General features: G+C 71.9%; 49 protein-coding genes and 1 tRNA gene (1 of these 50 cut by a window edge). 24 read left to right on the forward strand and 26 right to left on the reverse strand.

Annotated elements, in window-relative coordinates:
• Positions 1-60: 60 nt before the first annotated feature.
• Complete coding sequence (locus ACFV0T_RS13320; RefSeq protein ID WP_385778085.1) at positions 61-3,018, reverse strand: SUKH-4 family immunity protein; 2,958 nt, start codon at positions 3,016-3,018, stop codon at positions 61-63.
• Positions 3,019-3,026: 8 nt separating this feature from the next.
• A complete protein-coding gene (locus ACFV0T_RS13325; protein WP_385777798.1) occupies positions 3,027-4,040 on the reverse strand; it encodes an SMI1/KNR4 family protein in 1,014 nt (337 codons plus the stop codon).
• A gap of 302 nt (positions 4,041-4,342) precedes the next feature.
• On the opposite strand from ACFV0T_RS13325, the gene ACFV0T_RS13330 reads away from it, so the two are divergent.
• Both ACFV0T_RS13330 and ACFV0T_RS13335 read left to right on the forward strand, forming a co-directional pair.
• Complete coding sequence (locus tag ACFV0T_RS13330; RefSeq protein WP_385777801.1) at positions 4,343-4,879, forward strand: YwqJ-related putative deaminase; 537 nt, start codon at positions 4,343-4,345, stop codon at positions 4,877-4,879.
• 62 nt (positions 4,880-4,941) lie between these two features.
• Positions 4,942-5,436: an SUKH-3 domain-containing protein gene (locus tag ACFV0T_RS13335; RefSeq protein WP_385778087.1), complete on the forward strand. Its 495-nt coding sequence runs from the start codon at positions 4,942-4,944 to the stop codon at positions 5,434-5,436.
• On the opposite strand, the gene ACFV0T_RS13340 is transcribed toward ACFV0T_RS13335, so the two are convergent.
• Positions 5,423-6,769: a sensor histidine kinase gene (locus ACFV0T_RS13340; protein ID WP_385777804.1), complete on the reverse strand. Its 1,347-nt coding sequence runs from the start codon at positions 6,767-6,769 to the stop codon at positions 5,423-5,425. The genes ACFV0T_RS13335 and ACFV0T_RS13340 overlap by 14 nt on opposite strands.
• 161 nt (positions 6,770-6,930) lie before the next feature.
• Here ACFV0T_RS13340 and ACFV0T_RS13345 point away from each other — a divergent pair, with 161 nt between their 5' ends.
• From ACFV0T_RS13345 to ACFV0T_RS13375, 7 genes are all read left to right on the forward strand, one after another.
• Positions 6,931-7,188: a hypothetical protein gene (locus tag ACFV0T_RS13345; RefSeq protein WP_385777807.1), complete on the forward strand. Its 258-nt coding sequence runs from the start codon at positions 6,931-6,933 to the stop codon at positions 7,186-7,188.
• A gap of 27 nt (positions 7,189-7,215) precedes the next feature.
• Positions 7,216-7,287 (forward strand) — tRNA-Gln (locus ACFV0T_RS13350).
• Positions 7,288-7,406: 119 nt separating this feature from the next.
• A complete protein-coding gene (gene glmU / locus ACFV0T_RS13355; protein ID WP_385777810.1) occupies positions 7,407-8,855 on the forward strand; it encodes a bifunctional UDP-N-acetylglucosamine diphosphorylase/glucosamine-1-phosphate N-acetyltransferase GlmU in 1,449 nt (482 codons plus the stop codon).
• A 134-nt stretch (positions 8,856-8,989) separates the two neighbouring features.
• Positions 8,990-9,964: a ribose-phosphate diphosphokinase gene (locus ACFV0T_RS13360; RefSeq protein WP_385777813.1), complete on the forward strand. Its 975-nt coding sequence runs from the start codon at positions 8,990-8,992 to the stop codon at positions 9,962-9,964.
• A gap of 192 nt (positions 9,965-10,156) precedes the next feature.
• Complete coding sequence (locus ACFV0T_RS13365; RefSeq protein WP_385777816.1) at positions 10,157-10,753, forward strand: 50S ribosomal protein L25/general stress protein Ctc; 597 nt, start codon at positions 10,157-10,159, stop codon at positions 10,751-10,753.
• An 86-nt stretch (positions 10,754-10,839) separates the two neighbouring features.
• Complete coding sequence (gene pth / locus ACFV0T_RS13370) at positions 10,840-11,442, forward strand: aminoacyl-tRNA hydrolase (protein ID WP_385777818.1); 603 nt, start codon at positions 10,840-10,842, stop codon at positions 11,440-11,442.
• 157 nt (positions 11,443-11,599) lie between these two features.
• The gene (locus ACFV0T_RS13375; protein ID WP_385777821.1) at positions 11,600-12,091 is read left to right on the forward strand and encodes a hypothetical protein; all 492 of its coding nucleotides are present in this window, start codon (positions 11,600-11,602) and stop codon (positions 12,089-12,091) included.
• Positions 12,092-12,231: 140 nt separating this feature from the next.
• Here the strand turns inward: ACFV0T_RS13375 and ppc are convergent, their stop codons facing one another.
• Positions 12,232-14,976, reverse strand: a complete 2,745-nt coding sequence (gene ppc, locus ACFV0T_RS13380; RefSeq protein WP_385777824.1) for a phosphoenolpyruvate carboxylase — start codon at positions 14,974-14,976, stop codon at positions 12,232-12,234.
• A gap of 289 nt (positions 14,977-15,265) precedes the next feature.
• On the opposite strand from ppc, the gene ACFV0T_RS13385 reads away from it, so the two are divergent.
• Together ACFV0T_RS13385 and ACFV0T_RS13390 are read left to right on the forward strand one after the other, a co-directional pair.
• Entirely contained in the window at positions 15,266-16,264 is a 999-nt protein-coding gene (locus tag ACFV0T_RS13385; RefSeq protein WP_385777827.1) for an acyl-CoA desaturase, read from the forward strand.
• The gene (locus tag ACFV0T_RS13390; RefSeq protein WP_351144349.1) at positions 16,261-16,938 is read left to right on the forward strand and encodes a TetR/AcrR family transcriptional regulator; all 678 of its coding nucleotides are present in this window, start codon (positions 16,261-16,263) and stop codon (positions 16,936-16,938) included. The genes ACFV0T_RS13385 and ACFV0T_RS13390 overlap by 4 nt, the downstream gene beginning before the upstream one ends.
• A gap of 13 nt (positions 16,939-16,951) precedes the next feature.
• Here the strand turns inward: ACFV0T_RS13390 and ACFV0T_RS13395 are convergent, their stop codons facing one another.
• Positions 16,952-17,314 carry a VOC family protein gene (locus ACFV0T_RS13395; RefSeq protein WP_385777830.1) on the reverse strand — a complete coding sequence of 121 codons (363 nt, stop codon included), beginning with the start codon at positions 17,312-17,314 and terminating at the stop codon, positions 16,952-16,954.
• A gap of 3 nt (positions 17,315-17,317) precedes the next feature.
• Positions 17,318-18,136 carry a trans-aconitate 2-methyltransferase gene (locus tag ACFV0T_RS13400; RefSeq protein WP_385777832.1) on the reverse strand — a complete coding sequence of 273 codons (819 nt, stop codon included), beginning with the start codon at positions 18,134-18,136 and terminating at the stop codon, positions 17,318-17,320.
• 174 nt (positions 18,137-18,310) lie between these two features.
• On the opposite strand from ACFV0T_RS13400, the gene tamR reads away from it, so the two are divergent.
• Complete coding sequence (gene tamR, locus ACFV0T_RS13405) at positions 18,311-18,808, forward strand: MarR family transcriptional regulator TamR (RefSeq protein WP_385777834.1); 498 nt, start codon at positions 18,311-18,313, stop codon at positions 18,806-18,808.
• Between the two features lie 79 nt (positions 18,809-18,887).
• On the opposite strand, the gene ACFV0T_RS13410 is transcribed toward tamR, so the two are convergent.
• On the reverse strand, positions 18,888-19,661 hold the full coding sequence (locus tag ACFV0T_RS13410) for a LuxR C-terminal-related transcriptional regulator (protein ID WP_385777836.1): 774 nt from the start codon (positions 19,659-19,661) through the stop codon (positions 18,888-18,890).
• Positions 19,662-19,919: 258 nt separating this feature from the next.
• Here ACFV0T_RS13410 and ACFV0T_RS13415 point away from each other — a divergent pair, with 258 nt between their 5' ends.
• Complete coding sequence (locus ACFV0T_RS13415; RefSeq protein WP_385778089.1) at positions 19,920-20,375, forward strand: GNAT family N-acetyltransferase; 456 nt, start codon at positions 19,920-19,922, stop codon at positions 20,373-20,375.
• 180 nt (positions 20,376-20,555) lie between these two features.
• Here ACFV0T_RS13415 and galK read toward each other — a convergent pair whose 3' ends face one another.
• Genes galK through galT form a run of 3 tightly spaced genes read right to left on the reverse strand, consistent with a single transcriptional unit; the run spans position 20,556 to position 23,760 of the window.
• Entirely contained in the window at positions 20,556-21,716 is a 1,161-nt protein-coding gene (gene galK / locus ACFV0T_RS13420; protein WP_385777837.1) for a galactokinase, read from the reverse strand.
• A 5-nt stretch (positions 21,717-21,721) separates the two neighbouring features.
• Positions 21,722-22,699, reverse strand: a complete 978-nt coding sequence (gene galE / locus ACFV0T_RS13425; protein ID WP_385777839.1) for a UDP-glucose 4-epimerase GalE — start codon at positions 22,697-22,699, stop codon at positions 21,722-21,724.
• The gene (gene galT, locus ACFV0T_RS13430) at positions 22,696-23,760 is read right to left on the reverse strand and encodes a galactose-1-phosphate uridylyltransferase (protein ID WP_385777841.1); all 1,065 of its coding nucleotides are present in this window, start codon (positions 23,758-23,760) and stop codon (positions 22,696-22,698) included. Before galT ends, galE begins: the two co-directional genes overlap by 4 nt.
• Positions 23,761-23,881: 121 nt before the next feature.
• On the opposite strand from galT, the gene ACFV0T_RS13435 reads away from it, so the two are divergent.
• The 3 genes from ACFV0T_RS13435 to argG all read left to right on the forward strand — a co-directional run bounded on the left by ACFV0T_RS13435 (position 23,882) and on the right by argG (position 27,419).
• Complete coding sequence (locus ACFV0T_RS13435) at positions 23,882-25,567, forward strand: sodium:solute symporter family protein (protein ID WP_385777843.1); 1,686 nt, start codon at positions 23,882-23,884, stop codon at positions 25,565-25,567.
• Positions 25,568-25,589: 22 nt separating this feature from the next.
• Positions 25,590-25,904, forward strand: coding sequence for a hypothetical protein (locus ACFV0T_RS13440; protein ID WP_385777845.1), 315 nt, complete (start codon positions 25,590-25,592; stop codon positions 25,902-25,904).
• A 66-nt stretch (positions 25,905-25,970) separates the two neighbouring features.
• Positions 25,971-27,419, forward strand: a complete 1,449-nt coding sequence (argG, locus tag ACFV0T_RS13445; protein WP_385777848.1) for an argininosuccinate synthase — start codon at positions 25,971-25,973, stop codon at positions 27,417-27,419.
• A 101-nt stretch (positions 27,420-27,520) separates the two neighbouring features.
• Here the strand turns inward: argG and ACFV0T_RS13450 are convergent, their stop codons facing one another.
• The 10 genes from ACFV0T_RS13450 to rsmI form a co-directional block, all read right to left on the reverse strand.
• The gene (locus tag ACFV0T_RS13450; protein ID WP_385777851.1) at positions 27,521-28,216 is read right to left on the reverse strand and encodes a LuxR C-terminal-related transcriptional regulator; all 696 of its coding nucleotides are present in this window, start codon (positions 28,214-28,216) and stop codon (positions 27,521-27,523) included.
• A gap of 253 nt (positions 28,217-28,469) precedes the next feature.
• On the reverse strand, positions 28,470-30,278 hold the full coding sequence (locus ACFV0T_RS13455; RefSeq protein ID WP_385777852.1) for a PQQ-binding-like beta-propeller repeat protein: 1,809 nt from the start codon (positions 30,276-30,278) through the stop codon (positions 28,470-28,472).
• 88 nt (positions 30,279-30,366) lie between these two features.
• Positions 30,367-32,196 (reverse strand): PQQ-binding-like beta-propeller repeat protein, encoded by a 1,830-nt coding sequence (locus ACFV0T_RS13460; protein WP_385777853.1) that lies wholly within the window; start codon positions 32,194-32,196, stop codon positions 30,367-30,369.
• A gap of 234 nt (positions 32,197-32,430) precedes the next feature.
• Complete coding sequence (locus tag ACFV0T_RS13465) at positions 32,431-34,236, reverse strand: ABC-F family ATP-binding cassette domain-containing protein (RefSeq protein ID WP_385777855.1); 1,806 nt, start codon at positions 34,234-34,236, stop codon at positions 32,431-32,433.
• A gap of 130 nt (positions 34,237-34,366) precedes the next feature.
• Positions 34,367-35,260: a 4-(cytidine 5'-diphospho)-2-C-methyl-D-erythritol kinase gene (locus ACFV0T_RS13470; protein WP_385777856.1), complete on the reverse strand. Its 894-nt coding sequence runs from the start codon at positions 35,258-35,260 to the stop codon at positions 34,367-34,369.
• Positions 35,257-36,222 carry a 16S rRNA (adenine(1518)-N(6)/adenine(1519)-N(6))-dimethyltransferase RsmA gene (gene rsmA / locus ACFV0T_RS13475; RefSeq protein ID WP_385777858.1) on the reverse strand — a complete coding sequence of 322 codons (966 nt, stop codon included), beginning with the start codon at positions 36,220-36,222 and terminating at the stop codon, positions 35,257-35,259. The genes ACFV0T_RS13470 and rsmA overlap by 4 nt, the downstream gene beginning before the upstream one ends.
• A gap of 57 nt (positions 36,223-36,279) precedes the next feature.
• Positions 36,280-37,839 (reverse strand): ubiquitin-like domain-containing protein, encoded by a 1,560-nt coding sequence (locus ACFV0T_RS13480; RefSeq protein ID WP_385777860.1) that lies wholly within the window; start codon positions 37,837-37,839, stop codon positions 36,280-36,282.
• Between the two features lie 101 nt (positions 37,840-37,940).
• Positions 37,941-38,819: a TatD family hydrolase gene (locus tag ACFV0T_RS13485; RefSeq protein ID WP_385777862.1), complete on the reverse strand. Its 879-nt coding sequence runs from the start codon at positions 38,817-38,819 to the stop codon at positions 37,941-37,943.
• Between the two features lie 47 nt (positions 38,820-38,866).
• Positions 38,867-39,334, reverse strand: a complete 468-nt coding sequence (locus tag ACFV0T_RS13490) for a hypothetical protein (RefSeq protein WP_385777864.1) — start codon at positions 39,332-39,334, stop codon at positions 38,867-38,869.
• A gap of 237 nt (positions 39,335-39,571) precedes the next feature.
• Complete coding sequence (gene rsmI / locus ACFV0T_RS13495; RefSeq protein ID WP_385777866.1) at positions 39,572-40,420, reverse strand: 16S rRNA (cytidine(1402)-2'-O)-methyltransferase; 849 nt, start codon at positions 40,418-40,420, stop codon at positions 39,572-39,574.
• Positions 40,421-40,516: 96 nt separating this feature from the next.
• Here rsmI and ACFV0T_RS13500 point away from each other — a divergent pair, with 96 nt between their 5' ends.
• Positions 40,517-42,268, forward strand: coding sequence for a dolichyl-phosphate-mannose--protein mannosyltransferase (locus ACFV0T_RS13500; RefSeq protein ID WP_385777868.1), 1,752 nt, complete (start codon positions 40,517-40,519; stop codon positions 42,266-42,268).
• 134 nt (positions 42,269-42,402) lie between these two features.
• Here the strand turns inward: ACFV0T_RS13500 and ACFV0T_RS13505 are convergent, their stop codons facing one another.
• Positions 42,403-43,260: a polysaccharide lyase family 7 protein gene (locus ACFV0T_RS13505; RefSeq protein WP_385777870.1), complete on the reverse strand. Its 858-nt coding sequence runs from the start codon at positions 43,258-43,260 to the stop codon at positions 42,403-42,405.
• Positions 43,261-43,864: 604 nt separating this feature from the next.
• Here ACFV0T_RS13505 and ACFV0T_RS13510 point away from each other — a divergent pair.
• The 3 genes from ACFV0T_RS13510 (at position 43,865) to ACFV0T_RS13520 (ending at position 48,400) form a co-directional block, all read left to right on the forward strand.
• Positions 43,865-44,659 carry a hypothetical protein gene (locus ACFV0T_RS13510; protein WP_385777872.1) on the forward strand — a complete coding sequence of 265 codons (795 nt, stop codon included), beginning with the start codon at positions 43,865-43,867 and terminating at the stop codon, positions 44,657-44,659.
• 282 nt (positions 44,660-44,941) lie between these two features.
• A complete protein-coding gene (locus tag ACFV0T_RS13515) occupies positions 44,942-46,579 on the forward strand; it encodes a penicillin-binding transpeptidase domain-containing protein (RefSeq protein ID WP_385777874.1) in 1,638 nt (545 codons plus the stop codon).
• Positions 46,580-46,735: 156 nt separating this feature from the next.
• A complete protein-coding gene (locus ACFV0T_RS13520; protein ID WP_385777876.1) occupies positions 46,736-48,400 on the forward strand; it encodes a penicillin-binding transpeptidase domain-containing protein in 1,665 nt (554 codons plus the stop codon).
• 82 nt (positions 48,401-48,482) lie between these two features.
• On the opposite strand, the gene ACFV0T_RS13525 is transcribed toward ACFV0T_RS13520, so the two are convergent.
• The gene (locus ACFV0T_RS13525) at positions 48,483-48,827 is read right to left on the reverse strand and encodes an SsgA family sporulation/cell division regulator (RefSeq protein ID WP_385777878.1); all 345 of its coding nucleotides are present in this window, start codon (positions 48,825-48,827) and stop codon (positions 48,483-48,485) included.
• A gap of 165 nt (positions 48,828-48,992) precedes the next feature.
• On the opposite strand from ACFV0T_RS13525, the gene ACFV0T_RS13530 reads away from it, so the two are divergent.
• The 4 genes from ACFV0T_RS13530 to ACFV0T_RS13545 all read left to right on the forward strand — a co-directional run bounded on the left by ACFV0T_RS13530 (position 48,993) and on the right by ACFV0T_RS13545 (position 52,977).
• Positions 48,993-50,042, forward strand: a complete 1,050-nt coding sequence (locus ACFV0T_RS13530) for an energy-coupling factor ABC transporter permease (RefSeq protein ID WP_385777880.1) — start codon at positions 48,993-48,995, stop codon at positions 50,040-50,042.
• A 1-nt stretch (position 50,043) separates the two neighbouring features.
• Positions 50,044-50,805: a cobalt ECF transporter T component CbiQ gene (gene cbiQ / locus ACFV0T_RS13535; RefSeq protein WP_385777882.1), complete on the forward strand. Its 762-nt coding sequence runs from the start codon at positions 50,044-50,046 to the stop codon at positions 50,803-50,805.
• Positions 50,793-51,551, forward strand: coding sequence for an energy-coupling factor ABC transporter ATP-binding protein (locus tag ACFV0T_RS13540; RefSeq protein WP_385777885.1), 759 nt, complete (start codon positions 50,793-50,795; stop codon positions 51,549-51,551). Before cbiQ ends, ACFV0T_RS13540 begins: the two co-directional genes overlap by 13 nt.
• 262 nt (positions 51,552-51,813) lie before the next feature.
• Entirely contained in the window at positions 51,814-52,977 is a 1,164-nt protein-coding gene (locus ACFV0T_RS13545; RefSeq protein WP_385777888.1) for a serine hydrolase domain-containing protein, read from the forward strand.
• On the opposite strand, the gene ACFV0T_RS13550 is transcribed toward ACFV0T_RS13545, so the two are convergent.
• The 4 genes from ACFV0T_RS13550 to ACFV0T_RS13565 all read right to left on the reverse strand — a co-directional run.
• Positions 52,904-54,058, reverse strand: a complete 1,155-nt coding sequence (locus ACFV0T_RS13550; protein WP_385777891.1) for an NAD-dependent epimerase/dehydratase family protein — start codon at positions 54,056-54,058, stop codon at positions 52,904-52,906. The two genes, ACFV0T_RS13545 and ACFV0T_RS13550, sit on opposite strands and share 74 nt — an antisense overlap.
• A 96-nt stretch (positions 54,059-54,154) precedes the next feature.
• Positions 54,155-54,430 carry a DUF1876 domain-containing protein gene (locus tag ACFV0T_RS13555; protein ID WP_385777893.1) on the reverse strand — a complete coding sequence of 92 codons (276 nt, stop codon included), beginning with the start codon at positions 54,428-54,430 and terminating at the stop codon, positions 54,155-54,157.
• 105 nt (positions 54,431-54,535) lie between these two features.
• Positions 54,536-55,420, reverse strand: coding sequence for an arylamine N-acetyltransferase (locus tag ACFV0T_RS13560; protein WP_385777895.1), 885 nt, complete (start codon positions 55,418-55,420; stop codon positions 54,536-54,538).
• 133 nt (positions 55,421-55,553) lie between these two features.
• Positions 55,554-56,254, reverse strand: partial view of an EamA family transporter gene (locus tag ACFV0T_RS13565; protein WP_385777897.1) — the 3' portion only. The gene runs 145 nt beyond the window's last position; the window shows 701 of its 846 coding nt (coding positions 146-846); the start codon falls outside the window, past its right edge; its stop codon occupies positions 55,554-55,556.

Consider the following 56,254-nt stretch of genomic DNA (forward strand, 5'->3'; position numbering starts at 1 on the left):
GCCCCGGTCACTCGACCGGGGCCGCCGCTCTTCGTCCGCTGGATCCGCCGCTCCTGCTGGTCAGAGCAGCCCGTCCCACATCTGTTCCAGCAGTACCGACCACCAGCTCTCCGGCGAGCCGAGCGCCGCCGGGTCCAGCGAGACCAGCTGAGCCTGGAAGTCGACGGTCCAGCGGGCCGCCTGCTCCTGGTTCAGGCCGAAGCGCAGCCGCCACATCCGGCCGAGCAGCGCCAGACAGCGGGCGAACTCCGGCAGACCCGTGTTCACGAACTGCGGCGGCACCGACACACCGCCGGGCCCCGCCTCCACGGGCACGGCGACGATGTTCGCCGTGCCGTACTGCACACAGATCGCCTTGCCGAAGTCGCTGCCCATCACCAGGTACGAGCCCGCGTCCGGCGCCGGCTGCACACCGCGCTCCTGCGCCAGCTCCGCGAGGGTCGGCACCGGCCGTCCCGGCTGGGCCTGCGCCCAGAAGAACGGGCCCATGTCCGCCGGCAGACCCGCCACCACCAGCGTGTGCGCCACGACCGGCGGCACACCCTGCCGGGACACCGCGGCCTGCTCGAACCGGAAGACCCCCGGCCCGAACGCCGCCGCCAGCTCCTGCGCGACACCCTCGGGCGGGATCGGCGGCGCCGCCTGCACCGGCGGCAACGGCGCACGCACCGGTGCCGGGCGCGCGGGACCGTCCGCCACCTGGTGCAACTCGCCCTGATGCGCCAGTAGTTGCTGCATGCCCTGCTGCCGGCTCGCGTGATCCGTGCCGTACGGCGCGATGCTCGCGATCCGCGCCTGCGGCCACTGCTCACGGATCATCCGCGCGCAGTACGCACCCGGCAGCGCGCACGACTCCAGCTCCGTGTGGAGCTCCAGCACCTGGTCCGGCGGGACGTTCATGCCACGCAGCTCGTGGAAGATCTGCCACTCCGGGTGCGGCGTGCCCGGCGCGGAACGCCGGATCAGCTGCTGCTCGGATCCGTCCTGCGCGCGGTAGCGCAACACGGCCTGGTAACCCGGACCGACCGTGGGCTGCGCGGTGGGCGGCGGCACGGGCTGACCGGGCGGCGGCATGGCACCGGGCGGCACGGCGCCGGACGCCATCGGCTGAGGCACTCCCGGAGCCATGCCGGGGGCGCCGGGCATACCGGGAGCACCAGGCATACCGGGGGTGCCGGGCGCGGGCGGCGGGAACGCGCCGGGGGCCCCCACCGGGGGGCCGGCCAGCATGGTCTCCGCGTGGTGCACGGCACCCTGCCCGCCCCCTACGGAACCGGGAACACCCGGGGCGCCTGGAACACCCGGGGCGCCTGGAACTCCCGGGGCGGCGGGCGCACCCGGGAAACCGGGGACGCCGGGCGGGTTGGGCGCACCCGGAGCGCCGGGCGGATTCGGCGCGCCCGGAGCGGGAGGCACACCGGGGGTGCCCGGAGGCTGCGGCGCGGGCGGCATGCCCGGGCTGCCCGGAGGCTGCGGAGCGCCCGGAGCGCCCGGAGCGCCCGCGCCGATCCGGCCGGGGTCGGCCAGCATCGTGGCGGCGTGGTGGACACCTCCCGGCGGCGTACCGCCGGGCGCGCCCGGCGCGGGCGGCATCCCGGGAGCACCCGGCCCCTGGGGCCCGTCGGGCCCGAGCGCCGACACCAACTGCGTGGGCACGTAACCGCCCGCCGGAGTCCCCGGCGCGCCGGGACCGGACGGCGCGGCAGGCGGCGGGCCGTCCGGCCGCGCACCCGGAACGCCCGGAACGCCCGGCGGAGGCGGCGGCGCACCGGCGCCACCGCGCGCCCGACGCGGCGGCGCCGCCTTGCTGGTCGCGGCGTCGGCGATGTCCCCGGCGTTCGGCGGCAGCGGCCGGGGCGGACCCTGCGGGCTCCCGTACGAGGACGCACCCGGCGCGGGCGCACCCTGCGGACCACCCGCCGGCGGACCGGCCTGAGCACCCGGACCGCCGGGCGCACCCGGTCCCTGCGGATACCCGTACAGCGGGGCACCGGGCGGCGGAGGCGTGCCCGGAGCCGACTGCTGTCCCTGCGGATAGCCGTACGACTCGGCACCCGGCGGCGGCGGAGGCGTACCGCCCGGCACGGCCCCTGGCGCGGGGGCGCCCGGAGCCGACTGCTGTCCTTGCGGATACCCGTACGGCGCACCGGGCGCCCCCGGCGGGAACGAACTGTCGCGCACGGGCGTCACCGCCGTCGGCGGGAGCCGGCTGCCGCCCGACATCAGCGCCGTCTCGGCGTCCGGCCGCACCGTGGGCGGCGGGACGTCGTCGGCGCCGCTCAGCGGCGGCGCGAACACGGTCGCGGGCAGCGGCACGGAACGGTCGTCACCGGAGTCCCCGTTGGTGTCCGTACCCGCCCAGGGCGTCGCCCCCGCGGGCACACCGGGCGCTCCCGCGCCGTCGTCGCTCCCCGCCCCCGCGGCGGGCCACGACACCCCGCTGCCGGACGCGCCGCCCTGCGGGCCCTGCACGCCGGGCGCACTCGCCCCACCGCGCGCCGCCGCATGACCGGACGCACCACCGGACGCGGCCGCCGCCCCCGGCACCCCCACCTGAGTCTCCGGAAGCGGACTCCCGCCCCCGAAAGCCCCGTCGGAGCCACCGGCGGCCGCCCGGGCACCCTCGCCCCGGCGGTCCGGAATGCCCAGCTTGTCCGCCGCTTCCTGCAACCACTCCGGCGGACTCAACAAGAACGACGTCTGGTTCAGATCCACCCGCGCCGCGGGCGCCGGCACCGCATCGGCCACCGCGTCCTCGGCCCGGCCGTACTCCTCCTCGTACCGGCGGACCACCTCGCCCACCGGCAGCGCGGGCCACAACGTGGCCTCCCCGCTGTCCCGCGCGATCACCAGCCGCTGCGCGCCCCCGTCCGAACGCGGCCCGTCCGCGCGGTCCTCGGCCCACACCACGAACCCGAGCTCGAACTCCCGCACCCGCACCTCACGATGCTGGTACGCCGGAACGTCCCCGTTGACCCACTCTTCCGCGCGCTCCTGCGCCTGCGCGTACGTCACCATCGCCGAAGTCACTCCCCCACCGAAGCCGCTGACACGGCGGAATCCGCCGCGGACACCGGCACCGCCCGCGCGAACCCGCCGTCCACCATCAGGTTCGCCACCGTCTCCAACTCCGGCGGGCTGCCCGCGAGTCGCGACAGGAAGGCGTCGAAGTCCTCACCGCAGGGCAGCAGCAACCGCTCCACCCGCTCCGCCGGCGCCCACCCCGGATCCACGTCCCGCACGTCGTCGTACGCGCAGAACCACACCGAACCGATCCGGTCGCCCTTCGCCTTCACGGCCAGCAACCCGCCCTGCACGAAACCGACCCCCAGGAAATCCTTGGTCAGGTGGTCCCGCAGACACTTGTTCACATACACCAGGTCGTTGACCGCCGCCTCGTCCCGCACCGTGAAGAACGGCTGGTCGATCAGCAGCCCCAACTCCGCGTCCAGCGCGGTGCCCACCGGCGCACAGCCGCCGGCCGCCTTCAGGAACGACCGGTACGCACCCGGCAGCCGGTACCCCAGGTCCTCCTCGACCCCCTGCACCTGCTGCTCCGACACCGCGACACCCGACTTCGGCAGCCCGAAGTGCGCGGGCCGCGTCTCCTGCAACGGCCGCGTCCCCCGCTTCCCCTGGTCGACCACCGTCGTCGCGATCCCGGCGTGGTGCCGCAGCAACGCCTTCACCTCGACCGGAACCAGCTCCAGCCGCCGCGAACCCACCACGTGGTGCCACGTCCAGCCATGGGGCGTGGCCACGTCGGCCACCGTGTCCCACAGCTCGTGCCCCGACGCCGACAACGCCGCGTTCGCCGACACGTAGTCCGTCAGCCGCAACTCGTCGACCCCGAAACCCTCCGGCGGCTCCGCGATCTCCGCGGCGGCGCGCGCGTACGGCGAGAAGTCGGGATAACCGTGCTCGTCGACCTGCACCCCCCTCGGGTGGCGGGCGGCCCGGACCGGATCCGGAAAGTGCACGACCTGCCCGGCATAGGCCGCGTTCGGCGGCGCGGCTTGCCCGAGCCGACCTGTCGTCATGGCGGTTGCCCCCTGCGGCACTCTGTACGACCCCCAGCACTCCGGTTCCGCTCCCGGCTCCGGCGCACCACGGCCCGTATCGGACTGTCTCCTACGGTCTCCCACGCGCGTTGACCGCGCGCAGCACGGTGCCGACAGCCTATGCGGTACGGCGACACCGGTCACCGGGCCTCCACTTCCGTGACCAGCCGTCACCCCGCCGTGACAGCTCGCCCAGACCCGGGCGTGTCGCACCGCCCCAGCTTCCGCACCCGCCACGCGATTTGGCACCCTGGGTCCGCCGGGGGGATGCTCGGGAGGGGATGACGATCATGAACGCGACGCAAACGGGGCCGCAGGCCGGGCCACGCCCAGCCACGTCCGGGGACCCACGGGTGGGCTGGAGCGCCACCGAAACGGCCCAGGCGCCCACGCTCCACCACCGCCGCGACGGCATACTCCCCACCATCGCCGCCGCCCTCTCCGTACGCGGTGCCACCCTCACCGGCACCGCCGCCCGCGGCGACCAGCCCCCCGCCCTGCACCCCCTGGTCCAGGACTTCCTCGACACCCTCACCAGCGCCCAGCGCGACCGGTTCACCGGCCGCTGCGCCGAGGCACTGCTCATCTCCCGCCATCTCGGAGCCGCCGACGCCGCCCGCACCAAACGCGCCGCCCGCAAACCGATGACCAACGGCGAGGCCCGCAAGATCCTCAAGCAGGCCAAACTCACCGCCCGCCGCATCCGCGAGGACGGCGACCCCCTCCACGGCAGTTTCGCCGCGCCCTGCCGCGCCTGCACCGCCCTCAGCGCCCATTTCGGCGTCCGCATCGTCGACCCCACGGAAACCGTCGGCTGATCCCACTCCCCCTCCCCCACGCTCCCCCGCACCACCCCATGACCCCGACGAACGCAGGGCAGATGCATCCGGACCGCACCTCGACCACCCGTTTTCCCGTACCCGTCGACGCCGCCCTGCGCGCCGCCGGCTGGCAGCCCGGACGATGGGACATCAAACAGGCCGAGATCTGGGCCGACACCCTGCGTGAACACACCTCGCCCGCCGGACACCGCCACACCGTGTTCCCCGCCGCCGTGGAGGCCTGGGCCGAGTTCGGCGGCCTGCACATCACCCCCGCGGGCCCCGGCCGCCAGGTGACCCCCGCCTCACTCCACCTCGACCCCCTGCACGGCCTGCACATGGCCCGCACCCTCGGCGACCTCGGCCGCGCTCTCGACACCGAGGTCTGCCCCCTCGGCGCCGAGACCGACACCCAGGCCGTCCTCACCATCGACACCGAAGGCCGCGTCTACACCCTCGACCACACCGGCGACTGGTACCTCGGCCCCGACCTCGACCAGGCCCTCGCCGTCCTCGTCTGCGGCATCGAACCCGTCCGGCTCACCGCGGGGTGAACCGCTGCGCCGCCGCGACCGGCGGCACCGACGGGATCACCGCCGACACCCGGAAGCCGCCCGCGTTCGTCGGCCCCGACACGAACGCACCCCCGAGCGCCGCCACCCGCTCCTTCATCCCGACCAGCCCGTTGCCACCCGACGGCAACCGGGCCGACGACGCCGAGGACGCCTCCGACGGCGGCTCGTTCTCCACCTGCATCGCGATCTCCGACCGCCGATGCGCCAGCCGCACATACGTCTTCGCGCCCGCCGCGTGCTTGTGGACGTTCGTCAGCGCCTCCTGCACCACCCGGTACGCCGTCTGCTCCACCTCCGGCGGATACGACCGCGACTCGCCCTCCACCGACAGATCCACGACCATCCCCGCGGCCGCCGACTGCCCCACCAGCTCCTCCAGTTCCTCCAGGCACGGCCCCTCCGCCTCGTCGGCCGCCCGCGAGGCCGCCGCGGCCGCCGCCGCCCCCACCGCGGCCAACGGCACCGACGGACGCTCCCCCCGCCCCGCCGCACCGTCACCGCTGCGCAGCACCCCGAGCATCTCCCGCAGCTCGGTCAGCGCCTGCCGCCCCATGTCCCCGACCAGGGCGGCGTTGCGCACCGCCTTCTCCGGATCCTTCCGGGCCACCGCCTGGAGCGCGGCAGCGTGCACCACCATCAGGCTCACCCGGTGCGCGACGACGTCATGCATCTCCCGCGCGATCCGCGTCCGCTCCTCGTTACGCGCCCACTCCGCCCGCTCCTCCGCCCGCTCGGCCAGCAGCTGAAGCTCCCGCTCAAGGCTGTCGGCCCGCTCCCGCAGGCTCTCCATCAGCCGCCGCCGCGCCCCGACATACAGGCCCAGCAGCACGGGCGGCGCCGTCAGCCCCAGCGACGTCGTGATCGAAGCGAACGGGATGAACCAGTCACCCAGCGCGAAATCCCCCCGGGCCATGTCCTGGCGCACCCGCACCAGCATCACGATCAGCGTCCCCACCAGGGACATCCCCGCCAGCGAGGCGATGATCCGGCGGGGCAGCTCCGACGCGGCCAGCGTGTACAGCCCCACGATGCCCATCAGATAGCCCATCTGGGCCGGGGTGATCGCGATCGACACCAGCACGACGGCGATCGGCCACTTCCGCCGGATCAGCAGGACGGAACCGGCCAGCAGCCCGAACCCCACCCCCGCGGCCAACGGGATCCCCGCGTCCCGCCCGAATCGCACACCCTCGAACGCGCATTCCATCGCGGACACCGCCGCCAGCGCCCCGTCCAACGCGGCACTACGCCACCTCGCCCACCACCACGGCCCCGTGCGGGCCGCGGCGCGGTCTTCCCCCGTCGTGGTCATGTCCCCAGCCTACGGGCGGCGGGCCGGGCTTTTCCGGCGAGTTTCCACGACTGGCCTACACCACACCCCGCCATCGCACAGCAGCGAAACCCCCCGGTATTCCTCGAACTACTGAACCACCGAGCGTTCGACCCCGGAACCTCACATTCCGCTTGGACGGCATGCCTATGGCACATTCGGACGACGAGTACACGGACTTCGACGGGCCGCGGAAGCGGGCGGCCGCCCTGCGGCGGGCGGGACCCGGCCGACACCAGATCCGGAACCGGCCACACATCGACAGCATCGACAGCGAAGCCAGCGACGACATCCTCAACCGAGGCCGCCTGATCATCTACGTCATCAGCGGCGCCGCGTCGTACCGTCGCACGGAAGGCGCCTGGTACGGCATAGTGTTGGGTGCCAACTCGGCGACCTGACCAATTGTCTGGTTTAGCCGACATTGATCCCCCGTGGTGTAATTGGCAGCACTGTGGCTTTTGGTGCCATCTGTCCGGGTTCGAGTCCTGGCGGGGGAGCCTCAGCGAGGCGCGAGTTCGGGCCCTGACAGGACTGTCAGGGCCCGCTCTCATGTCTCTCACGAAACGCCCCGGTATCCTGCGGATGTCCCCACCCTCCACAGCCGAAGGGCAACCCCGTGAGCGCCATCCGCCCGGCCGCCGTCGTCGTACTCGCAGCGGGTGAGGGCACCCGTATGAAGTCGGCCACACCCAAGGTCCTGCACGACATCTGCGGCCGCAGCCTCGTGGGCCATGTGCTGGCCGCCGCCCGTGAGTTGAACCCCGAGAACCTCGTCGTCGTGGTCGGTCACGCCCGCGAGAAGGTCGCCGCGCATCTCACCGAGATCGACCCCAAGGCCCGTACGGCCGTCCAGGAGCAGCAGAACGGCACCGGCCACGCCGTCCGCATGGCGTTGGAGGAGCTGGGCGAGACGGTGGACGGGACCGTCGTGGTCGTGTGCGGCGACACCCCCCTGCTCTCCGGGGAGACCCTGCACCGGCTCGCCGCGACGCACGCCGAGGACGGCAACGCGGTGACCGTGCTGACGGCCGAGGTGCCGGACGCGACCGGGTACGGCCGCATCGTGCGCGAGGGCGCGTCGGGCGCCGTGACGGCGATCGTGGAGCACAAGGACGCCAGCGACTCGCAGCGGGCGATCCGGGAGATCAACTCGGGCGTCTTCGCGTTCGACGGCCGGCTGCTGGCCGACGCGCTGGGCAAGGTGCGTACGGACAACAGCCAGGGCGAGGAGTACCTGACGGACGTGCTCGGGATTCTGCGTGAGGCGGGTCACCGCGTGGGTGCCTCGGTCGCGCGGGACCACCGCGAGATCGTGGGCATCAACAACCGGGTGCAGCTCGCCGAGGCGCGCCGCATGCTCAACGACCGGTTGCTGACCGCGGCGATGCTCGGCGGGGTCACGGTGGTGGACCCGGCGACGACCTGGGTCGACGTCACGGTGACGTTCGGGCAGGACGTGATCGTGCACCCCGGCACGCAGCTCCAGGGCTCGACGCAGCTCGCCGAGGGTGCGGAGGTCGGCCCGAACAGCCGGCTGAAGGACACGAAGGTGGGCGCGGGGGCCCGGGTGGACAACACGGTGTCCGACGGGGCGACCGTGGGTCCGGGGGCCAGCGTGGGGCCGTACGCGTATCTGCGTCCGGGTACCCGGCTGGGCCCGAAGTCGAAGGTCGGCACGTACGTGGAGACGAAGAACGCGTCGATCGGCGAGGGGACGAAGGTGCCGCACCTGTCCTATGTCGGTGACGCGACGATCGGCGAGTTCACGAACATCGGTGCCGCGAGTGTCTTCGTGAACTACGACGGGCAGGACAAGCACCACACGACGGTCGGCGCGCACTGCCGTACCGGTTCGGACAACATGTTTGTGGCTCCCGTCACGGTCGGGGACGGTGCCTACACGGCCGCCGGCTCCGTGATCACGAAGGACGTGCCGCCCGGCTCGCTGGCCGTGGCCCGTGGCCAGCAACGGAATATCGAGGGTTGGGTGGCCCGCAAGCGTCCGGGGAGCGCGGCGGCGAAGGCGGCCGAGACGGCTTCCCGGGAGCCGGCCGGCGAAAGCTGACCGGAAACGGGTGCGTCTGGGACGGCGTACCGTGATAAGTGCACACCCGCACCCCACCAGCTGAGACGGCCGTTCATAGTCAGCTGAGCAGGCCTCTCGACACCCAGCTGAGACACCTCTGAGGAGACAGTGCTGTGACCGGGATCAAGACGACCGGCGAGAAGAAGATGATGTTCTTCTCCGGCCGCGCCCACCCCGAGCTTGCCGAGGAGGTCGCCCAGCAGTTGGGTGTCGGGGTTGTCCCGACGAAGGCCTTCGACTTCGCGAACGGGGAGATCTACGTCCGCTACCAGGAGTCGGCACGTGGCGCGGACTGCTTCCTGATCCAGAGCCACACGGCTCCGATCAACAAGTGGATCATGGAGCAGCTGATCATGATCGACGCGCTGAAGCGCGCGTCGGCCCGCTCCATCACGGTCATCGTGCCGTTCTACGGTTACGCGCGGCAGGACAAGAAGCACCGTGGCCGTGAACCGATTTCGGCGCGTCTGATCGCGGACCTGATGAAGACGGCGGGTGCCGACCGCATCCTCACCGTCGATCTGCACACCGACCAGATCCAGGGCTTCTTCGACGGGCCCGTCGACCATCTGTTCGCGCTGCCGCTGCTCGCGGACTACGTGGGCCGGAAGGTGGACCGCTCCAAGCTCACCGTCGTCTCGCCGGACGCCGGCCGGGTGCGGGTGGCGGACCGTTGGTGCGACCGGCTCGGTGCGCCGCTGGCCATCGTGCACAAGCGGCGCGACAAGGACGTGGCGAACCAGGTGACCGTCCACGAGGTCGTGGGTGAGGTCGAGGGCCGCGTCTGTGTCCTGGTCGACGACATGATCGACACGGGCGGGACGATCTGCGCCGCCGCGGACGCGCTGTTCGCGCACGGCGCGGAGGACGTCATCGTGACGGCGACGCACGGTGTGCTGTCGGGACCGGCGGCGGACCGGCTGAAGAACTCTCAGGTCAGCGAGTTCGTGTTCACCAACACCCTCCCGACGCCGGGTGAGCTGGAGGTGGACAAGATCACGGTGCTGTCCATCGCGCCGACGATCGCGAACGCGGTGCGCGAGGTGTTCGAGGACGGTTCGGTGACGAGCCTGTTCGACGAGCAGTAGGCAGCGGCGTCGTAAAGATCCTTTTGGGTACGGCCTCCCTGTCCGAGTAGACTGTCGAAGTTGCTCGGCGAGGGAGGCCGTTCTCCGTTCTCATGCGGGGAGTTCGGCTGTCCGTTATCGACGCGCTCTTCGTAGCAGGCCGTTCGTGGCCGGGTGACCACGTCCGCCTTTCTGACACTACGAGGAGTGATCATGTCCGAGGTCAAGATCTCCGCCGAGACCCGTACCGAGTTCGGCAAGGGTGCCGCCCGCCGTATCCGCCGTGACCACAAGGTTCCCGGTGTGCTGTACGGCCACGGTTCGGACCCGATCCACCTGACGCTGCCGGGCCACGACCTGCTGCTGGCGCTGCGTACGTCGAACGTCCTGATCTCCCTGGACATCGACGGCAAGTCCAACGAGCTGGCGATCCCGAAGGCCGTCCAGCGCAACGCCGTGCGGGGCGACCTGGAGCACGTCGACCTTCAGCTCGTGAAGCGTGGCGAGAAGGTCAACGTCGAGATCCCGGTGCACGCCGAGGGCGAGCTGGCCGCCGGCGGCAACCTGCTGGAGCACGTGCTCAACGCGCTGCCGGTCGAGGCCGAGGCCACCCACATCCCCGAGTCGCTCACGGTGTCCGTCGAGGGCCTGGAGGCCGGTGCCTCCGTCCTCGCCAAGGACATCACCCTGCCGTCCGGCGTGAAGCTGGCCGTCGAGGACGACACCGTCGTCCTCCAGGTGCTGGCCGCGCAGGCGGAGGAGGCGCCCGAGGGTGCCGAGGGTGAGGGCGACGAGGCCGCCGAGGCCTGATCCTCGCCGTCGTCGTTTTCTCGTCAGCCGCTGTTCCCTTCAGGGTTCTGAAATGGGGGCAGCGGCTGGCGCGTATCCAAGGAGACATGCACGTGACGACCGACACCAACGCCCCCTGGCTGATCGTGGGGCTGGGCAATCCCGGGCCGGAGTACGCGATGAACCGGCACAACGTGGGGTTCATGGTGGCCGATCTGCTGGCCGAGCGGATCGGGGGGAGGTTCAAGCGGGCGAGCAAGGCGCAGGCCCAGGTCGTCGAGGGCCGGATCGGTCCGCCGGGTCCGGCGAACCGGCGGGTGATCCTGGCGAAGCCGATGTCGTTCATGAACCTGTCGGGCGGCCCGGTGAACGCGTTGCGGGACTTCTACAAGGTTCCGCTCGCGAACGTGGTCGCGGTCCATGACGAACTGGACATCGACTACGGGGTGCTGCGGCTGAAGTCGGGCGGCGGTGACAACGGGCACAACGGGCTGAAGTCGATGACGAAGGCGATGGGCGCGGACTATCACCGGGCGCGGTTCGGGATCGGCCGGCCGCCGGGGCGGATGCAGGTGGCGGACTTCGTGCTGAAGGACTTCTCATCGGCGGAGCGCAAGGAACTGGACTACTTCGTGGACCGGGCGGCGGACGCGGTGGAGTGTCTGGTCATCGAGGGGCTGGAGCGGGCTCAGTCGACGTACAACTCGTAGCGGGCGTACGGCTCGTAGCGTGCGTACGACTCGTAGCGGACACATCGCCCGTAGCGGATGCGCGTCGCATGGCGGACACACCGCCTGTAGCGGACGTATGACTCCACGCCACGAACCGCATTGACTTTCCGCAAGGCGATGGCCAAGGATCGCGGCCATGCCCTCTGCCGTCCCGTCCACTCAAGGTGCCCAAGCCGTCATGCGGTTCGGGCGGTTCGCGGCGATGGGCACGGTCGCCGTGCTGATCCTCATCGCGGGGGTGTGGGCGTCCTGGGCGACAGCCCAGCACGTGATGCTGACGAAGGGCCGGGAGAGCGGCACGGTCCGGATCACCGGCTGCGGCGCGGACACGTGCACCGGCCCGTACACCCCGCTGTCGCCCGGGTCGACGGCCCGCGGAGCGGTCGTCATCAGGAAGTCGGTCGCGGTCCGCAAGGGACAGACGTACGACGTCGTGGTGAAACCGGACGGGGACGAGGTGGTCCGCTCGGGGCCGGCCGGAGTGCTCTACGCGTGGGTCCCGCTGGGCGGCGCGCTGCTGCTCGCCTCGGTGGTGGTCGCGGGCGGGCTGCGGCGGACGCGGGTGGCGTGGGTGATGGCGGGGGCGGGGGCCCTGCTGCTGACGACCGCGTTCGTGGCGGTGCAGTAGGCGCGGACGGCCGCGCGGGTACGGATGCGCCGCGGCCCCGGCCCCGGCGGAACCGCGGACTCCCGGGACCGGATGTCCGGACGTACCGGTGCCCCCGGCCCGTGCGGGCTCGGGGGCACCGGTGTGCGCGGAGGCGGAGGTCAGCCGGTGTTGCGCAGGCCGGCCGCCACGCCGTTGACCGTCAGCAGCAGGGCCCGGGCCAGCAACGGGTCGGGCTGCTCGCCGGCCTCGGCGGCGTCGCGCTGCCGCTTGAGCAGGGTGACCTGGAGGTAGGAGATCGGGTCGAGGTAGGCGTCACGGATGGTGAACGTCTGCTTCAGCACCGGCGTCGCGTCGAGCAGTTCCCGCTCGCCCGTGATGCGCAGCACCTCGCGGACGGTGAGTTCGTGCTCGGCCCTGATGGTGTCGAAGACGTGCTTGAGCTCGTCCGGGACCAGGGTGTCGACGTAGTGCCGGGCGATCCGCAGGTCGGTCTTCGCGAGGGTCATCTCGACGTTGGAGATGAAGTTGCGGAAGAAGTGCCACTGCTCGTGCATCTCGTCGAGCACGGTGTCTCCTTCCTGCCGCAGGCCTGCCTCGCGCAGCGCCTTCAGACCGGAGCCGACGCCGTACCAGCCGGGGACGATCTGCCGGGACTGGGTCCAGCCGAACACCCACGGGATGGCACGCAGACCGCCGAGCCCGGCGCCGGAGTCGGGCCGGCGGGAGGGACGCGAGCCCAGGTGGAGGTCGGCGAGCTGGTCCACCGGGGTCGAGGCGAAGAAGTACGCCGGCAGGTCCGGGTCGTCGACCAGGCCGCGGTAGGCGGCCTCGGCCGCGTTGGACACCACGTCCATCGCGGCGTCCCAGCGGGCCAGCGCCTCCCCCGACTGGCGGGGGGCGGTGTGCAGCGCGGAGGCCTGGAGGGTGGCCGCGACGGTCAGCTCCAGGTTCTCCCGGGCGAGGGAGGGGATCAGGTACTTGTCGGAGATGACCTCGCCCTGCTCGGTCACCTTGATCTCGCCCTCCAGGGTGCCCCAGGGCTGGGCGAGGATCGCGTCGTGCGAGGGGCCACCGCCGCGGCCGACGGTGCCGCCGCGGCCGTGGAAGAGGCGCAGCCGGACGCCGTAGCGGTGGGCGACGTCCCGCAGCCGGCGCTGTGCGCGGTGGATCTCCCACTGCGAGGTGGTGATGCCGCCGAACTTGGAGGAGTCGGAGTAGCCGAGCATGACCTCCTGGACGTCCCCGCGCAGCGCGACCAGGCGCCGGTAGGAGGGGTCGGAGAGCATGTCCTCCAGGATCGTGTCGGCGGCCTTCAGCTCGTCGGTGGTCTCCAGCAGCGGCACGATGCCGATCCTGGCCCAGCCGCCGTGCAGGTCGATCAGACCGGCCTCGCGGGCCAGGACGGCGGCGGCGAAGACGTCGTCGGCGCCCTGGCACATGGAGATGATGTACGACTCGACGACCTCGGGGCCGAACACCTCCAGGGCCCGCTTGACCGTCTGGAAGACGCCGAGGGTCTTCGCGCCGGCCGCGTCCACCGGCGCCGGGGTCGAGGCCAGCGGGCGGCGCGAGCGCAGCTCCTTGGCCAGCAGCTTCGTCCGGTAGACGCGCGGCATGTCCGCGTACCGCCAGGACTCCTCACCGAGGCGGTCGAACAGCTGGCCGAGGGCGTGGTGGTGGGCGTCGGCGTGCTCTCGGACGTCCATGGTGGCGAGCTGGAGGCCGAAGGCGGCCAGCGTCCTGATGGTGCGGTCCATGCGGCCGTCGGCGAACAGGGCGCCGCGGTGTTCGCGCAGCGAGGTCTGGATCAGCGTCAGGTCGTGCAGCAGCTCGGCGGTGCCCAGGTAGTCGTGGCCGGGGTCGTGGGGCGTCCCCTTGGCCAGACGCTGCTTGGTGTTCTCCAGCTTCTGCCGGATGCAGGTGGCCTTGAGCCGGTAGGGCTCCTCGGCGTTGAGCCGCTTGTAGCGGGGGCTGATCTCGGGCAGCCGTTCGAGGTCGGTCCGGAGGGACTCCAGGAGCTCCTCGGTGGCGCCGGTGTAGCGGATGGAGTTCGACAGGAAGCCGCGCAGCTCGTCGATCATCTCCAGGGCGTCGTTGATGCCGTGCTCGTGCTGGAGGATCAGCACCTCCCAGGTGACCTCGGGGGTCACGTTGGGGTTGCCGTCGCGGTCGCCGCCGATCCAGGTGCCGAAGGTGAGCGGGCGGGAGTCGTCGGGGAGGCTGACGCCGACGCGCTCCAGCTCCGCCGTGAGGTCCTCCAGGACGTCACCGACGGCGCCCGCGTGCAGCTCGTCCAGGTAGTAGATGGCGTTACGGGCCTCGTCGGCGGGCTCGGGGCGCACGACGCGCAGCTCGTCCGTCTGCCACACCAGGTCGATGTTCTCGGCCAGCCGCGTGTCGTGGCGGCGCCGGTCGGACTCGATGACCGGGCTCTCCAGGAGCGCGGCGATGCGCCGGAGCTTGTTCAGCACCGACCGGCGCGCGGCCTCGGTCGGGTGCGCCGTGAAGACGGGACGCACGTTGAGGTGCTTGACCGTCTCGCGCAGGTGGTCCGGGTCGGCGTCCTTCAGCCGGTCGGCCGTACGGGCGAGGAGGCCGCCCTCGGCGGCGCGGCGGGCGCGCAGCTCGCGACCACGGTGCACCTGTTCGGTGACGTTGGCCAGGTGGAAGTACGTGGAGAAGGCGCGGACCAGCTTGGCGGCGGTGTCCAGCTCGATGCCGCGCAGCAGCTCGGCGGCGGCCTCGCCGTCCTCGCGGGTGAGGCGGCGGACCTTCTCGACCAGGTCGAGGAGCTCGGGGCCCTCCTGCCGGACGAGGGTCTCGCCGAGGAGGTCACCCAGCCGGCGGATGTCGGCGCGCAGCTCACTGCCGGTCGTCGTGGTCTGGTCGTCGGCACTGCTCACAGGTGCGGCTCCTTGCAGTGTTGAAGCTCGTCTGGGAGGGAACCCGGAGGAACGTCTCGCGCGGCGGCTGCCGCATACGGGCCGGGCATCCGGGAATGAATCAGAGCGGACCGCGCTGTCCGACCGACTCCAAGGATAGGTGTCGACGCGGACGCGCAGGCTGTCGGGCTCTTGCCGCCGGGCGGCGCGCTGCCATACTTGCGACGCCGTAGGTTACGGAACCGTAGGAAGCACCGCACAGTTCCGTCGACGCCGCACCCCTCCACCCTCGACCCCACAGGGGACGCCCATGACCACCCGCCCCGACGTGATCAAAGACGCCCCGCAGGCGCCTGTGCCCGCCGCCACTCTGGGCGGCGAGCGAAAGGGCTCGATCGAGCAGCTCACCCTGTTGCTGTTCATCGTCGTCCCGTTCCTCGCGCTCCTCGCCACGGTGCCGCTGGCCTGGGGCTGGGGAGTGAGCTGGCTGGACATCGGTCTGCTGGTCTTCTTCTACTACCTGGGGTGCCACGGCATCACGATCGGTTTCCACCGTCACTTCACGCACGGTTCCTTCAAGGCCAAGCGGCCCCTGAAGATCGCTCTGGCGATCGCGGGGTCGATGGCGGTGGAGGGCCCCCTGGTCCGCTGGGTCGCGGACCACCGCAAGCACCACAAGTTCTCCGACGCCGAGGGCGACCCGCACTCCCCCTGGCGCTACGGCGAGACGGTCCCGGCCCTGATGAAGGGCCTGTGGTGGGCGCATATCGGCTGGATGTTCGACGAGGAGCGGACCCCGCAGGACAAGTACGCACCGGACCTGGTCAACGACCGGACGCTGCGGGCGATCTCCCGGCAGTTCATCCTCTGGACGCTGCTGTCGCTGGCGCTGCCGGCGCTGATCGGCGGCCTGGTGACCATGTCCTGGTGGGGCGCGTTCACCGGCTTCTTCTGGGGTTCGCTGGTCCGGGTGGCACTGCTGCACCACGTCACCTGGTCGATCAACTCGATCTGCCACGCGGTCGGCAAGCGCCCGTTCAAGTCCCGGGACCGCTCGGGCAACGTGTGGTGGCTGGCCGTACTGTCCTGCGGTGAGTCCTGGCACAACCTGCACCACGCCGACCCCACCTCCGCACGGCACGGCGTGGAGCGCGGGCAGCTGGACTCCTCCGCACGCCTGATCCGCTGGTTCGAGCAGCTGGGCTGGGCGTCCGACGTGCGGTGGCCGTCACGCTCGCGTATCGATTCGCGCCGCAGGACGGGGGAGGACGGCTCCCGACAGGGGACGGCGACCGCCGACGCGGCATGATTGACGGCGTGGCGACCGATCCCAGCAGCACCCCCAGCAATGAGAAGCCCCGGCGCGCTCGTCGCACCCGTATGACCGGTGCCGAGCGCCGCCAGCAGCTGCTGGAGATCGGTCGCACGCTGTTCGCCGCGAAGGGCTTCGAGGGCACGTCGGTGGAGGAGATCGCGGCGAAGGCCGGGGTGTCCAAGCCGGTGGTGTACGAGCACTTCGGCGGCAAGGAGGGCCTGTACGCGGTCGTCGTGGACCGGGAGATGCGGCGTCTGCTGGACATGGTGACCGGCTCGCTCACCGCGGGTCACCCCCGTGAGCTGTGCGAACAGGCCGCGTTCGCTCTGCTGGACTACATCGAGGAGTACACGGACGGCTTCCGCATCCTGGTCCGTGACTCCCCCATCCCCCAGTCGACGGGCTCCTTCGCCTCGCTGATCTCGGACATCGCCACCCAGGTGGAGGACATCCTGGGCCGCGAGTTCAAGAGCCGCGGTTTCGACCCGAAACTGGCCCCCCTCTACGCCCAGGCCCTGGTCGGCATGGTCGCCCTGACCGGCCAGTGGTGGCTGGACGTGCGCCGCCCGAAGAAGGCGGAGGTCGCGGCACACCTGGTGAACCTGGCGTGGCACGGCCTGGACGGGCTGGAGGCCAAGCCCCGGCTGATAGGGCATCGCAAGAGCTGAGACAGCCGCGTTCTCACCCGGTCGGCTCAAGGAACTCCAGCCGGTTGCCCACCGGGTCCCGCGAAAAGAAGCGCCGGTGGCCCGGCAGGTCGCCGTCCCAGGTGACCGGCGCGCCGTGCGCCGCCAGCCGGGCCGCGTACGCCTCGATCCCGGTGACCCGCAGACCGGGGTGGGCCTTGCGGGCGGGGCGGAAGTCCGGCTCGACGCCGAGGTGGAGCTGCACGGGACCGGCCTGGAACCAGCAGCCGCCGCGCGCGGCCAGTGCCGGCGGCTTGGGGATCTCGGTCATCCCGAGAGCGTCGGCGTAGTACGTGCGGAGCAGGTCCTCGGAGCCGGGCGGAGCGGCGAGCTGGACGTGGTCGACGCCGGTCAGCACGGCTCAGGCCTCCTTGCGTGCGACGGCGAAGATACGGCGGAACGGGAACGGGGTGCCGTGGGCGCCCGCCGGATAGGCCTCGCGCAGGGCGGCCCGGTACCCGTCGAGGAACTCCTCGCGGGCCCCCGGGTCGTCGGCGAGTGCGGTGAGGACCGGCCGCAGCCCGGTGCCCTTCACCCAGTCGAGGACGGGGTCGGCACCGGTCAGCAGATGGACGTACGTCGTCTCCCAGACGTCCGCCGCGCAGCCGAGGTCGGCCAGGTGTTCCAGGTAGGCCACCGGGGCGAGGACGGCGTCGTCGTGGCGCAGGGTCCCGGCGAGGCGGTCCCGCCAGCGGGCGGAGCCGGCCAGGTCGCGCAGCAGCCGGTGGCTGGGGGCGTCGAAGTTGCCGGGCACCTGGAAGGCGAAGGTGCCGCCGGGCGCGAGGGCGGCGACCCAGTCGCCGAACCGGCCGACGTGTCCGGGCACCCACTGCAAGGTGGCGTTGCTGATGATCAGGTCGTACGTCTCCGGGGGCGTCCAGGTGCGCACGTCGGCGTGGGCGAAGTCGAGGCGGCCGCCGGCCGGGGTGGGGCCCGCGTGGTCCACGTCGGCCTTGTCGAGCATCTCCGGCGAGTTGTCGTAGCCGGTGATGTGCGCGGCGGGCCAGCGCTCGGCGAGGTGGACCGTGACGTTGCCGGGGCCGCAGCCGAGGTCGGCGATCCGGGGCCGGTCGCCGGGGAGGTCCGGGACGCGGGCGAGCAGGTCGGCGAAGGGGCGGGCGCGGTGGCCGGCGTGACGCAGGTACTGGGCGGGATCCCAGGTGGGGCTGGTGGCAGGCATGGGCGGGCCTCCTCGGAAGTCACCGGGTGCGCGGTCGCCGGTCGACGGGTGCGCGCTCGACGGCCGTCGGACGCACGGTCGACGGCCACCGAGAGTGGTCGATCTCCAGACTGCCCTCCGAGATATCTTGACGTCAAGAGACTTCATGTCGACACAACCATTACACTGATCGTCATGGAGGACGAGGTCGATCGGCTGGTCGCAGCGTGGCGCCGGGAGCGCCCGGACCTCGACGTGGAGCCGCTCGAGGTGCTCAGCCGGGTGAGCAGGCTCGCCCGGCACCTGGACCGCGCGCGTCGCCTCGCGTTCTCCGAGCACAGCCTGGAGCCCTGGGAGTTCGACGTCCTGACCGCGCTCAGGCGCGCCGGAGCCCCGTACCAACTCTCGCCGGGGCAGCTGCTCACCCAGACCCTCGTCACCTCCGGCACCATGACCAACCGCATCGACCGGCTGACGAAGAAGGGCCTGGTGGAGCGGCTGCCGGACCCCAGTGACCGTCGTGGTGTGCTGGTGCGGCTGACGGACGAGGGCCAGGACCGCGCGGACCAGGCCCTCGCCGGACTCCTCGACCAGGAACGGGCGATCCTCGCGGAGCTCTCCCGCGCCCAGCGCGGCGAACTTGCCGGACTGCTGCGCCAGTTGACCGCGCCGTTCGACAACATCCCCGGCTAGGGCCCGTCGTCGGGCGACATCAGGCGTCGTCCGACGCCAGGGGCGTACGTCCGGGTACTGGCCGCGTCAGGCGCCCTGGTCAGGCGCTGCTGCTCTCCTCCACCCCGATCCGCCCGGCGGAGCCCAGGTCGACCGGTCCGACCCCGGCGCGTCGCGCGAGGGCGACGGCGGCGAGGGTGGAGTGCACGCCCAGCTTGCCCAGGACGTTCTGCATATGGGTGCGCACGGTGTGCGGGGAGAGGAACAGGCGCTCGGCGACGGCCTTGCGGCCCAGGCCCGCGACCATGCAGCGCAGCACCTCCCGCTCGCGCGGGGTGAGGGACTCCACCAGCCGCTCGCTCTCGGTGCGGTGCTTGCGGGCGGCGGTCAACTCGCGCAGGACGCCGGTGAGCAGGGCCGGCGGCAGATGCGTCTCGTCGCGCAGCACTCCGCGGATCACGGTCAGCAGCCGGGACAGCGAGCAGTCCTTGGCGACCCAGCCGGAGGCCCCGGCCTGGAGGGCCAGCGCGGCCCGCCGCGGGTCGTCCTTCTCGGCCAGGACGACCGTGCGCACATGAGGCTGGCCGGAACGGACCCCGGCGACCAGGGATATCCCGTCGACGAGCCCGTCCTCACCCACCTCCTGCACGGGTACCGCAGGACGCACGCCCGGCGCGTTGCCGCCCAGATCGGCGTCGACGAGCAGCACGTCGTACCTGCGCCCCTCGGCGGCCGCGCGCTCCAGGCTGCGCAGTGCCGCCGGGCCGCTGCCGGCCGCGGAGACGTCGACGTCCGGCTCCGCCGCCAGTGCCGCGGCGAGCGACTCGGCGAAGATACGGTGATCGTCGACGACCAGGACTCGGATACGAACCACGAAACCCCCTTCCCCAAGCTCCCGAAGAGCAGGGGACACCCCACCGTCCGGAGGACGCCGACCGGTGCGGGTACGACGCCCGGGGTCGGCGCCACCGCTCGGCCGCCGCCGTGCGGAAACTGCTACCCCCGATGCGGGCGTCGTACCCGACTGTCTCGCCCCCTGATCAGCACCGGCCCCCACCGGTGCTGTTCAACAGAGTACGGCCGGGGGCCCGCAGCGGAAGGTGATTTGCAGAACTGGTTGGCCAGGGCGTTTATGGTGTGCCGCATGTTTCGTATTGAGGCGGAAGTCGACAAAGAGCGGCGCGATCTGCTCCGTAAGCGCCTGCGCGACACGAACACGGCGGCCTCCCCGGTCCTGCGCGCGCTGCGCGGCACCCCTGACGAACGCGAACTCCCGCTGCACATCTGGGCGTCGGACACCGCGGGTGACCTGGCCGGCGGCCTGGTCGGCCACACCTGGACGGCCTGGCTGCACGTCACCTACCTGTGGGTCGACGAACGCCACCGGGGGACGGGGCTCGGCTCCCTGCTGCTGGAGCGGGCGGAGCGGATCGCGCGTGAACAGCGCGCGTGCCGGTCGGCGCGGGTGGAGACCTGGGACTTCCAGGCGCCCGAGTTCTACCGGAAGCGGGGGTACGAGGTGGTGTGCGTGATTCCCGACTACCCGCCGGGGATCACGGAGTACACGCTGACGAAGCGGCTCGGCTGAGCCCTCCCCCGGGCGGGCTCGGCTGAGCCCTCCCCCGGGCGCGGCTCAGCCGGATGCCGGACCCAGCCCCCGGGGGGCGTCTGACGGGATGTGCTGCACGGCGCCCCGGGTGGGGCGCCGTACGCAGAACCGGGACCATCGCGCGGGCCGGACAGGGCCCGGAGTACGGGCCCCCGGGGTTCAGGACAGGCGGGTGGCGCCCGCCGACGGGACTGCCTCGAAGACCCGCGGCGCGGTGAAGCCGGCGGTGGCGAAGGCGTTCTCGACCGCCTTGGTGACCGTCGCCACGTCCGCCTCCTCGACCAGGACGATCGCCGAGCCGCCGAAGCCGCCCCCGGTCATGCGGGCGCCCAGCGCGCCGGCAGAAAGCGCGGTGTCGACGACCAGGTCCAACTCCGGGCAGGAGACGCGGAAGTCGTCGCGCAGGGAGGCGTGGCCCTCGGTGAGGACGGGGCCGATGGCGTGGGTGTCGCCGGCCCGCAGCAGGGCCACGACGCGCTCCACCCGCTCGTCCTCGGTGACGACATGGCGCACCAGCCGGCGCACCTCCTCCTCGTCGCCGAGCCGCTCCAGCTCCGTGTCCAGATCGGCGTACGCGACGTCCCGCAGGGCGTCGACGCCGAGCAGCGCGGCGCCCTTCTCGCAGCCGGCGCGGCGCTTGCCGTACTCGCCGCCGCTGTGGGCGTGCTTGACCTGGGTGTCGACGACCAGCAGACGCATGCCCTCGGCGGCCAGGTCGAAGGGGATCTGCCGCTGGGACAGGTCGCGGGTGTCCAGGAACAGGGCGTGGCCGGCCTCGCAGCAGGCCGACGCGGTCTGGTCCATGATGCCGGTGGGCGCGCCGACGTAGACGTTCTCGGCGCGCTGGCACAGGCGGGCCAGCTGCCAGCGCTGGAGGCCGAGTTCGTACAGGTCGTTCAGGGCCAGCGCGACGACGACCTCCAGGGCCGCCGAGGAGGACAGGCCCGCGCCCGACGGGACGGTCGAGGCGAGGTGGACGTCGGCTCCGGTGACGGCGTGGCCGGCCTCGCGCAGCGCCCAGACCACGCCCGCCGGGTACGCCGTCCAGTTCTTGTCGCTCCCCGGCGCGAGGTCGTCCAGGGTGAGTTCGACGACGCCGCCCTCGACGTCCGCCGAGTGCAGCCGCAGGACGCCGTCGGTACGCCGGGAGACCGCCGCGACCGCGGTGTGCGGCAGCGCGAAGGGCATGACGAAGCCGTCGTTGTAGTCGGTGTGCTCGCCGATGAGGTTGACCCGGCCCGGCGCCGACCACACCCCCTCCGGCTCGGCGCCGTACAACTCGGCGAAGCCGTCCCTGACCTGAACCCGCTGTGCCCCCACTACCACTACCGCTCCTTTGCGCTGCTTGCGATGTACTGCGCGAACTCCCACGCGTCCGCGACGATCCCCGCGAGGTCCGCGCGGGACGGCTGCCAGCCCAGCTTCTCGCGGGCGGTGGCGGCGGACGCCACCAGGACCGCGGGGTCGCCGCCCCGGCGCGGCGCGACCACCTCGGGGATCGGGTGGCCGGTGACCTGGCGGACCGTCTCGATGACCTCACGGACGGAGAAGCCGTTGCCGTTGCCGAGGTTGCAGATCAGGTGCTCGCCGGGCTGCGCGGCCCGCACGGCCAGCAGGTGGGCCTCCGCCAGGTCCGCGACGTGGATGTAGTCGCGCACGCAGGTGCCGTCCGGGGTCGGGTAGTCGTCGCCGAAGACCGAGATCGCGTCACGGCGGCCCTGCGCGACCTGGAGGACGAGGGGGATCAGGTGGGACTCGGGGTCGTGGCGCTCGCCCTGCGCGCCGTAGGCGCCGGCCACGTTGAAGTAGCGCAGGGAGACCGCGCCCAGGCCGTGGGCGGCCGCCTCGCCGGTGATCATGTGGTCGACGGCGAGCTTCGAGGCGCCGTACGGCGAGGTCGGGGCCGTCGGGTCGGTCTCGGTGATCGGGGTGTCGACCGGCTCGCCGTAGGTGGCCGCCGTGGAGGAGAAGACGAGCTTGCGCACGCCCGCGTCGCGCATCGCGCCGAGCAGCGCCATCGTGCCGCCGACGTTGTTGTCCCAGTACTTCTCCGGCTTCACGACCGACTCGCCGACCTGGGAGAAGGCCGCGAAGTGCAGGACGGCGTCGTAGGAGGAGTCCAGCCACTTGGCGGCGTCGCGGATGTCGCCCTCGACGAAGGCGGCACCGGCCGGCACGCCCTCGCGGAAGCCGGTCGAGAGGTTGTCGAGGACGGTGACCTCGTGGCCGGCCTCCAGCAGATGCTGGGCGACCACGCTGCCGACGTACCCCGCGCCACCGGTGACCAGGTACTTCCCACTCATGAACTCGCTACCTCTCGCAGTCGCTCGGCCGCGCGCTCCGGCGGCACGTCGTTGATGAACACGTTCATGCCGGACTCGGAACCCGCGAGAAACTTCAGCTTGCCGGAAGTGCGGCGGATGGTGAAAAGCTCGAGGTGAAGCGCGAAATCGTCGCGGCCGACCCCGTCGAACTCCTCCAGCGCGCCGAACGGTGCCTGGTGCCAGGCAGCGATGTAGGGCGTCGGAGGCTCACCCACCTCCCCGAAGATCCGGTCGAAGCGCCTCAAGACTTCCAGATAAACCTGGGGGAACTCTGTGCGGGCCCCCTCGTCGAGCGCGAGCAGGTCGGGGACCCGGCGCTTGGGGTACAGGTGGACCTCGTACGGCCAGTGCGCCGCGTACGGCACGAAGGCCGCCCAGTGTTCACTCTCAAGGACGACCCGCTCGTCGGCGAGTTCACGCTCCAGGACGGCGTCGAAGAGGTTCTCGCCGCCCGTGGCCTCCTTGTGCGCGGCCAGTTGGCGCAACATCAGGGCGGTGCGGGGGGTGGTGAAGGGGTACGCGTAGATCTGCCCGTGCGGATGGCCGAGGGTCACTCCGATCTCGGCACCGCGGTTCTCGAAGCAGAACACCTGCTCCACGGAGGGTAGATGCGACAGCTCGGACGTCCGGTCGGTCCACGCGTCCAGCACCAGTCGCGCCTGCTCCTCGGTGAGGTCGGCGAAGGAAGCGTTGTGGTCCGAGGTGAAGCAGACGACCTCGCAGCGGCCGGAGTCGCCGGCCAGCGAGGGGAAACGGTTCTCGAAGACGACGACGTCGTACGACGAGTCCGGGATCTCGCTCAGCCGGTCGCCCCGGGAGGGGCACAACGGGCACTCGTCGGCCGGGGGGTGGTAGGTGCGGCCCTGGCGGTGCGAGGCGACGGCGACCGAGTCGCCGAGCAGGGCGTCCCTGCGTACTTCCGAAGTGGTGACCGTGGGATCCAGCGGACGCCGGTCCACGGCGTCGCGCACCGTGTCGTCCCGCAGGTCGTAGTAGATCAGCTCACGACCGTCGGCCAGCCGGGTCGAGGTCTTCTTCACCACGGCACTCCATCCGTACACCTAGCGAAGCTTCAAACAGAACCGAACACATCAAAGCACAAAACCCCACGTAGGTCAGCGTCACAACCAAACAAAGAACACCAAGCGAGGTGAGCCCTGGATGCCAACCCCCACTTCCCTGGCAGCGGAACTGCGGCTGCCCACCAACGCGCTCGACTACGCGATCATGGCGATCTACTTCGCCGTCGTGCTCGGCATCGGGTTCGCGGCCCGCCGCTCGGTGAGAACCAGCCTCGACTTCTTCCTCTCCGGGCGGTCCCTACCCGCCTGGATCACCGGTCTGGCATTCATCTCGGCCAACCTCGCCGCCACCGAGATCCTGGGCATGGCCGCCAACAGCGCCCAGTACGGCGCGTACACCGTGCACTGGTACTGGATCGGCGCCATCCCGGCCATGGTGTTCCTGGGCCTGGTGATGATGCCCTTCTACTACGGCTCCAAGGTCCGCTCGGTCCCCGAGTTCCTGCTGCTGCGCTTCGACAAGTGGGCCCATCTGCTCAGTTCGGCGCTGTTCGCCTTCGCCGCCGTCCTGATCGCCGGCGTCAACCTCTACGCCCTCGCGATCGTCGTCGAGGCGCTGCTCGGCTGGCCCCAGTGGGTGGCCATCGTCGTCGCCGGATTCTTCGTGCTCGCGTACATCACCCTCGGCGGTCTGTCCTCGGCGATCTACAACGAGGTCCTGCAGTTCTTCGTGATCCTGGCGGCGCTCATCCCGCTCACGGTCCTCGGCCTGAAGAAGGTGGGCGGCTGGGACGGCCTGACGGACTCGCTGACCAGGAGCCACGGCGCGGACTTCGTCACCGCCTGGGGCGGCACGGGCATCGGCGACGCGAACCCGCTGGGCGCGAACTGGCTGACGATCGTCCTGGGGCTCGGCTTCGTGCTGTCCTTCGGCTACTGGACGACGAACTTCGCCGAGGTGCAGCGCGCCCTGTCCGCGAAGAACCTCTCCGCCGCCCAGCGCACCCCGCTGATCGCCGCGTTCCCGAAGATCTTCATCGTGTTCCTGGTGATGATCCCGGGGCTCGTGGTGGCGGTCCTGGTGCCGCGGATCGGCAGGCCCGGCTCGGACCTCCAGTACAACGACGCCATCCCCTACCTCATGCAGGAACTCCTGCCCAACGGCGTGCTCGGCATCGCGGTGACCGGCCTGCTCGCCGCGTTCATGGCGGGTATGGCGGCCAACGTCTCGTCCTTCAACACGGTGTTCACCAACGACATCTGGGCGAGGTACGTGGTCAGGGGCCGCGAGGACGCGTACTACGTGCGCTTCGGCCGGCTGATCACGGCGATCGGCGTCATGGCGTCGATCGGCACGGCCTTCCTGGCGTCCTCCTTCTCCAACATCATGGCCTACCTCCAGACGTTGTTCTCCTTCTTCAACGTGCCGATGTTCGTGGTCTTCGTCGTCGGCATGTTCTGGAAGCGGGCGTCGGTGAAGTCCGGCTTCTGGGGCCTGCTCGCGGGCACGGTCACGGCGATGGTCAACTACTTCGTCCTCTACAAGCAGGGCGTCATCGGCATCCCCTCCGACCAGGGCGCCAACTTCGTCTCGGCCATCGCCGGGTTCGTCGCGGGCGCGGTCGTCATGGTGGCGGTGTCCCTGTTCACCGCGCCCAAGCCGGCCGACCAGCTCCAGGGCCTGGTCTACGGCACCGTCTCCCCCGGCATGCAGGAACCGCCGGCCGCCGGCGACGACGCCTGGTACCGCAGGCCGGCCCTGCTGGGCTGGGGCGCGGTGATCCTGGCCGCCGCCTGCTACATCCCGTTCTCGTTCTCGCTCTGACCCCGGAAAGGACCGAGGCGCCATGTCCGAACACCACGGCTACTCCGAGAAGGACGTCCAGCGCGAGGTCACCGAGCTGGAGGGCCGATCCGCCACCGCCGCCCGGATCTTCGACCTGCGCCGCATCATCGGCGGGCTGTTCGTGGTCTACGGCGTCATCGTGACGGCCGCCGGGATCTCCCCGTCCGACGCCTCCCTCGACAAGTCCGAGGGCATCAACATCAACCTGTGGACCGGGCTCGGCATGCTGCTGCTGGGCGTGTTCTTCCTGGTCTGGCTGAAGCTGCGCCCGACGCCTGTGCCGGTCGCGCCGGAGGAGGAGAAGACCTCCGAGTAGCCCGTGTGCCCGAGGTCCCACATTGTCCTGGTTGCATAATCATGCGCTTGGGTGAATACTCTTTCTATGTCCAAGGTTCTCACCTCCCTGCCCACCGGCGAGCGCGTCGGCATCGCTTTCTCGGGCGGCCTCGACACCTCCGTCGCGGTCGCATGGATGCGCGACAAGGGTGCCGTCCCGTGCACCTACACCGCAGACATCGGCCAGTACGACGAGCCCGACATCGCCTCGGTGCCCGGCCGCGCGAAGACCTACGGCGCCGAGATCGCGCGCCTGGTCGACTGCCGGGCGGCACTGGTCGAGGAGGGCCTGGCCGCGCTCGCGTGCGGTGCGTTCCACATCCGTTCGGGCGGCCGCGCCTACTTCAACACCACCCCGCTCGGCCGTGCCGTCACCGGCACCCTGCTGGTCCGGGCGATGCTCGAGGACGACGTCCAGATCTGGGGCGACGGCTCGACGTTCAAGGGCAACGACATCGAGCGGTTCTACCGTTACGGCCTGCTCGCCAACCCCCATCTGCGCATCTACAAGCCGTGGCTGGACGCCGACTTCGTCTCCGAGCTGGGCGGCCGCAAGGAGATGTCGCAGTGGCTGGTCGCGCACGGGCTGCCGTACCGCGACAGCGCCGAGAAGGCGTACTCGACCGACGCCAACATCTGGGGCGCCACCCACGAGGCCAAGACGCTGGAGCACCTCGACACCGGCGTGGAGACCGTGGAGCCGATCATGGGCGTGCGGTTCTGGGACCCGGAGATCGAGATCGCCGCCGAAGAGGTGACGATCGGCTTCGACCAGGGCCGCCCGGTGACGATCAACGGCAAGGAGTTCGCCTCCCCGGTCGACCTGGTGATGGAGGCGAACGCCATCGGCGGCCGGCACGGCCTGGGCATGTCCGACCAGATCGAGAACCGGATCATCGAGGCGAAGAGCCGCGGCATCTACGAGGCGCCCGGCATGGCGCTGCTGCACGCCGCGTACGAGCGTCTCGTCAACGCGATCCACAACGAGGACACCCTCGCCCAGTACCACAACGAGGGCCGACGCCTCGGGCGGCTGATGTACGAGGGCCGCTGGCTGGACCCGCAGGCCCTGATGGTCCGTGAGTCGTTGCAACGCTGGGTCGGCTCGGCGGTCGCCGGCGAGGTGACCCTGCGGCTGCGGCGCGGTGAGGACTACTCGATCCTCGACACCACCGGCCCGGCGTTCAGCTACCACCCGGACAAGCTGTCGATGGAGCGCACCGAGGACTCGGCGTTCGGCCCGGTGGACCGGATCGGCCAGCTCACCATGCGCAACCTCGACATCGCCGACTCGCGCGCCCGGCTCGAGCAGTACGCGGGCCTCGGCATCGTCGGCACGACCCACCCCGAGCTGATCGGCGCCGCCCAGGCGGCGGCGACCGGCCTGATCGACACCATGCCGGAGGGCGGCGCCGAGGCCATCGCCTCCCGCGGCGAGGTCTCCGACGACGACGAGCTGCTGGACCGCGCCGCGATGGAGTTCGGCACCGACTGACGGGGCGAACGACCGGGCACGGACCACCACCGCGGACAGCCTGTCCGCGGGACCGCCGGGCGCGGGACCGGAATCCCCTGGGGCGTGTTTCGCAACGCGCCTCAGGACTCCGGCCCCGCGCCCGCCTGCGGAAGCGGGCCCGCTCTGTCCAGCAGACCGGTGCGGGCCGCCAGCGCCGCCGCCTCCAGACGGGAGCCGACGCCCAGTTTCATCAGGACGCGCTGCACATGGGTGCGGGCCGTGGACGGGGCGATGCCCATGCCGGCCGCGATCAGCCGGGTGTCCTCGCCGTCGGCGACCCGGACCAGGACCTCGATCTCCCTCGGGGTGAGCATCTGCAACAGGCGCTGGCCCTCGTCGTCGGGCTGGGCCGCCGGGTTGAGCAGTTCGCTGAAGGCGCCCTGGAGAAGCTGAGGGGCCACGGCCGCCTCACCCGCCCGCGCCTTCATGATGGCTCGTTCCACACCCTCAATGCGTTCGTCGTGGCGCACATAGCCCGAGGCGCCCGCGGCGAAGGCCGCCGCGATCCCGCGCGGGCTGGGTACCGGGCCCAGGACCAGCACCGCGACCTGGGGGCGCTCCCGCTTGATCCGTATCACCGGGTCGAAGATCCCCGGTTCGGCCGGCGCCGCCGTGCCCAGCAGGCACACCTCGGGCGCGCGGGTGATCACCAGTTCCGCCGCACCGGCGGCCGGTGCCGCCGCGGCCAGCACCCGGTGACCCCGCAGCTTCAACGCCGAGGCCAGCGCCTCGGCGAGCAGTCGGTGGTCGTCGACCACCATCAGCCGCACTCCCACAGAGCAACCCCCCAGTCCCCCCAATGGATGCCCACTATGGATGCCCACTGGTCCGCATGGACAGAGGGCCCCCCGGCACCCCCGCCCTTCATGCCCCCGGAAGCTACACGCTTGTTCGACGTTGCGCTCCCCCTACTCGTGAGAAGTGCCCCGGATCGCCGAAATTCCTCGCATTCGAGGGTGATGAGCGGTACGCGCACGACCCCGCCCCTGAGCAGGGACGGGGCCGTGATCGCGGGACGACGGGGGCCGTTCAGCCGCCGGTGGCGAACGCGATCGCCAGGGACTCCTTGTCCCCCGAACCGGTCAACGCCTTACTGGCGAAGACCTGGGACATGTACAGGTGGCCCCGCTCGTAGAGGATCTCCGCGTATTCGGGGAGCATGCTCTGCTCCGCGTTGTGCACGGCCCGCGTCGCCGGGTTCTCCAGCAGCGTCGTCTCCTTGAAGCTGCCGCCGTCGATGCTCACGATCCGGCCGCCCTTGTCGTAGGGCGGACGCTTGTACGCGATGAGGTCGGCGCCGTCCATCCGCAGCGGGGAGATGGTGTATCCGTCGCCCGCGTCGGCGCGCTGGCCGGTCTGCTTGCCGGTGGCCAGGTCGAACGCGACGATCTCGTTGGACCTGGTGCCCGCCTCGGTGCCGTCGCGCTCCTCGGTCGGCACGTAGAGCCGGTCGCCGGCGGCGACGACGCCCTTGCAGTACTCGATCCTGCTGATGCCTTCGCAGTGGGCCGCGTACTCGTCGCCCGGCGCCGAGATCCGGGTGCGCAGTGTGCCGGTCCTGTTGTCGATGGAGAAGAAGTCCGAGATGCCGCTGCCGTCGCCCGCGCTGTCGCCGACGTCGGCGGCCACGACCAGCGGGTCCGTCGACACGACGCTGGCGTACTCGATGCCCTTCGCCATCTTGTACTCCGAGATCACCTTCCCGGAGGCCGGGTCGATGGTCTGGATGCCGAGCGTGCGGTCGTCGTATTCACCGCACTTGCGCACCGCGACCAGCTTCGCGCCGCCGCCGTAGCCCGCGTCGTAGCAGGTGTCGGTCGCCTTCGGCGACCACAGCAGCCTGCCGGAGCCGATGTCGAAGGCGGCGCCGCCCTCGGTGCTGCCCAGGGCCGCCGTACGGGCGCTGACGGTGATGTTGTCGAAGGTGATGGGCTGGTCACCCGAGGCGACGGTCTTCGTCCACAGCTTCCGTCCCGCGTCGAGGTCGATCGCGGCGACCTGGCTGCACCCGTGCGAGGGGTCGGCCTTGGTCGGCATCGCCGGCTCGTAGAGGATCGCCGTCCTGTCGTCCTCGGTGACGTGCGCGCTGGCCTCGCACACCGGACCGGGCAGCTTGATCGTCCACAGCCTGGTGCCCTTGTCGGGGTCGTAGCCGACGATCTCGGCGGCGCCGGTCTTCACGTACGCCTTGTCGGTGAGCCAGGAACCCTTGGTGGCCACGGTGTTGGTGTCCTTGACCACGGGCATGGGGACCTGGAAGAGCAGCGTGGAGGCGGTGTCGGCGGGCGCCTTCTCCGTGCCGCCGGAGGTACCGCCGGTATCGCCCTTGCCGTCCTTGCCGCCGGTTCCGCCGCTGGAGCTTCCGGTGTCGTCCTTCTTGCCGTGGTCCTTGCCGGAGGACGAGTACCAGATGCCGCCGCCGACTATCAGCGCGATCGCCGTGACGGCCGCGACGATGATGAGCAGCTGGGCGCTGGGCCTGCGGCCGCCGCCGGCCGGTCCGCCCGCCTGGGGCTGGAGCGGTGCCGGCTGCGGGTAGCCGTAGCCGGGTTGCTGACCGTATCCGTACGCGCCCGGCTGGGCGTTGGGGTATCCGTAGCCGGGGGGCTGCTGAGGCGCCTGGGGTGCCTGGGGGTAGCCGTAACCGGGCGGCGGAGGCGTCGCGGGCGCCTGGGGTGCCTGCGGGTAGCCGTAACCGGGCGGCGGCGTGTCCTGCGGCGGGCCGAAGCCGCCCTGCTGCTGGGGCTGCTGGGGCTGCTGGGGCGGTGTACCCGGGGGCGGGCCGAAGCCGCCCTGCTGCGGGGGCTCGTTCGGGGGCGGGGGCGGCGGCTGGCTCATGGTCTGACTACCTCGGGGACGCGACAGGGACGGGGACGGGAGCGGGGAACGGCGGCGGAGAAGGCGGGACCGGAGCGGCCGGCCCGGCTCACTTGCCGAAGGCGAGCATCAGCTTCTCCCTCGCGTCGTCCTTCCCGGTCAGCCGGGTGGAGGAGATGTAGAAGCGCCCGTCGACCCAGTCGACCGACCTGGAGGTGAAGCCGCCCTCGATCCGGGCGGTACCCACCGGGTTCTGGAGCAGCTTCGTCGTGGTGTGGGCCGAGCCCGTCGTCGGGATCGACACGACCTGGCCGCCCGCGTCGTACGACGGCTCGACGTACGCGACGAGCTTCCCGCCCTCGACCCGGACCGGCAGCATCGACGCGTCGGCCGGGGACTTCGCCCGCCACTTCTCCTTGCCGGTGGAGAGGTCGACCGCGACGATCTCGTTGGCGCCGGTGGCCTCGGTCGGCAGATAGAGGGTGTTCGCGTCGGCCGCGACGCCCTGGCAGCCCTGGAGTTCGCGGTCGAGGACGGCCCAGCCGCAGTCGGGCGCGAAGTCCTCGTCGAAGCCGACCTCCGAGCGGAACGTGCCGTCGCTCTTGATCGTGGAGATGTTCCAGGCGTTCTTGTCCTGGTTGGTCAGATAGAGCACGAGCGGATCGACGGAGTACGCGCGCTCGACCTTCCAGCCCTTGTCGAGCTTCTGCGTCCACAGGGTCCTGCCGGTCCTCGGGTCGAGGCCCTGCACTTCCTCGTGCTCGTTGGTGCCCGTGGCGTCGCAGGACGCCACCGAGACCAGCTGCCCGCCGCCGGCGAAGGCGGTCGGGAAGCAGTCCGTGCCGTACCTCTTCTTGTCGAACAGCTTCTTGCCGCTGTGGACGTCGTACGCCGTGCCGGACTGCGAGCGGCCGACCATCAGCGTGTCACCGGCGAGCGTCAGCTCGATGGAGATCGCGCTGTCGAACAGGGCGCCGTCGGCGACCTCGGCACTCCAGCCCTTCGCGCCCGTGTTCAGGTCGATCTGCTGGAGCTGGTTGCACTTCGCGCGGCTGCTGACGCCGTCCATGTACGCCACGACGATCTTGTCGTCGGACGTCTTGACGGGAGTGGCCGCGCAGATCTTCTGCGGGAAGGTGATCGTGTCCCAGGTCGGCTCACCGTCACCGACGTCGTAGGCGACGAGTTCCTTGTAGGCCGCCTTCACCGCGGTCCTGTCGGTGATCCACATGCCGGGGGCGTCGGCGCCGGAGCCGGGGGCGTCGGGTGCCTCCTTGTACCAGAGCACCTTGGCCTCGCCGGGCTTGCGGCCCGCGTTGAGGTCCTCCGGGCCCGCGCCGCCGCCGTTGCCGTCGCCCGGGTCGACCGGGGCGGTGGCCTTGGCGTCGTCGCTCTTGCCGGCGACCGGCTTGCCGCCCTTGTCGTCACCGCCGCTCGTCAGCGCCACCACGACACCGCCGACGACGAGGAGCGCGACCACCGCGGCCCCGACGGCCACCGCGGGGCGCCTCTTGAAGGGGTTGCGGGAGCCGGTGGGCGGCGGGGTGCCGGGGGTGCCCGGGAACTGGGGCTGCGGCGGGTAGCCGTAGCCGGGCTGCGGGCCGTAGGGGCCGGGCTGCTGCGGCTGGCCGTACGGACCCGGCTGCTGGGGCTGGCCGTACGGGCCGGGCTGCTGCTGGGGCTGGCCGTACGGACCCGGCTGCTGAGGCCGGCCGTACGGGCCGGGCTGCTGCGGCGGCGGCCCGTACGGCCCCGGCTGCTGCTGGGGGCCGTAGGGGCCGGGCTGCTGCGGCTGGCCGTGACCGGGTTGCGGTTGCGGAGCTCCCGGCGGCGGGGGCGGAGCCACGCCGAAGCCGGGGGCGGGGCCGTCCGATGACGGCCCGCCCTGCGGCGCTCCGAAACCGCCCTGCGGCGGCGGCTGGTTGGGCGGCTGCGTCATCAGCGTGTTTCCCCCTCGCTCACTGACTTCTCGCCACGCCCTGAGGTACGTGATGGACCCAGAGTCGCTCTCAGACAGTTCTCAGAGGCTCTGTTCTATCACTCGGCACCGACAGCGCACGGGCGTGCGTCCGCCCCTGTTCCCAAGGGAGGACCGGCCCGTGACGCCCTCGTTATGCGCCTTCACGCCCCCTTCACGCGACCTGCGCGCCGCGCGTTCCGAGCGAGCCGGAGATCAGGCGTCCTCGGCGAGTTCCAGCCAGCGCAGTTCCAGTTCGTCCCGCTCGCCGGACAACTCCCGCAGCTGGGCGTCGAGTTCGGCCACCTTCCCGAAGTCCGTGGCGTTGTCGGCGATCTGGGCGTGCAGCTTGGACTCCTTTTCGGTGACCTTGTCCAACTGCCGCTCGATCTTCTGGAGTTCCTTCTTGGCGGCGCGCTGGTCGGCGGCGCTCCGCTCGGTCGTGGGCCTGGCCGCGGGCGCGGGCACGGCGGCGGCGGCCGCCTCCTCCATGCGCTGTCGTCGCTCCAGGTACTCGTCGATGCCGCGCGGCAGCATCCGCAGGGTGGCATCGCCGAGCAGGGCGAACACCCGGTCGGTGGTGCGCTCGACGAAGAACCGGTCGTGGGAGATGACGATCATCGAGCCGGGCCAGCCGTCGAGGACGTCCTCCAGCTGGGTCAGGGTCTCGATGTCGAGGTCGTTGGTGGGCTCGTCGAGGAAGAGGACGTTGGGCTCGTCCATCAGCAGGCGCAGCAGCTGGAGGCGGCGCCGCTCACCACCGGACAGGTCGCCCACCGGCGTCCACTGCTTCTCCTTGTTGAAGCCGAACGTCTCGCACAGCTGCCCGGCGGTCATCTCCCGGCCCGTGCCGAGGTCCACGCGCTCGCGAACCTGCTGCACGGCCTCCAGGACCCGCAGCTTCGGGTCGAGTTCGGCGACCTCCTGGGAGAGGTAGGCGAGCTTGACGGTCCGGCCGACGTTGACGCGTCCGGCGGCGGGCTGCGTCTCGCCCTCCGTACGGGCCGCCTCGGCCATGGCCCGCAGCAGGGACGTCTTCCCGGCGCCGTTGACGCCGACCAGGCCGATGCGGTCGCCGGGGCCGAGCTGCCACGTGACGTGCTTGAGCAGCACCTTGGGGCCGGCCTGGACGGTGACGTCCTCGAGGTCGAAGACGGTCTTGCCGAGCCGGGAGGAGGCGAACTTCATCAGCTCGCTGCTGTCGCGCGGCGGCGGCACGTCGGCGATCAGCTCGTTGGCGGCTTCGACCCGGAAGCGCGGCTTGGAGGTCCGCGCGGGCGCCCCGCGCCGCAGCCAGGCCAGCTCCTTGCGGACCAGGTTCTGCCGCTTGACCTCCTCGGTCGCGGCGATGCGCTCCCGCTCGGCCCGGGCGAAGACGTAGTCGGAGTAGCCGCCCTCGTACTCGTGCACGTCGCCGCGCTGCACGTCCCACATGCGGGTGCAGACCTGGTCCAGGAACCAGCGGTCGTGGGTGACGCAGACGAGCGCGGAGCGGCGCTCGCGCAGATGTCCGGCGAGCCAGGCGATGCCCTCGACGTCGAGGTGGTTGGTCGGCTCGTCCAGCACGATCAGTTCCTGCTCGTCGATGAGCAGCTTGGCGAGCGCGATACGGCGGCGCTCACCACCGGAGAGCGGGCCGATGACGGTGTCCAGGCCCTGCGGGAAGCCGGGCAGGTCGAGCCCGCCGAACAGGCCGGTCAGCACGTCCCGGATCTTGGCGTTGCCCGCCCACTCGTGGTCGGCCAGGTCACGGATGACCTCGTGCCGGACGGTGGCCTCGGGGTCGAGGGAGTCGTGCTGGGTGAGCACACCCATCCGCAGCCCGCCGTTGTGGGTGACGCGACCGGAGTCCGCCTCCTCCAGCTTGGCGAGCATGCGGATCAGCGTGGTCTTGCCGTCACCGTTACGGCCGACCACCCCGATCCGATCACCCTCGGACACGCCGAGCGAGATGCCGTCGAGGAGGGTACGGGTGCCGTACACCTTGCTGACGTTCTCGACATTGACCAGGTTGACGGCCATTTCACTCCTGCGCAGGGGGACGGTCAGCCTCCCAGCCTAGTGCTCGCCGGTCGCCCGCCGATCCCCGCAGGTCAGGTCGCCCGGTCGCAGCCGGGAGGTCGTACCCCCGCCGGAGGTCGTACCGCCCCCGTCACAGCAGGGTCGCCCCCGGGGCCGGGCCCGACGCCGTGCGCACGGTGCGACAGGTGCCGGAGGCGCTGAGCGCCCCCGCCACCTCGGCCGCCGCCGCGGGATCGCGCACCAGGAACGCCGTGGTCGGGCCCGAGCCCGAGACGAGGGTCGCGAGGGCACCGGCCGCGCGGCCGGCCGCCAGGGTGGCGGCGAGGTCCGGGAACAGGGAGAGGGCGGCGGGCTGGAGGTCGTTGGAGACGGTGGCGGCGAGTGCGTCGGGGTCGCCCGACGCGAGGGCGTCGAGCAGCTCCTGGGCCGCGACCGGCTCGGGGATGTCGAGGCCCGCGCCGAGCCGGTCGAACTCCCGGAAGACGGCCGGGGTCGACAGGCCGCGCACGGCCATGGCGAACACCCAGTGGAAGGTCCCGCCCACCTCCAGCGCCGTCAGCTTCTCGCCCCGCCCGGTGCCCAGCGCCGCCCCTCCGACCAGGCTGAACGGCACGTCGCTGCCCAGCTCCGCGCAGATGTCGAGGAGCTCGCCGCGGGGGGCGTCCGTGCCCCACAGCGCGTCGCACGCCACCAGCGCGCCCGCGCCGTCCGCGCTGCCGCCCGCCATGCCGCCCGCCACGGGGATGTCCTTGGCGATGTGGATGTGCACATCGGGCGTACGGCCGTAGCGCGCGGCGAGCGCCTCGGCCGCGCGCGCCGCCAGGTTCGTGCGGTCCAGCGGGACCTGGTCGGCGTCCGGCCCCGAGCAGGTCACCCGCAGCCCGTCGGCCGGGGTGACCGTGACCTCGTCGTACAGGCCGACCGCCAGGAAGACGTTGGCCAGGTCGTGGAAGCCGTCGGGACGCGCGGCGCCCACCCCGAGCTGGACGTTGACCTTGGCCGGAACACGTACGGTGACGCTCACGGGTGACCGGACTCCTCGTCGCTCTCGATGTCGGCCTTGTGCTCGGCCTCGACGTCGGTCTTGTGCTCCGGCTCGGCGTCGGCCTTGTGCGTCGCCTCGCCATCGGCCTTGTGCTCCGCGATGCGCGCGAACTCCTCCACGGTGAGGGCCTCTCCGCGCGCCTGCGGCGACACCCCGGCCGCGACGAGCGCGGCCTCCGCGGCGGCGGCGGACCCGGCCCACCCGGCGAGAGCGGCCCGCAGCGTCTTGCGGCGCTGCGCGAACGCCGCGTCGACGACGGCGAAGACCTCGCGCTTCGTGGCGGTCGTCCGGACCGGCTCGGTGCGGCGGACCAGGGCGACCAGGCCGCTGTCGACGTTCGGCGCGGGCCAGAAGACGTTACGGCCGATGGCACCGGCCCGCTTGACCTGCGCGTACCAGTTGGCCTTCACGGACGGGACGCCGTACACCTTCGAACCGGGCGCCGCGGCCAGCCGGTCGGCGACCTCGGACTGCACCATCACCAGCGTGCGCTCGATGCTCGGGAAGGTGTCGAGCATGTGCAGCAGCACGGGGACGGCGACGTTGTAGGGGAGGTTCGCGACCAGCGCGGTCGGGGCGGGGCCCGGCAACTCGGCGACGTGCATCGCGTCGGAGTGCACGAGCGCGAACCGCTCGGCGCGCTCCGGCATCCGCGCCGCGACGGTCGCGGGCAGCGCGCCGGCCAGGACGTCGTCGATCTCCACGGCCGTGACGCGGTCGGCGGCCTCCAGCAGCGCGAGGGTGAGGGAGCCGAGCCCCGGGCCGACCTCGACGACCACGTCGTCGGGGCGCACCCCCGCGGTGCGCACGATACGGCGGACCGTGTTCGCGTCGATCACGAAGTTCTGGCCGCGCTGCTTGGTCGGGCGGACACCGAGGGCGGCCGCCAGTTCGCGGATGTCGGCGGGGCCCAGCAGGGCGTCAGAGGTGGGGCTGCTCACGGCACCAGGGTACGGGGCCGCGGGCGGCCCCTCGTCCGCTCAGCGCCCCGCGCCCGCTCACCCGCGCAGCCGCGCCCCGCAGTGCGGCCAGGGTGCCGCGCCCCGTCGCGCGTACAGCTTCTTCGCCCGCAGCGTCTGCTCCGCCGCCGACGCGTCCTGCGGCCGTCCGCTCCCACCGAGGCTGTGCCAGGTCTGCGTGTCGAACTGGTACAGGCCGCCGTACGTCCCCGACGGGTCGACGGCGTGCGGCCGCCCACCCGACTCGCAGGCCGCGAGGCCCTGCCAGTCGAGGTGGTCGGCGTCGTGGGCCGACGGCGGCAGCGGCTTCGTGCCCACCTTCACCAGCTGGGCGCGCGGCTCCCGCACCACCTCGGACCGCTCGTGCCGCGGCTTCTGCCGGACGCCGTTCACGGTCCGCAGGGTGTACGTGACCCGTCGCAGCCCCGGCCGCCCGGCCCGCTCGACGACCTGCGTGCCCTTGAACAGCGAGGCGTCGTCGGTGTGCCGCACCGCGAACGGGATCGCCTCCTCCCGGACCTCCCGGCCGCCGGTGATGCGCAGCACGGTCACCGTCTGCCCGTCGCGCGGGAAGCTCCCGCCCGGGACGGAGGTGGTGTCCTGGCCGTGCAGGGTGATCCCGGCCTGCTCGACGGCCTCGCGCACGGTGGAGGCGTTGGTGCGTACGGTGCGGGCCCGGCCGTCCGCCATCACCGTCACGGCGCGTTCGGTACGGACGTCCAGCGCGAGTCCCTCGCGTCCGATGCGCCGGGAGCGCGAGGTGGACAGATACGCGCCCTCGGCGCGCACCCCCAGCTGTTGCAGCGCCTCGTCCACGGTGTGCGCCGTCGTCCACAGCTCGCGCCGCTGTCCGTCGATCGTGAGCCGTACGGGCCGCCCGTAGTGCACCGCGACCTCGTCGCCGCTGCTGAGGGCCGTGCCCGGGGCGGGCACCACCCGGTCGTGCGGCCCGACCGGCACGCCCTCCTGCGCCAGCAGCTCGGTCACGTCGTCGGCGAAGGTGTGCAGCGTGCGCGGTCTGCCGTCGACGTTCAGCTCGACGGCCTTGTCGTCGGCGACGAAGGCGGTGGTGCCGCCGGCCAGGAAGGCGACGACCAGTGCCTGCGGGAGCAGGCGGCGCACATGTCCGTCCGCACGCTCGGCGTACCGGGGCTTGCGCCGGCGTGCGGCGTGCCGGTTCGCTCCGACGCGCTCGACCAGCGTGGGCGCGTCGTCCGCGCTCACCGCCTGACGCGGGAGCGTCGGCGCGAAGGCGTCGAACGCCGCGTACGTCTGGACAACCTCGGTCGTCTCGAAAACCTCGGCCGCCTCGTACGCTCCGGTCGTCTCGTAGGTCTCGTACGCCGCGTACGCCCCGTACGCCGCGTACGCGGGCCGATAGGTGTCCCGGTACGAGTCCGGATACGGCTGATACGGCCCGGCCGCCTGGTACACGCCGTACGCCAGCGTCGGCGCGCTGTGCACGTCGAAGCCACCGTCGGGCCCGGCGTCGGGCCCGAGACCGGGGTCCGGGTCCGGCTCGGGGCCCGGGCCGCCGTAGTCCCCGTACCGCTCATGGGGCTCGTACGTCTCGTACGTCTCGTACTGCGAGTTGCTCACGCCGACACGCTCCAGAAGGCCAGAGGGGTCCGGATCGGGCCCCAAGAACCTAGCGGAGCGGCCGTCACTCTCCAAAGCGACGCGACTACGCACGGTCTCCGTCAGTAGTCGAAGGCGCGGCCCGTGTTCGCCGCCAGGGCCGTGGCCAACGCGTCCTCGTCGATGCCCCGCACGGCGGCCAGGGCGCGGACCGTGACCGGAACGAGATACGGGGCGTTGGGCCGTCCGCGGTACGGGACCGGGGTCAGGAAGGGAGCGTCCGTCTCCACCAGGAGCAGTTCGAGGGGGGCCACGGCGACGGCGTCCCGCAGGTTCTGGGCGTTCTTGAAGGTGACGTTGCCGGCGAAGGACATGAAGTATCCGGCGCGGGCGCAGACCTGGGCCATCTCGGCGTCGCCGGAGTAGCAGTGGAAGACGGTCCGCTCGGGAGCGCCCTCCTCCTTCAACACGCGCAGGACGTCGGCGTGGGCGTCGCGGTCGTGGATGACGAGCGCCTTGCCGTGCCGCTTGGCGATCTCTATGTGGGCGCGGAAGGACCGCTCCTGCGCCTCCATGCCCTCCGGACCGGTGCGGAAGTAGTCCAGTCCCGTCTCGCCGACGCCCTTCACCTGGGGCAGCGCGGCCAGTCGGTCGATCTCGGCGAGCGCCTCGTCGAGCGCGGCCGCCCCGCCCGCTCGGCGCGCACCCTGCCGCGACCAGCCGTCGGGGTCGCCGAGGACGATGCGCGGGGCCTCGTTGGGGTGCAGGGCGACGGTCGCGTGGACACTGTCGTGCTGGGCCGCGGTCTCCGCGGCCCAGCGTGACCCCTTGAGGTCGCAGCCGACCTGGACGACCGTCGTGACCCCGACCGACGCGGCCTTCGCGAGGCCCTCCTCGACGGTGCCCGACTGCATGTCGAGGTGCGTGTGCGAGTCGGCGACCGGCACCCGGAGGGGCTCCGGGAGCGGCGGCGCCGCGTTCTTGTCGTCGTTCGAAGGCATGCCCCGATCCTACGAAAGGGGCATGCCCTCGCGGACCGCGCGGGGCGTCAGCTCGCCCTGCGGTGGAACGGGTGCCAGAGATCGGACAGATGCCAGTGGTGGTGCGCCGCCGCGGCCTCGGCCGTCGGCGGTTCCGGCTGCCCCTGCCGCTCCGGTCGTCGAGGCTGCTCCGCGAGGCGCGCCGCCGGCGTCGGCACCGGTGTCTGGGACTGCGCCGACGCCGGCCGCGGCTGCCGGTGCAGGAGGTTCTGCGCCGAGGACACCTGGCCCGCGCGCATGATCCGCACGATGTGCCCGTCACAGTTCACGCAGGCGGGACGGGTCAGCGGAGACGGCACGACCCGACCGCCCGCCACGTACAGCACGAACTCGTGGCCGTCGGCGTCGGTGTGGTGCTCTATCTCGTACGACTGCTCCCAGCCGTGCCCGCAGCGCATGCAGGCGAAGGAATACGACTCGTAGACCACGGCCGTCGCTCCGCCGCGCGGGCCGGTCCGCCCTGAGATCTCACTCATGCCAGCTCCTGTGGTCCGCTGGACAAGCACCCCCGAGCAAGGGGATTCCCCCCGGAATCCCCTTGGAGGCGAGGGACGGGTGCGTCCCTGCTCCCAGTGGACGCCTTCACCCGCGCGAACGCATCAGGCCTGTCGAGTGTTGGATTCGATTTGGACCTTCCTTGCCAAAGCGGGCTCGGCCACCGGCCTGGGCTTTGCCTTGGAAGAGTCCCCTTTGCCCGTGCATGGGGTGGACGCTCAGCGTGCCGCGTTCTTCGCCGCCACCACCGCGTCGAACACCTCGCGCTTGGGCAGCCCGGCCTCGGCCGCCACCGCCGCGATCGCCTCCTTGCGGCGCTCCCCCGCCTCCTCGCGCACCCGCACCCGGCGCACGAGTTCCTCGGCGTCGAGCTCCTCCGCGCCCCGCTCGGGCGCCCCCTCGACGACGACGGTGATCTCCCCCCGTACGCCCTCGGCGGCCCACTCGGCCAGCTCGCCGAGCCCGCCCCGCCGGACCTCCTCGTACGTCTTGGTCAGCTCGCGGCAGACCGCGGCGCGCCGGTCGGCGCCGAATACCTCGGCCATGGCGGCGAGGGTGTCGTCGAGCCGGTGCGGGGCCTCGAAGTACACGAGGGTCCGGCGCTCCTGCGCCACCTCGCGCAGCCGCGAGAGGCGCTCACCCCCCTTGCGCGGCAGGAACCCCTCGAAGCAGAACCGGTCGACGGGCAGCCCGGACAGCGCGAGCGCGGTGAGCACGGCGGACGGGCCCGGTACGGCGGTGACCCGGATGTCCTTCTCGACAGCCGCGGCGACCAGCCGGTAGCCCGGGTCGGAGACGGACGGCATCCCCGCGTCGGTCACCAGCAGCACGCGCGCGCCGCCGACCAGCTCCTCGACCAGTTCCGGCGTCCGGGCCGACTCGTTGCCCTCGAAGTACGACACCACCCGCCCCTTGGGCGTGACGCCCAGCGCCTGCGTCAGGCGCCGCAGCCGCCGGGTGTCCTCGGCGGCGACGACGTCGGCACCGGCCAGCTCCGCGGCGAGCCGGGGCGGAGCGTCCTGAACGTCGCCGATGGGGGTGCCCGCCAAAACAAGGGTTCCAGTCACGCCACCATCCTCCCAGGGGCCGACGCGGGGTAACGCATCCGGACCGGTACGGCCCATGCACGGGACTCACACAGAACGGTTCCCTACGATGGCGCGGTGACCAGTACCGCGTCCTCCACGGACATCCGGCAGGGCCGGGCCCCGCACGACCAGCGGCCGTCGTGGCAGCAGCGGCTGCGCCGATTCGGCTACGCGGCGAACACCGGGGGGCCCGGGAGCGACGTCCGCGAGCGGCTCGTACCGCCGTACACCGAGCCCAGTCCGCGGCTGTGGGCGGCGCTCGGCGTCCCGCACACGCTCGCCGACCGGCTCGCCCGCTGGTCCGGCTGGGGCGGTCCACTGCTGGTCACCCTGTTGGCGGGCGTGCTGCGGTTCTGGAACCTGGGCAGCCCGAAGGCGGTGATATTCGACGAGACGTACTACGCCAAGGACGCGTGGGCGCTCGTCCACCGCGGCTTCGAGGTCAACTGGGACAAGAACGCCAACAACCTGATCCTCTCCTCGGGCGGGCATGTCACCATCCCGTCGGACGCGGCCTACGTCGTGCATCCGCCGGTCGGCAAGTACGTCATCGGACTCGGCGAACTGATCTTCGGGTTCGACCCGTTCGGCTGGCGGTTCATGACGGCGCTGCTCGGCACGCTCAGTGTGCTGCTGCTGTGCCGGATCGGCCGCCGGATCTTCCGCTCCACCTTCCTGGGCTGCCTGGCGGGCGCGCTCATGGCGGTCGACGGGCTGCACTTCGTGATGAGCCGGACCGCGCTGCTCGACGGCGTCCTGATGTTCTTCGTGCTGGCCGCCTTCGGCTGTCTGGTCGTCGACCGCGACCGGGCGCGCGCGAGACTCGCGGCGGCGCTCCCGGCGGACGCGGACGGCCGGGTCCGGCCGGACGCGCGCCTCGCCGAGACCACCCGCCTCGGGTGGCGCCCCTGGCGCTGGGCGGCCGGCCTCATGCTCGGCCTGGCCCTCGGCACCAAGTGGAACACCCTGTACATCCTGGCCGCGTTCTGTGTGCTGACGCTGCTGTGGGACGTCGGTTCCCGCAAGGTCGCGGGCGCGCGCAACGCGTACCTGCCCGTCCTGAAGTACGACACGGGCATCGCGTTCCTCGCCACCGTCCCGGTCGCGATCGCCACGTACGTCCTGTCCTGGACCGGCTGGATCCTCTCCCCCGACAACGGCTCCGGCGGCTACTACCGCAACTGGGCCGTCACCGACGGCAAGGGCAGCGGCTGGTCCTGGCTGTTCCCGGACTGGTGGCGCAGCCTGTGGCACTACGAGCACGAGGTCTACGAGTTCCACGTCAACCTCTCCTCGCCGCACACGTACCAGTCGAACCCGTGGAGCTGGCTCGTGCTGGGCCGCCCGGTGTCGTACTTCTACGAGTCCCCCGCGCCCGGCGTTGACGGCTGCCCGACCGACGCGGGCGAGAAGTGCGCGCGGGAGGTGCTGGCGATCGGCACGCCGATGCTGTGGTGGGTGGGCTGCTTCGCCCTCCTGTACGTGCTGTGGCGCTGGTTCTTCCGCCGCGACTGGCGCGCGGGCGCGATCGCCTGCGGCATCGCGGCCGGGTACCTGCCGTGGTTCATGTACCAGGAGCGCACGATCTTCCTGTTCTACGCCGTCGTGTTCGTGCCGTTCCTCTGCCTGGCGGTGGCGATGCTGATCGGCGCGCTCGTCGGCCCACCGGGTTCGAGCGACACCCGCCGGGTCGCCGGCGCGACGGGCGCGGGCGTCCTGGTACTGCTCATCGCCTGGAACTTCATCTACTTCTGGCCCCTGTACACGGGCCAGGCGATCCCGATCGACGACTGGCGGTCCCGGATGTGGCTGGACACCTGGGTCTAGCTGCACAGACGTGGCGAGGGGGCGCGGCAGCCGGCCGCGCCCTCTCGGTCTTTGTCGGCCGTTGGCGGCCGTCGTCGGTCGCACCGATTGCCTCGTCGACGACCTCACTGACGGTGCGCGATGCGGAGGTTCCCTCAACTGTGGGAGACGGTGAGGCCGTAGAAGGCGACCCGGGCGCCCTTGGTAGTGCTGTCCGAGGACGACTGGTTGTACGAGCCGGCCTTGAAGTACTGCTTGTAGGCGTCGAACGACGACGGGATGGCGTAGTGCGTGGTGCTCCCGTTGACTGTCAGGTCGATGGTGTGTCCGCCCGAGACTGCGATCGTGTAGTTCCATGTCTTGCCGACCGATACGTGGCCGACGGTGTGCAGTGTCTGCCCTCCGGAGGGCGAGTTCTCCGTGCCGAGGACGATGTCACCGCTCGACCGGTAGTACAGCTCCAGCAGCGGCTTGGTGGACGAGCCTCCTGTGCCGAGGTGGATCTGTCCGACGCAGACGTTCGATGTGACGGACACGACCCGCAGCGTCGCCTTCATTGAATGCGTGCCGCTGAGCGACCAGTTGGCGGCGGTGCCGTTGCGGTTCATCTCCCGCAGTTCGGAGCGGGCGTAGTTCGAGTTCGGTGTGGTGACGCCCTTCTCCGGTGCCCAGAAGGTCATCGCGCCGTCACGGGTGTCCGTGTAGAAGTACGCGTCCTGGAACCCGTTGGCCCCCTGAAGCCGGGAGGACGGGATCGTCGTCGGCGATCCGGGGGAGCCCACCGGCTCCTGGAGCTGCCACACCGAGAGGTCGAAATTCCCACCGGGCGCGACGGACGGGTCCGCCATGGGCGAGGAAACGACGTCGGTACCGTGCCGGCCGCCGGGTGCGCCGGCTACGGCCGCGGCGGCGGCGGAAAGTGAACTGGCCGGCGCGGCGGGGGCCACGAGGACCAGGCCGCCGGTGACGGCGGTGGCGGTGGCCAGGGAGGTGAGCAGCGTACGCATGCGCATGGGGGGTGCCTTCCTGTCGGCTCGGTGGACTCGGTTGGCGGGCGCGCGCATTTCTCGGTGTTCATGTACATGAACTTCATATGTCAACATGAACACTTGGTGTCGCGACAGTAGGACTGTGGCGCGGCCACGTCAAGGCTGGTGGTGGAGCGACGCATTCGTACCGGTGAACTCGCCCGGCCGGCCGGTGAATGCCGCGCCCGGGGCGAGGCATGCCCGAATCCCCAGGCGATGGGCACCGCACCGCGTGACCATGCGAAGGGTCCGCCCCCGCCGACGTGACGCTTCCTCGACGTACGCCGGACGAGGCCGACCCTGCTGCGGCGGTAAGCGTCGTATCACCGACCCCCCAGGTCGTGGCGTCACTGTTGGAGTCGACCTCCTTCCGGCTCGGCTGCGGGGCGATGCAGAAGTCGCCCTCGCCGGCACCCACATGACCCACGACGGGCGAGTTGGCCGACGACCCGGGATCTCGCCAACTCGAGGCGACGGCCGGGTTAAGAGCTGGGCCCGGTCGGCAAGGGTGCACAACCCCCCTGGCGCCCCTCTTGTCTGACGCGGGTGAAGTGATCACCCGATTCATCGAGCGTGGGGAAACCACATCATGCGCAGACGCGCCACCGCCGCCACCGCCACCGCCGCCGCTTTCAGCGCTGTCCTGGCCGTAGTCGCTCTCGCCGTCCCGGCCGCCGCCCAGGACGACTCGGTAACGAAGTTCTGGAACATCGATGTCAACCACAACCGCGACTACACCGTCGGCGTCGAGGCCGCACGGAAGAGGGTCTTCACGATCGGCGCGACGGTCAGCGACCCGAACGGCGTCCGGAGCGTGTCGTTCGAGCTGCGGCACGGAGAGGAACCGGCGAAGGCCGACGGACTCATGGTCGGACGCGCCGACTGCTCGAAGATCGACGCGACCACCTCCTACTGCGAGGCCCTCCTGACGGCCGACCCGAACGTCAACCTCCACGACAACTCCGTCGCCGGTCTCTGGTACCTCACCCCCGTCGCCGTCGACGGCGACGGCAACGTGACCCGCGCGGACGGCCTTTACCACGCGTACTTCGCACGCATCAAGCGCGACGCCTACGTATCCCAGACCGTCGCCACCCCGCAGCCGGTGAAGAAGGGCAAGAGCCTCACGGTCAAGGCCCAGATGACCGTCGCCAGCTGGGAGAAGCACAAGAACGTGCCCCTCATCGGGCACCAGGTGCTGCTCCAGTACCGCAAGGGCACCAGCGGCCCCTTCGTCACGCTGAAGAAGCTCAAGACCGACCGCAACGGCTGGGCCACGACCACCGTGAAGGCGACGGCGGACGGCGCGTACCGCTACAACTTCGCGGGCACGAGCCTCACCACGGCCTCGATCGGCTGGGCCGACTACGTCGACGTGAAGTGAGCCCCGACCCGGTGAAGTGACCGTCTCCCGCGACCGGTACGGCTCCCGCCGGCCGTTTCGAGCCCCGCGCCGCGGACACCCCCGCCCCGGTCGGCGACCGGCGTTCACGGATGTGGCCGAGGGCGCGGATCCGATCGCGCCCCTCCCCGCCCGTCTAACGATTACGGAAACCTCTGTTCCGGGAGACCGCTTTCCGTCTACTGTGGGCCAGGCCGGGGGTTTCTGAACGCGTTCAGAAACCCCCGGACAACTTCACAACGGGGAACGGGGAGGGACTCGTACATGCACAAGGGGGCAAAGACCGCCGTCGTAGGGACGGTGTTCGTGGTGATGCTGGGGGGTGCCGGGTACGGCGCCTACAACTTCGTGTCCGCGCTGAACGGCGACGGTTCCGGGGGCCCGGGGGCGAGCGGGCCCGCGCCCGTGAAGACCGGTCCGCCGAGCGGCGCGGAAGTGAAGGAGACGAGCGCCGAGTTCTTCGCGGCCTGGGAGCGGGGGGAGGCGGCGAAGGCGGCGGACTACACCGACAACGCGGCCAAGGCCGAGCCGCTGCTGACGTCGTACGGCCAGGACGCGCACATCACGGGCGTGAAGATCACGCCCGGTGCGGCGAGCGGTGACACGGTTCCCTTCACGGTGAAGGCGACGGTGTCGTACGAGGGGAAGTCCAAGCCGCTGGACTACAAGAGCGAGCTGACGGTGGTGCGCGGGGCCACCACCGGGCGGGCGCTGGTCGACTGGGCGCCGTCGGTCGTCCATCCCGAGCTGAAGGGCATGGACGACACCCTGGTGACCGGCGAGTCGGCGAGCCCGCCGATCGAGGCCGTGGACCGGGACGGGAAGGTCCTGACGAAGGAGAAGTACCCCTCCCTCGGGCCGATCCTGGACGGGCTGCGCGACAAGTACGGCGAGCGGGCGGGCGGCACGCCCGGCGTCGAGCTGAGTATCCGGCACGCCGACGGGAACACCGCCGACACCACCCTGGTGACCCTCGCCAAGGGGAAGGCGGGCAAGCTGCCGACGACGCTCAGCGCGAGCGCGCAGGCGGCGGCCGAGCAGGCGGTGCGCGACTACAGCGAGTCGTCCGTGGTGGCCGTGAAGCCGAGCACGGGTGAGGTGCTGGCGGTCGCCAACCATCGAGGCGACGGCTTCAACGCCGCGTTCCTGGGCGAGCTGGCGCCCGGCTCCACGATGAAGATCATCAGTGCGGCGACCCTCATCGACAACGGGATCACGACGGCGAACGGGCCGGCGCCCTGCCCGGACACCAAGGTCTGGCAGAGCCAGACCTTTCACAACCTCAAGGACATGGCGCCGAACGAGGGAGCGACCCTCGCCGAGAGCTTCTCCCGCTCCTGCAACACCGCGTTCGTGGGCTACGCGGACGAGGTCAAGGTGGACTCCCTGACCGACGAGGCCCAGAACCGGTTCGGGCTGGGACGGGACAACTGGAAGACCGGCATCCCGTCCTTCGACGGCTCCGTCCCGGCCTCCGGCGGCCCGGACACCGCCGCCAACATGATCGGCCAGGGCCAGGTCCAGATGAGCCCGCTGAACATGGCCTCGGTGACGGCGACCGCCATGACGGGCACCTTCCGGCAGCCGGTGATCGTGCCGCAGGACCTCGACGGCCGTGAACTCGCCACGGCGCGGGGCCTGCCGTCCGGCACGGTCCAGCAGTTGCGCGCCATGATGAACCGCACCGCCACCAGCGGCACCGCCGCCCACGTGATGGCCGGCCTCAGCGGCCGTATCGGCGCGAAGACCGGCTCGGCCGAGGTCGACGGCCAGTCCAAGTCCAACAGCTGGTTCACCGGCTACCGCAACGACATCGCGGCGGCGGCCATGACCCAGGAGGGCGGCCACGGCGGCGACGCGGCGGGCCCGATCGTGGCGGCGGTGCTGCGCGCGGGCGGCTGACGGCACGACCCCGGGAACCCCTCGGCCACCGGGCGGCGGACCGCTGCGGGGGTGGCTCACGTCACTCCCACAGGACGGGACTCTAGGCTGTTGCCGTCGTTGGGTGTGTGAGGGCAGCGGGGCGAGCGGCCCTGGGGAATCGCGGAGGGTCGGGCTGTGGGCAAGAGGAGACGGGTCGCCGAACGGCGGCGCACGAGACCGGCGGTGATCGCCGGCGTGGCCGCCGTGGTGGTGGGGGGCGCCGGGTTCGGGGTGTACGCGCTGTACGGCGGCGGGACCGCGGCCCAGGACGACGCGGCCGCCGCGAAGGCGAAGGCGGTCAAGACCGGGCCGCTGTCCGCGACCGAGGTCACCACCGCGGCCCAGCGGTTCCTCACGTCCTGGCAGCAGGGCCGCACCACCCTGGCCGCGGCCGCCACGGACGACTCCGCGGCCGCGACCACCCTGCTGACCGGTTACACCAAGGACGCCCATGTCACGGGCGTCACCCTCACCGTCGGCACCCGCGCCGGCGACAAGGTGCCGTTCTCGGTGAAGGGCACGGTGACGTACAAGGGCGTCAGCAAGCCGCTCGCGTACGACAGCGCGCTCACGGTCGTGCGCCGGGCGGCGGACGGCAAGCCGCTGGTCGACTGGCACGCCTCCGTCGTCCACCCCGACCTCCAGGACGGCGACACGCTCGTCACCGGCGCGTCCGGCACCCCGCCGGTGAAGGCCCTGGACCGCGACGGCGGGGAGATCACCGCGGCCAAGTACCCCTCGCTGGGCACGGTGCTGGACGGACTGCGCGAGAAGTACGGCAAGATCGCCGGCGGCAAGGCGGGCGTCGAACTGCGGGCGGTGCGCGGGAAGGCGTCGAAGGCGAAGAAGGCCTCCGACAAGACCCTGCTGGAGCTGAGCGAGGGCACCCCGGGCACGGTGAGGACCACGCTGAGCCCGGCCCTCCAGGCGGCGGCGGAGCAGCAGGTGACCAAGCAGACGCGGGCGTCGGTGGTCGTCATGCGCCCGTCCACGGGCGAGATCCTCGCGGTGGCCAACACCAGCCACGGTTTCAACACGGCGTTCCAGGGCTCCCTGGCGCCCGGCTCCACGATGAAGGTCATCACCTCCTCGCTGCTGATCGAGAAGGGGCTGGCGTCGGCGGACAAGACCCACCCGTGCCCCAAGACCTTCAGCTACGGCGGCTGGAAGTTCCACAACGACGACGACTTCGAGATCAAGGGCGGCACGTTCAAGGCGAGCTTCGCGCGGTCCTGCAACACGGCCTTCATCAGCCAGGCGGGCAAGCTCGACGACAGCGACCTGCCCCGGCAGGCCCAGCAGGTCTTCGGCCTGTCGATGAACGACTGGGCGATCGGCGTGCCCACCTTCGACGGCGCGGTGCCGGCCCAGAGCGCGGCGCAGAAGGCGGCGGAGCTGATCGGCCAGGGCGGGGTGCGGATGAACCCGCTGAACATGGCGTCCGTCGCCGCGACGGTCCGCACGGGCGTCTTCCACCAGCCGTACCTGGTCGCCCCCACGGTGGATCACCGCACGCTGGCCACCGCCTCGCGCACGCTGTCCGCGGACACGCTGTCGCAGCTGCGCGAGCTCATGCAGTACACGGCCGCCTACGGCACCGCCGCCGAGGCGATGTCGGGGCTCGGCCCGGACTACGGCGCCAAGACGGGCTCGGCGGAGGTCGACAACCAGGAGAAGCCGAACGGCTGGTTCACGGCGTACCGCGGTGACCTCGCGGGGGCCGGCGTCGTCCAGGCGGGCGGCCACGGCGGGGACACGGCCGGCCCGATCGTGGCGTCACTGCTGCGCGCGGGCGGCTGAGCGGGCGCTGAGGCGGGCGGGTCCGGCCTCCCGCTGGAGTGCCCTCGCCCCGCCTGGCCCGCCACGGGCCGCCCTCGGACCGTCAGTTCGCCACCGGCGTCGCCGTGTACGTACGGCGCAGGAACCGCACCAGGGCCTTCGACTCGAACTGCACCACCGAGACCCCCTGCGCCGAGTGGAACTCGACGACGGCCTGGACCCGGCCGCACGGCCACACCCGCACGTCTCCCGAGCCGGCCGGGGCCCGCAGCCCCTGCTCCAGCAGGGACCGGGAGAAGGTCCACTCGTGGGCGGGGAGACCGATGCGGACGGCGCGGGGATCGGCGTCCGGGTCGTAGCGCAGTACCACGGGGACGGCTCCGGGATCCTCCAGGGTGTCCTCGTCCGTGACGATGTGGACTTGCGCATACTGTTCGACTACAGACATCGGACGGCCCCTAACAATCGGTGACCTGCGCGAAAGCCATGCATCCGCTTTCTCTCCAATGTCGCATATTTTCCGGTACGCGCCCCCCGAGGCGGCAGATCTCCTGCCAGATGACGACTCCCTCGCTCTTGCAAGCCGTTCGCATTAAGCCACTATCATCGAACGGTGCATGTGCCTGACGGATTCATCAACGCCCCTACGTCCGCCGTGACCGCAGTCGTCGCCGCGGGAGCCGTCGCCGTGAGCCTGCGCGGCGCCCGCCGCGAGCTCGACGAGCGCACGGCCCCGCTGGCCGGACTCGTGGCAGCGTTCATCTTCGCCGTGCAGATGCTGAACTTCCCGGTCGCGGCCGGGACCAGCGGACATCTGCTCGGCGGCGCGCTGGCCGCGATACTCGTCGGCCCCTACACAGGGGTCCTGTGTGTGTCCGTGGTCCTGCTCATGCAGGGCATCCTCTTCGCCGACGGCGGTCTGACCGCGCTCGGCGTGAACATCACCGACATGGCGATCGTGACGACGGTCGTCGGGTACGCCGTCTTCCGCGGCCTGCTGAAGGTGCTGCCGCGCAAGCGCCGGTCGGTGACCGTCGCCTCCTTCGTCGCCGCCCTGCTCTCCGTCCCCGCCGCCGCCGTGGCGTTCACCGCGATGTACGCGATCGGCGGCACCACGGACGTCTCCATCGGCAAGGTCGCCACCGCCATGATCGGCGTGCATGTGCTGATCGGCATCGGCGAGGCCGTGATCACCGCGCTGACCGTCGGCGCCGTGATCGCCGTACGGCCCGACCTCGTCCACGGCGCGCGCGGGCTGGAGCCGAGGCTGAAGCTGCGCGTGGCCGGCGACCTGGTCGACGCGCCCGTCGCCGCGCCCGTTCCGGTGGCGGCCCGGACCTCCCGCCGCACGGTGTGGATCACCGGCCTCGTCACCTCCCTCGTGCTGGCCGGCTTCGTCAGCTTCTACGCTTCCGCCAACCCCGACGGCCTGGAGAAGGTCGCCCACGACAAGGGCATCGACCGCAAGGCCGAGCAGCACGCGTCCGCCGACTCCCCGCTCGCCGACTACGGCGTCAAGGATGTCGAGAACGCCCGCCTGTCCGGCGGTCTCGCGGGCGTGATCGGCGTCGGCGTCACCGTCGTCGCGGGCAGCACGGTGTTCTGGGCGGTACGCAGGCGGCGTACCGCCGACGTGTCGCCGTCGGCAAGCACGGGGGTCTGAGATGGGCGCCGGGCACGCGCACCGGCTCTACCGGCACGGGCACTCGCCCGTGCACGGACTGCCGCCGCACACCAAGCTCGCCGCCACGTTCGCCTTCGTGGTGGTCGTGGTGTCGACCCCGCGGGAGGCCATGTGGGCCTTCGGCCTGTACGCCGTCCTGCTCTGCGTCGTCGCGTACCTCGCACGCGTGCCCGCCGCCTTCCTGCTGAAGCGACTGCTGATCGAGGTGCCGTTCGTCGCGTTCGCCGTGCTCATGCCGTTCGTGGCGGAGGGCGCGCGGGTGCACGTGCTGGGCCTGTCGCTGAGCGTCGAGGGCCTGTGGGGTGCCTGGAACGTGCTCGCCAAGGGCACCCTCGGCGTCGCCGCCTCCGTCCTGCTCGCCTCCACCACCGAGCTGCGCGAACTCCTCCTCGGCCTGCAACGCCTGAAGCTACCGCCGCTGCTGGTGCAGATCGCGTCCTTCATGATCCGCTACGGCGATGTCATCACCGACGAGATGCGGCGGATGCGGATCGCGCGGGAGTCGCGCGGGTTCGAGGCCAAGGGCGTACGGCACTGGGGGGTGCTCGCGAAGTCCGCGGGCGCGCTGTTCATCCGCTCCTACGAACGGGGCGAGCGGGTGCATCTGGCCATGGTCAGCCGGGGCTACGCCGGTGCGATGCCGGTCATCGACGAGGTGACCGCCTCCCGGGCGCAGTGGTCCTACGCCCTCACCCTCCCCTTCGCCGCCCTCGTCGTATGTCTGCTGGGATGGACGCTGTGACACCTTCGCTGGAAGTGGCCGGACTGGCCTTCGCCTACCCCGACGGCCATCAGGCCCTGTTCGGCGTGGACTTCTCCGTCTCGCGCGGCGAGCGGGTCGCGCTGCTCGGGCCGAACGGCGCCGGGAAGACGACCCTCGTGCTGCACCTCAACGGCATCCTGACCGGCGGGGCGGGGACGGTGACGGTCGCGGGGCTGCCCGTCGGCAGGAAGCACATGGCCGAGATCCGCCGCCGGGTGGGCATCGTCTTCCAGGATCCCGACGACCAGCTCTTCATGCCGACGGTCCGGGAGGACGTGGCATTCGGTCCGGCGGCGGCCGGTCTGAAGGGGCCCGAGCTGGAGGAGCGCGTGGACCGCGCGCTGACGCAGGTCGGCATGGCGGGGTTCAAGGACCGCCCGCCGCACCACCTCTCCTTCGGGCAGCGCCGTCGGGTGGCCGTGGCGACCGTGCTGGCGATGGAGCCGGAGATCCTGGTCCTGGACGAGCCCTCGTCCAACCTGGACCCCGCCTCCCGGCGCGAACTCGCCGACATCCTGCGGTCGTTGGACGTGACGGTGCTGATGGTCACGCACGACCTGCCGTACGCGCTGGAACTGTGCCCGCGGGCGCTGATCCTGAGCGAGGGCGTGATCGCCGCGGACGGCCGCACCGGCGAACTGCTCGCGGACGACGGGCTGATGCGCGCCCACCGTCTGGAACTCCCCTTCGGGTTCGACCCACGCTCGGTGACAGCGGGCGCGTGACGCGTCGAGAGGGCACCGGGCCGGACGACGGGTCGCTGCCCCTGGACCGCCAGGCGCGCTTCGCCCTGCATACGGCCCCGCGCCTGGCCGCCCCGCTCCCACGCGCCCCGCGGCGACATCGACGTGCCGATCCTGCCGGGCTGAGCCGCCCGGGAGCAGTCCAGGAGCCGGGAGCCGCCCCGGAGCCACCCCGTGGAATCGAAGGCCGTACGTCCGTGTTGCACTGACTGTCGAAAGCCAGTGGAGTGAAGGGACCCCGGACGTGATCGTGAACGGCACAGTGGCCGAGGGCTTCGAGCCGGTCAGGGAAGCGTTCGTCCGCAACTTCGAGACACTCGGGGACCGGGGCGCGGCGGTCGCCGTCTACCGGGACGGGCAGCGGGTCGTCGACCTGTGGGGCGGGACGCGGGACGTCGACGGCACACGGCCCTGGGAGCGGGACACCGCCCAGATCGTGCGCTCGGCGACCAAGGGCGTCGCCGCCGCCGCGCTTCTGCTGCTGCACCAGCGCGGGGCGCTGGACCTGGACGCGCCGGTCGGCACGTACTGGCCCGAGTACAAGGCGGCGGGCAAGGAACGGACCCTCGTACGGGATCTGCTCGCGCACCGCGCGGGCGTGCCGGTGCTGGACCGCCCGCTGAGCTCGGCCGAGGCGGCCGACCCGGACCTCGGCGCGGCGGCGGTCGCGGCGCAGGCGCCGGTCTGGGAGCCGGGCACGGACCACGGCTACCACGCGCAGACGTACAGCTGGCTGACCGGCGAGCTGGTCCGGCGGGTCACGGGCCGGCCGATCGGCGAGTGGATCGCGGCCGAGCTCGCCGGACCGGCCGGGGCCGACCTCTGGCTCGGGCTGCCGCCGTCGCGGGCCGGCCGGGTGGGCCGGGTCGGGCCGGTCGAGCCGCCTGCGGAGCCGGGCGGTCTGCGGACGCGGCCCAAGCGGTCCGTGGCCGACGCCTACGCCGACCCGAAGTCCCTGACCCGCCGCGCCTTCGCCGCGATCACACCGATGCCGGACGAGAACGACCCGACGTACCGGGCGGCGGCCCTGCCCGCCTCCAACGGCATCGCGACCGCCGACGGGCTGGCCCGCTTCTACGCCTGCCTGATCGGCGAAGTGGACGGCGGGAGAAGGCTGTTCGCTCCGGAGACGGTGGAGCTGGCCCGGGGCGAGCGGTCGGCGGGAGCCGACCGGGTCCTGGTGGTCGGCACCCGCTTCGGCCTCGGCTTCATGCTGCACGGCGCGGCCTCGCCGCTCCTGTCCCCGCACTCCTTCGGCCACCCCGGCCGCGGCGGCGCGCTCGGTTTCGCCGACCCCGAGTCGGGTCTCGCCTTCGGCTATGTGACGAACGGCTTCAGGACGAGCGTGACGGCCGATCCGCGCGCGCAGGCGCTGGTGCGGGCGGTGCGGGAGTCGCAGTCCCGGTAGCCGCAGTCCCGGTAGCCGCAGTCCCGGTAGCCGCAGTCCCGCTAGTCGCAGTCCCGGCAGTCGCAGTCTCGGTGGCCGCAGTCCCGGCAGTCGCCGTCCCGGGAACCACAGTTCCGGGCGCCGCCGTCCCGCTGAAGGCGCGGCGGTACCAGGGCGCGCACGCCTCGAAGGCGGTGGTGAAGTCCGGGCCCGGACCGGTCCTGAGCAGGGACCACAGCCGGCCGCCGTCGTACCAGCGGTCCATGGAGATCAGTTCGAGGTGACGCCGGAGGTCCGCCCCGGCGGCCGGGGCGAGTCGCTCCCTCGCGTCGGCCACGCCGATGTCCCCCTCGGGCAGCGGGAGGTCCAGCGTCCGGCAGACCGTGCCGATCAGTTCCCGGACGGTCACCGGGCGCGGGTGCGCCGCGTGCAGAACGCCTCCGGCGGGCGGTGGCGCGGTGAGGGCCAGTTCCGTCAGGGCGGCGGCCAGGACGGGGGCCGCGACCATCGACAGACGGGCGGTGCCGCCCTCCACCCAGTGCGGCAGCCGGCGCACCAGCCGGGCCAGGGCCGGGACCACCCATGTGTCGCCCTCGCCGTAGACGAGGTACGGGCGTACGACCGTGCCGCCGGCGGCGAGGACCAGTCGTTCACCGGCCAGCCGGGCCGCGCTGGTCGCCGAGACCGGCGCCTCGCTCAGGCTTCCCTCGCGCGCGCCGCGGTGCGGCCCGTCGCCGTAGACGGCGGCGGTGCCCAGCTGGACGACACGGCCCACACCGGCCCGGCCGGCCTCGGCGAGCAGCGCCCGGGTGCCCCCGTGGTTGACGGCCCGGCACTGCTCGGCGTCCCCCCCGACCCGGCTCGCCAGATGCAGGACGGTGGTGACGCCGGCGCAGACGCCGCGCAGCGTGGCGGGGTCGGCGAGGTCGCCGTGCACCGTCTCGACGACGCCGTCGGCCGTGCGGTCGGGGGCGGGGCGGTCGTGGACGAGCAGCCGCAGGGCCGGCCCCCCGGACCCGGCCGCGGCGGCCCGCAGCAGGGGCACGACATGGGAGCCGATGAAACCGGTGCCGCCGGTCACGAGAACGCGTTCGCCGGTCAACGGCCGCCTTTCGCCGAGGTGTTCGGGTCGGTGCCCACCAGCGTAGGGGGCGAGCACCACACCCGGACCGGAGCCCCCACCGCCCCGGCCGTCGCCTCAGACGTTGATCGAGTGCGAGATGCGCCCGGACTCGGCGTCGATCTCCCCGTGCGCTTTCTCCAGCAGCTGCATGGCCAGCTCGTTCAGCGCGCGGGCGCCCGCCACCTCCTCCCCGACCCTCGGCTGCCGGGAGTCGGAGTGGTGCCGGCTGGCGTGGCCGTGCGCCCGGACCTCGCTGCCGTCGGGCAGACGCACCATCGCGACCGCGCGCGTGTGCTGGTCGTCCTCCAGGAACTCCATCTCGACATGCCATCCCACTGCGGTGTGCATCATGACGATCACCTCCGGAACACCTGCTTCCAGGGTGCTCCTCACGACGCACGGCCGCACCCACGGCACCCACGGCACCGACACGCACCGCCGTCCGGAGGGCTCGGCTCAGCCCAGCAGGAGCACGCCCTCCGGCGCGGTGATGCCGAAGTCCTCGTCCAGGATCCTGCGGGCCTCCGCCTCCCCGGTGAGCTCACGTTCGGTGACCGTCCCGTCGGCGCGGGTCTCGGTGAGAAGCCGTCCGCTGAGCAGGAGATGACGGTCGGGAGTGACCCGCTGCGCGTAGGAGCGCCGGCTGAACGGGGAGCGCGGATTGGTGGCGATGTGCCAGTTGACCACCTCGAAGTCGGGCGCCTCGAACGGCTCCAGCGTGAAGGCGTACTGCGCCTGCCACGGCCCCTCCCCCGCGTCCTCCGCGCCCCCTGGGCCCTCCGGCTCCTGCGGCCCGTACGCCTGGAGCACCCACATTTCCAGCGGCCCCCGCTGCGGGGCGTGCACCAGCCGGTGCCGTCGCCCGGCGTCGTGGAACTCGACACCCGCGACCAGGGGCACCGGCTCCAGCAGCGCGCCGATCGCGCCGAATCCCACGTCGGCCAGATACGGCTGCGGGTCGCCCGGCACCTCGACGAGCAGCGCCATGTGCGTGCGCGGCCGGTCCTCGATCCGTTCCGCGCCCAGGGCGACCCGCGCGGCCAGCCGCGTCACCCGCAGGCCGAGGGCTTCCAGCGCGCAGGCGAGCAGCGTGTTCTGCTCGTAGCAGTAGCCGCCGCGCCGGCTGTGCAGCAGCTTGGCCGTCAGGTCGGCGGGGTCGAGCGAGGGCGCCGTACCGCCCAGCGCGTCGAGGTTCTCGAACGGGATGCCCCGCATCTGCGCGAGATGCACCCCGCGCAACGTGGCCAGGTCGGCCCGCGGTTCCCCCTCGAACCCGATCCGTCGGAGATAGGCGCCCAGGTCGAACGGGGTTCCCGGGCTTGACTGCGCTGTGTCGGACATACCCCACCCTAGGCACGCCCGCGACGCCGGTCGGGGAGCCGAGGCGCGACCGCGCTCCGTCCTCGCGTCCTCGTCCTCGCGTCCCACGCCCACACGCCTCGGCGGCCTGTCCGGGGTGCCGTGTCAGCGGTGGCTATCCGGTGTGCAGCATCAGCCCGATCCCCACCACCAGCAGGCCCGCCGCCGCGATCCGCGGCACGCCGAAGCGCTCCTTGAAGAACAGCGCGCCGATCGCCGCGCCCACGATGATCGACGACTCGCGCAGCGCCGCGATCGGCGCCAGGTCGGCCTTCGTCTGCGCCCACAGCACCAGCCCGTACGCCGCCACGGACAGGACCGCGCCGAGCAGCCCCACTCCGGCGACGGGACGCAGGAGGGCGGGCAGTTCCCTGCCCCAGCGGCGGAGGGCGTACACGGGGAGGAAGGCGCCCTGGACCGCCATCAGCCACGCGATGTACCCCAGGGACGACCCCGAGGCCCGCACGCCCAGCCCGTCGACGACGGTGTACGCGGCGATGGTCACGCCGGTCGCCAGCGCGGCCCCGACGGCCGCCCAGTCGGGCCGGCGCCCGCGCAGCCCCCACAGCGCGACACCGGTCAGGCCCACGCAGGACACGACGACGCCCGCGGCCGACCAGCCGTCGGGCACCTCGTGCGCGAAGACGGCGGCGAGCACGGTGACCATGAGCGGCGCGCTGCCCCGCGCGATCGGATAGGCCTGTCCGAAGTCACCGAGCCGGAACGACGTCATCAGCAGCGCGTAGTACGCGAGGTGGATGGCGGCGGACAGCAGGAGACAGGGCCACGCCGCGGCCGCCGGGAACGCCACGAACG

Source organism: Streptomyces sp. NPDC059582 (genome assembly GCF_042735715.1).
GTDB lineage: Bacteria > Actinomycetota > Actinomycetes > Streptomycetales > Streptomycetaceae > Streptomyces.

What these genes read in the sequence shown, in the direction of transcription:
- ACFV0T_RS13320 (WP_385778085.1), bottom strand. Translation starts at nt 3,018, where the DNA reads ATGGTGACGTACGCGCAGGCGCAGGAGCGCGCGGAAGAGTGGGTCAAC.
- ACFV0T_RS13325 (WP_385777798.1), bottom strand. Translation starts at nt 4,040, where the DNA reads ATGACGACAGGTCGGCTCGGGCAAGCCGCGCCGCCGAACGCGGCCTAT.
- ACFV0T_RS13330 (WP_385777801.1), top strand. Translation starts at nt 4,343, where the DNA reads ATGACGATCATGAACGCGACGCAAACGGGGCCGCAGGCCGGGCCACGC.
- ACFV0T_RS13335 (WP_385778087.1), top strand. Translation starts at nt 4,942, where the DNA reads ATGCATCCGGACCGCACCTCGACCACCCGTTTTCCCGTACCCGTCGAC.
- ACFV0T_RS13340 (WP_385777804.1), bottom strand. Translation starts at nt 6,769, where the DNA reads ATGACCACGACGGGGGAAGACCGCGCCGCGGCCCGCACGGGGCCGTGG.
- ACFV0T_RS13345 (WP_385777807.1), top strand. Translation starts at nt 6,931, where the DNA reads ATGCCTATGGCACATTCGGACGACGAGTACACGGACTTCGACGGGCCG.
- ACFV0T_RS13365 (WP_385777816.1), top strand. Translation starts at nt 10,157, where the DNA reads ATGTCCGAGGTCAAGATCTCCGCCGAGACCCGTACCGAGTTCGGCAAG.
- pth (WP_385777818.1), top strand. Translation starts at nt 10,840, where the DNA reads ATGCACGTGACGACCGACACCAACGCCCCCTGGCTGATCGTGGGGCTG.
- ACFV0T_RS13375 (WP_385777821.1), top strand. Translation starts at nt 11,600, where the DNA reads ATGCCCTCTGCCGTCCCGTCCACTCAAGGTGCCCAAGCCGTCATGCGG.
- ACFV0T_RS13385 (WP_385777827.1), top strand. Translation starts at nt 15,266, where the DNA reads ATGACCACCCGCCCCGACGTGATCAAAGACGCCCCGCAGGCGCCTGTG.
- ACFV0T_RS13390 (WP_351144349.1), top strand. Translation starts at nt 16,261, where the DNA reads ATGATTGACGGCGTGGCGACCGATCCCAGCAGCACCCCCAGCAATGAG.
- ACFV0T_RS13400 (WP_385777832.1), bottom strand. Translation starts at nt 18,136, where the DNA reads ATGCCTGCCACCAGCCCCACCTGGGATCCCGCCCAGTACCTGCGTCAC.
- tamR (WP_385777834.1), top strand. Translation starts at nt 18,311, where the DNA reads ATGGAGGACGAGGTCGATCGGCTGGTCGCAGCGTGGCGCCGGGAGCGC.
- ACFV0T_RS13415 (WP_385778089.1), top strand. Translation starts at nt 19,920, where the DNA reads ATGGTGTGCCGCATGTTTCGTATTGAGGCGGAAGTCGACAAAGAGCGG.
- galE (WP_385777839.1), bottom strand. Translation starts at nt 22,699, where the DNA reads ATGAGTGGGAAGTACCTGGTCACCGGTGGCGCGGGGTACGTCGGCAGC.
- ACFV0T_RS13435 (WP_385777843.1), top strand. Translation starts at nt 23,882, where the DNA reads ATGCCAACCCCCACTTCCCTGGCAGCGGAACTGCGGCTGCCCACCAAC.
- ACFV0T_RS13440 (WP_385777845.1), top strand. Translation starts at nt 25,590, where the DNA reads ATGTCCGAACACCACGGCTACTCCGAGAAGGACGTCCAGCGCGAGGTC.
- argG (WP_385777848.1), top strand. Translation starts at nt 25,971, where the DNA reads ATGTCCAAGGTTCTCACCTCCCTGCCCACCGGCGAGCGCGTCGGCATC.
- ACFV0T_RS13455 (WP_385777852.1), bottom strand. Translation starts at nt 30,278, where the DNA reads ATGAGCCAGCCGCCGCCCCCGCCCCCGAACGAGCCCCCGCAGCAGGGC.
- ACFV0T_RS13460 (WP_385777853.1), bottom strand. Translation starts at nt 32,196, where the DNA reads ATGACGCAGCCGCCCAACCAGCCGCCGCCGCAGGGCGGTTTCGGAGCG.
- ACFV0T_RS13465 (WP_385777855.1), bottom strand. Translation starts at nt 34,236, where the DNA reads ATGGCCGTCAACCTGGTCAATGTCGAGAACGTCAGCAAGGTGTACGGC.
- ACFV0T_RS13485 (WP_385777862.1), bottom strand. Translation starts at nt 38,819, where the DNA reads ATGCCTTCGAACGACGACAAGAACGCGGCGCCGCCGCTCCCGGAGCCC.
- ACFV0T_RS13490 (WP_385777864.1), bottom strand. Translation starts at nt 39,334, where the DNA reads ATGAGTGAGATCTCAGGGCGGACCGGCCCGCGCGGCGGAGCGACGGCC.
- ACFV0T_RS13505 (WP_385777870.1), bottom strand. Translation starts at nt 43,260, where the DNA reads ATGCGCATGCGTACGCTGCTCACCTCCCTGGCCACCGCCACCGCCGTC.
- ACFV0T_RS13510 (WP_385777872.1), top strand. Translation starts at nt 43,865, where the DNA reads ATGCGCAGACGCGCCACCGCCGCCACCGCCACCGCCGCCGCTTTCAGC.
- ACFV0T_RS13515 (WP_385777874.1), top strand. Translation starts at nt 44,942, where the DNA reads ATGCACAAGGGGGCAAAGACCGCCGTCGTAGGGACGGTGTTCGTGGTG.
- ACFV0T_RS13525 (WP_385777878.1), bottom strand. Translation starts at nt 48,827, where the DNA reads ATGTCTGTAGTCGAACAGTATGCGCAAGTCCACATCGTCACGGACGAG.
- cbiQ (WP_385777882.1), top strand. Translation starts at nt 50,044, where the DNA reads ATGGGCGCCGGGCACGCGCACCGGCTCTACCGGCACGGGCACTCGCCC.
- ACFV0T_RS13540 (WP_385777885.1), top strand. Translation starts at nt 50,793, where the DNA reads ATGGACGCTGTGACACCTTCGCTGGAAGTGGCCGGACTGGCCTTCGCC.
- ACFV0T_RS13555 (WP_385777893.1), bottom strand. Translation starts at nt 54,430, where the DNA reads ATGATGCACACCGCAGTGGGATGGCATGTCGAGATGGAGTTCCTGGAG.
- ACFV0T_RS13560 (WP_385777895.1), bottom strand. Translation starts at nt 55,420, where the DNA reads ATGTCCGACACAGCGCAGTCAAGCCCGGGAACCCCGTTCGACCTGGGC.